Genomic DNA, 55844 nt, shown 5'->3' with positions numbered 1-55844 from the left:
TCGTCGGCTCGATCAGAGTGCCGTTGACGTACCCGTGCAGATCGAGCATGACGGCCGGCTGCTTGTCGATGGCGATCTGGCGGATGGCGCGGGCCTCGGGCTGGGAGCCGGTGATGAAGTCCCGGTTGAGGTCGAAGCCGTTGGCGTTGGCGCGGGTTCCGGCGATACGGCCGTCCGGGTTGGCCGTCACATTGAGATAGATCCGGTTCTTGGCCAGCAGTTCGCCGGTCGTGCCGTCCTTCGCCTTCGCCAGGTCCTCGATGAGCGCGAGAGCGGCGTCCGTGCCCTCCCACTCATTGCCGTGGATGTTGTTGTTGATGAAGACGGGCGTCTTGTACGAGGACTTGATGCGCTTGTCCTTGGCGGCGGCCGAGGGGGAGTTCTCGATCAGCTCCCGCATTCGCTCCTGCTCGCGCGTCTGCTGGGAGCTTTCGGGCGCGGTGACGGTGACGAGATACAGCTCGTGGCCGCCGGCGGAGCGCCCGGCGACCTCGACGCTGACCCGGTTGCCGAGCTGCTGCAGGGCGTTCAGCCGTGGGGCGAGTGAGTGGTACGGCGCTAGGCCGAGCTTTATCGACTTGTCGGCCGGGTTCTCGGGCGGCGCGTCGAGGACGGTCCTGCGGGGGTATCCGCCGTTCCTGGCCGGCTCGGGGGTGGCGGTGCGCAGTGCGCTCGCGGCGGCGGAGAGGGGAGCCTTCGCGGCCGCGGTGTCGCGCCCGCCGCCCTCGCGTAAGGGGTGCGGGCGCGGGCCGTCGCTCCCGGGGGCGGCCGCCGCCGACAGCGGGGTGAGCAGCAGTGCCCCGGCGACAACGGCGGTACCCGTGGTCGTGAGGAGAGGTCTGAGGAGTGCCATGAACGGAGGGTCTACCGTGCCCGGGCCGTGGCAACAAGAGCGCTACCTGGGAACGGTGGTGCCTCAGAGGTCCGGTTTCCGCGCTGCGCCGCCCCTCACCAGGGGGTGTCCGGACGCCCGATAGGGTGACTCCCATGCGTGATCTCAGTGTGGGCTTCGGCTACTTGGTGAAGGGCCAGCGCTGGGTCGGCGGGCACGGCCGGTGGTTCGGTTTCGGGCTGCTGCCCGGACTGGTGACCCTGGTGCTGTACGCGGCAGCGCTCGTCGGTCTCGGCTACGGCGCCGACGATCTGACCGGCTGGGCGACACCGTTCGCCGACGACTGGTCCTCGCCCTGGCAGGGCCTGTTCCGCGGCTTTCTGACCGCGCTGGTCTTCGCCTTCGGGCTGTTCATCACGGTGATCACCTTCACCGCGGTGACGCTGCTCATCGGCCAGCCGTTCTACGAATCCCTCTCCGAGCAGGTCGACCGCACCGAGGGCGGCGACGTCCCGGAGTCCGGGCTGCCGCTCTGGCGCGAGCTGTGGATCTCCGCGCGTGACTCGCTGCGGATCCTGGCGCGGGTGGTGATGTACGGCGTACTGCTCTTCGCCCTCGGTTTCATCCCGGTCGTCGGCCAGACCGTGGTCCCGGCGATCGGCTTCTGCGTCTCGGGCTTCTTCCTCACGCACGAACTCACCTCGGTGGCGCTCCAGCGGCGCGGCATCGACATGAAGGAGCGCCTGGCGCTGCTGCGCGGGCGCCGCATGCTCACCCTCGGCTTCGGTGTGCCGCTGACCCTCTCCTTCCTCGTGCCGCTCGTCGCGGTGTTCCTGATGCCGGGCGCGGTGGCGGGCGCGACGCTGCTGGCGCGGGACCTGGTGGCGCCGGCCGAGCCGGAGCCGGCGAACCCGCCCCCGGCTCCGTACAGCTTCAACAAGGACTGAGCGGCCCCGGGGACACCGCTTAGAGCGAGAGGTCGGCGATCGCGAGACCGGGTGCCGCGGCGCCCGCGTCGGCGAGCACCGCGCCGTCCGGGCCCCAGATCGCGCTGCCGCCCCGGCAGTCCCCGGCCTCGTTGTGCCCCACCACGTTGCTGAGGAGCACATACAGGCCGTTGTCCCGGGCGCGGACCGGGTAGACCGTCTCGAAGGAGTCGTTCTCCGCGTCGAGCACCGAACTCGCCAGGTACACCTGGCAGTTGTCGGTACGCGCCCGCTCGGCGAGCTCCGGGAAGCGGTTGTCGTAGCAGGTCGCCAGCGCGAACCGGACGCCGTCGAGCGTGAACCGGCCGTCCGTGCCCCCGGCCGTGAAGAGGTCGAGCTCGTCCCCGTGCAGATGCCGCTTGTCGTAGCGGGCGAGCAGCTCGCCGCCGGGCCCGATGACGAGCGAGGTGATGGCGGGCCGCTCGCCGTCCGTGCGGGCGGCGCAGTTGACGACGGCGGCGGTGCCCCTCTCGCGGCAGGCGTCCCTGACCGGGCCGAGCCGCGGGTCGTCCTCGGCCACCCAGAGGGATGGGTCCTTGGCGATCAGCCGCAGCTCGTACCCGGTCAGGGCCAGCTCGGGGAAGACGACGACGCGGGCGCCTTCCCCGGACGCCGTACGGATCAGGCGTGACACCAAGTGGACATTGGCCTCGACGTCACCCGGTGCGGGAGCGAACTGCGCTGCGGCGGTCTTCATGCGCCCCATCATTGTCGTCCCGCCGCCCGGGTGAACACTCGGCGCGACCCAGCGCGACTCAGCTCACATTGAGCGCCGTGTCGTCGATGACGAACGACGTCTGCAGCTGGGAGCCTTCCGTGCCGGTGAACTTGAGCGTGACGGTCTGCCCCGCGTACGCGCCGAGGCTGAAGCTGCGCTGGGTGTAGCCGCTCGCCGCGTGGAGGTTGGAGTACGTGGCGAGGGTGGACAGGACCGTGCCGCCACTGTTCAGGACCTGGACCTTGAGGGTGTCGTAGGCCGTGCTGGTGGTGGTCTCGGCCGTGTCGATGTGCAGATGGAAGCTGAGCGTGGCAGCCGAGCAGCCGGACGGGATGGTCACCGACTGGGACAGGGTGTCGGTGTGGGCGGAGCCGTAGCCGTTCAGCCAGGCCTTGTAGGAGCCGGTACGGGCGGCCTCGCCGGTGTCGTTGGTGATGACGCCGCTGGTGGCCGACCACGATGAACTGCCCGACTCGAAACCGGGGTTGGCGAGCAGCTGCGCGGCGGTGCAGGTGCCGCCACCGCCCCCGCCGCCGGTGCCGCCGGAGAGCCACTCGGTGGCGTTGAGGGCGAGGGCGGCGTTGGTGCCGGCGGTGTCGTTCCAGCCGTCGTAGAGGGTGTTGCCGGACTGGCCGGTGCCGTCGTCGATGGGTGAGCTGTCGCCCCAGACCGCGACTCTGCCGCTGCCGAAGGTGCTGGTGGCGAAGAAGGCGCCGGTGTTGCCGGAGTAGCCGGTGCGGTAGACGAGGCCCTTGACCGCGGGATTGTCGGCCGGCTTGAGGGTGACGGTCGTACCGGAGCGGATGATGCTGCCGGTGACCTTGCCGAAGGGGCCGTTGAGCACCGGGTTGGTCGTGTCGGTGATGGCCCTCGGGTTGTTGGTGGAGACGGTGCCGGTGTCGACGGAGAAGCCGAACGGGTCGGTGCTGTCGACGCTGTTGTTGCTCATCAGGTCGTTGATGACCTCGACCGCGTCGTAGCCGTCGTTGTTGCGGTCGGCGCCGGTGTGGTCGGAGACCAGGAAGAGCCCGCCGCCGTTCTGTACGAACTTCATGACCGCGGTCTTCTCGGCGGCGCTGAGCAGGACGTTCGGCTCGGGCAGCACGAAGGTGTCGAAGTTCGTGAGGTCCAGCGCGGCGGTGGTGCCGTAGGTGATGGTGTTGCCCGAAGGCAGTGTCTTCAGAGCGTAGTTGCCGGTCCTCTGCAGGCCGACGCCCCAGGCGGAGAGGGCACCGGTCCAGTCGGTCTCGGCGACGGGCGTCGCATCCTGCCCCAGCGGGTCGGGCTGGCTGGTCCCGATGATCCAGTCGGCGTTGCCGGCGGTCTCGGCCTTGCTGTTGTCGAAGAGAACCCGGTGGGGCGTGGCGGCGACCGCGGCGGGGGCGGTGGCGGCCTGAACGGCGGTTCCGGCGGCGAGGGCGCCGAAGACGGCGAGGGCGCTGATGAATCCACGTCTGTGGCGGCGGGGGATTCTGGATCCGAGCATCCGGCAGTACCTCCATGAGGGGTGGGGAGAGGCGGTGCGGGTAGCCGATTCTGCGCGCGTAGAACAGCGGACGGCGAACCACGGAACGACGCGCACTTGAACGGTACATGACCGACTCGGGTCCAGCGATGGCCTGTTCCCCACCCCCCTCCTCACGGGAAGGGGTGGGGTGGGGAACAAGCCCGCCGCAGGGCGCCCCCGGAACGGGCTCAGGCAGACGACTCCGTCGCCACCGCGATGATCGACCGCACCTGCGCGATGATGTCCAGCCGATTCCGTACGAACTCCGGGTCCGTGATCTCCGTCGTGTTCCCCGCCCCGAACTGCAGTACCGGCGTGTGCACATGGCCCCCCGGGATGTTCAGTCCCAGCCGGTCCCGCAGCAGCGTCGCCCGGTACGCGATCTCGTTCGACAGGTAGTCGCCGCCGCCTCCGGCCCGCGCCGTCGAGCCCGGCGTCGGGCCGTCCGGGCGGACCACCGGCGTGGTGCCGCCCGCCGGGATCTCCGTCACCGTGGTGTTGTCGTACACCGGGAACCGCCCCGTGCTCGCCGCAGTGATCGCCTTGTACGGAAGCGTCGTCCCCGTCCACTGCGGCTGCGACGCCGGGTCGCCGACCGGGACGAGCTCCGTCCGGGAGATGTTCTCGTTGTCCCCGAACCCGCCCCGCCACGCGCCGTTGAATCGCTCGATGTCGATACGGCCCACCCGCCCCTGGCTCACCGTCGTGAACAGATCGGCCTTCGGCAGCTGTCCCCGCAGCGTCCGCTCGACCGTGCCGGCCGCGAAGTCCGTCCAGCGGACCGGGAAGACGGCCGTCTCGATCCTCGCGGGCCCGTCAGCCGTACGGATCCACGTGCCGTCCAGCGCCAGCGCCGTCGCCCCCGAAGGGTTGCTGATCCGGATGTCGCGGTCCAGCGTGAACGGGTCGAAGCCTGTCATCACCATGCGCTTGATGCCCTTGCCCGCGGGGAGGTTCATCGAGTCCTGGCCGCGCGAGCCGCGCTCCAGGCGGTCGAGCAGCCGCGCCCGTGCCGCGTCCGGGAGGCCGAACTCCGGCTGCCACTGGCGCAGTTCGCGGGTCATGCCCAGCCGCGCCCAGTACAGCGGCCGGTCGTCGTCCCGGCTCAGATCCCCGGCCGCCGGCCCACGCCCCTGAGCCCGGTCCACGGCGCGGTTCCACAGCCCGGAGCCGTGCCGTACGACGGCCCGCTCGGCCTGTCCGTACGACCGCGCTCCCGCCAGCGCGCGTGTGAACTCCGGTGCCACGGCGTCGAATCCGCTGCGCCGCAGGATCTCCTGGGGGACGGCCCTGTCGAGCCGCGCCTCCTCGACGGTGACCGGCGGCGCGGCCGAGGGTGTGGCCGAGGGCGCGGCCGAGGGCGCCGGGTCCGCCGCGGCGAGCGGTGAGGCCGTGAGGGTCAGAGCGACGAGTGCGACGCCAACTACGTCCAGGCGGGCGCGTATCCGGGACATGGGATTCCTTCCGTCGGGTGGCGGAAGTATCGGGTTCGGTCCGTCGCCGTGGCTAGGCCGTGTCTGACAAATGGCGCCGTCCGCCCGCAGGGCGGGGTGCGCGGCGTCCGGTGCGTGCGATCGCAAGGCGGAGGATCATCCTCGTACTGGACGTACTTGGATGACTCCGACAACGCAGCGAGTGTGCGTGCCGGGCGTCGCGCGCCAGGCGGGATTTGTCAGACACGGCCTAGCCGTCACTCCGGCCGCGCAGGCCGCAGCAGCCCCAGGAAGTCCTGGAACGCCGCCGGCATGTCCACCGCCTCCGGGTCCAGCAGCCACTGGTACTGCAGCCCGTCCATCACCGCGGCCAGCAGCGGCGCGGCCCGCTCGGGGGTGAGGCCGCCCGGCAGCCCGTCCCCGTACTCCGTACGCAGCACCTCCGCCAGCTCCTGCCGCACCTGCGCGTAGCGGCGGGTGAAGAACTCCCTGGCCGGATGGTCCTCGGTCACGCTCTCACCCAGCAGTGCGGAGAAGGTCTGCACAATCCCGGGACGCATGGCGTTGTACTCGACCAGCGAGCCGAGCAGTTCGAGCCGCCAGCTCTCCGCGGAACCGCGCAGTCCGCCCGTGTCCCACTGGTCGCGCTCCTCCAGCACCGCGACCAGCAGCGCCTCCTTGGTCGGGAAGTAGTGGAGGAGCCCCTGCTGGGTGAGTCCGACACGCCCGGCGACCGCGCCCAGCGACGCGCCCCGGTAGCCGCGCTCGGCGATCACTTCGAGGGCGGCGCGCAGGATCTCCGCCCGTCTCTCCTCGCTTCTGGCCCTGGCCATCCCCGTTGGTCCCTTTCCCGCCGTGCTCGTCCTGCCCTTGCCGAGAGGACCGTACGGTATCGTAAGATCACGAAAAGGTCACGAACCCTACCGGTCTACAGGTAAACCCGTCATGGTGGAAGCACCGGCCCGCACAGGCACGGCCAGCGCACAGGCGCCCGCAGGACCTCAACGAGGAGGCAGCAGCATGATGGACGCGACCGTCGAGGCGGCACTCGGCAAGCTCGATCTGGATGCGAAGACCCGGCTCCTGGCAGGCCAGGACATGTGGTCGCTGCCCGCGCTCCCCGAGATCGGACTGAAATCGCTCGTCATGTCCGACGGCCCGATCGGCGTCCGCGGAGTGCGCTGGACCGCCGACGACCCGTCCATCGCCCTGCCGTCCCCGACCGCGCTCGCCGCCACCTGGGACCCCGCCCTCGCCCGCCGGGCCGGCACGCTGCTCGCCCAGGAGGCCCGCCGCAAGGGCGTGCACGTACTCCTCGCGCCGACCGTCAATCTGCACCGCTCACCGCTCGGCGGCCGCCACTTCGAGGCGTACAGCGAAGACCCGTACCTCACCGGCGAGATCGGCACCGGATACGTCCAGGGCGTCCAGAGCGGCGGCGTCGCCACCACGGTCAAGCACTTCGTCGCCAACGACGCCGAGACCGAGCGCTTCACCGTCGACAACATCGTCACCCCGCGCGCCCTGCGCGAGCTCTACCTCGCGCCCTTCGAGGCCATCGTCGAAAACGCCCACCCCTGGGGCATCATGACCGCCTACAACCAGGTCAACGGCTCGACGATGACCGAACACCGCTACCTGGTCAATGAAGTCCTGCGCGGCGAATGGGGCTTCGACGGCTTCAACGTCTCCGACTGGATGGCCGCCCGTTCGACCGTCGGCGACATCGGGGGCGGCCTCGACGTCGCGATGCCGGGCCCCAGGACCGTGTACGGGGACGCGCTCGCCGCCGCCGTCCGCGCGGGCGAGGTCGAGGAGTCCGTCGTCGACGACGCCGTACGCAATGTGCTGCGCCTCGCCGCCCGCGTCGGCATCCTCGACGGCGTCGCGCCCGCCGTGACCGAGCTCCCGGCCCCGCTCGACGGCGATGCGCTGGCCCGCGAGATCGCCCGCCGTTCCTTCGTCCTCGTACGCAACGTGAACCGCGCGCTCCCCATCGACACCTCCACGGTCCGCACAGTGGCGCTGATCGGCGCCGCCGCCCGCGACGCCCGTGTCCTGGGCGGCGGCTCCGCCACCGTCTTCCCCGAGCACATCGTCTCGCCGCTCGACGGGCTGACCGCCGCGCTCCCCGAGGGCGCGCTGACCTACGCCGTCGGCGCGGACCCGAGCGACGAACTCGCCCCCGCCGAGCAGGGGTTCGAGCTCCGCGCCGTCTGCCGCGACGCCGTCGGCGAGATCATCGGCGAGGGCACACTCCCCAGCGGCCGGCTCCAGTGGATCGGCGACGACCTCCCCGAGGGCGTCACCCACGAGACGCTGCGCAGCATCGAGATCAAGGGCACGTTCGTCCCGCGCGAGAGCGGCGAGCACGCCTTCGGCACCCGGGGGCTCGGCGCGTTCACGCTCTCCGTCGGCGGGGAGCTGCTGTGGGACGGCGTTCAGGAGGGGCGCAACGAGGACGACCCCTTCGAGGCCTTCTTCGGAGCGCCGTACGAGCGCGGCCGCGTCGATCTCACGAAGGGCGAGCCGGTCGAGGTCTCCCTCCTCCACCCCGTCAACAAGCCGTCGAACACCCCACCCTCCGCAGTCCTGTTCTGCCTCACCCACCTCGGTCCCCGGCGCGACGCCGACGAGCTGATCGCCGAGGCGGTGGAGGCCGCGCGCGCCGCCGACACGGCTGTCGTCGTGGTCGCGACCACCGACCGCGTCGAGTCCGAGGGATTCGACCGGAAGGACCTGAAGCTCCCGGGCCGCCAGGACGACCTCGTACGGGCCGTGGCCGCCGCCCATCCGAACACCGTCGTGGTCGTCAACTCCGGCTCCCCGGTGGAGCTGCCGTGGCGGAACGACGTCGCGGCCGTACTGCTGAGCTGGTTCCCGGGCCAGGAGGGCGGCGCCGCGCTCGCCGACGTCCTGCTCGGCGCAGAGGAGCCGGGCGGCCGGCTGCCCACCACCTGGCCGGCCGTCTTCGAGGACGTCCCGGTCACCGAGGTCACCCCGACCGACGGTCAACTCCACTACGCGGAGGGTGTGTTCATCGGCTACCGCGCCTGGGACCGGGCCGGTACGGCGCCCGCGTACGCCTTCGGTCACGGCCTCGGCTACACCACCTGGGAGTACGAGTCCCTGGAGGCGACCCCGACCACCGCCAAGGTCCAGGTCCGCAATACCGGCACCCGCCCCGGCCGCGAGACGGTCCAGGTCTACCTCGCGCCCCAGGCGGACCCGGACCCGGGCCCGGCCGAGCGCCCGGCGCGCTGGCTGGCCGGCTTCGCGCAGGTCGAGGCGGCCCCGGGGGAGAGCGCCGAGGTCGAGATACCGCTGCGCCGCCGTGCCTTCGAGATCTGGGACGAGGAGGCGGGCGCGTGGACCTTCGTGTCAGGTCCGTACGAGGTCACGGCCGGCCGCTCCCTGACGGACAGCCGCCTGAGCGCCACGCTGGACGCTCAGGCGGGCGGCTTCGCGGACGTCACATTGCGGTAGGCGATCTCCGCGAGCCGCCCCTGCCCGTGCTTGCTGGGGTGGAACCAGTCCCAGCGGCTCAACTGCTCACCGCTGAACCGGTAGTCGAAGACCGCCCCGCCGTCGTAGCGGCAGCGCAGATCCTTCGCGCAGACGTCCTTGAGCACGTCGTTGTACGCCACGACCCGCTCGTGCACCAGGGACCGCCGCTGCTGCGCCTTCGGGCTCTCGTCGTCCGCGTTGCCCAGCATCGAGGCGCAGATTCCCAGCTTCCAGATCTGCATGCCCAGCGGATTGCCGCGCCCGGTCGACCAGAGCCGCTTCAGGTCCGGCACGCTCGACACGTACACCTGGGCCTTGGGTGCCGTACGGCGCAGCTGTGTCATCGACGCCTTGAAGGAAGCCCGGAACCCCTCGACCGGTGTCATCTGCGCGGTCGAGTCCCGGCAGGCGTCATTGGCGCCGACCATGACCGTCACCAACTCGGGCTTCCTCGCAGCGGCCTTCGCCATCTGCTCGGGCAGGTCCCGGATGTCGGCCCCGGTGCGCGCGTAGTTCCAGGCGCGCTCCGCCACCGCCGGCGCGCCGATCAGGCGCAGCGCGAGACTGCGTACGCCGGCATCCGTGCCGGTCGCCCAGGACACCTCCGGGCAGTCCGAAAGCACCACGCAGGCGTCGAAGCCACGGGTGATGGAGTCGCCGACGGCGGCGATCGAATCGGGGCTGCGGTCCCAGACGGGAGCGGGGGCGGGGCGCCGTTTGGCGGGCGCGCCGTTGCCTCTGGAGTCCGACGAGGAGTCACATCCGGCCAGTGCGCCGGTCGCGAGGAGTAACGCTGCCATCAGGGCTCCCGCGACGCTGCGCGAGCGGCGCGTCCGACTGGTCTTCCGCATGCCCGGTTCCCCTCAGTATCACCCGCCCTTGGGGCCTGCCGAGTGAAAGCTTGGTGCGTACGGGCCCTGGACCGACATTACGTCACCCCTCGGCCACCTACTCACGGTAGCTTTTCCCCGTCGACCCAGAGGCAGCGTGCCCATCGGCTCCGGTAAATTACATCACGTCACATGCTGTCCCTTTTGTGGAGTTCGGCTCCCGATGCTGTTTACTGAGGCCGCTGGGAAGGCGAATCCTCGTCCCACACTGGAGGTCCCGGTGACGACACGTGGCGTTCTGTACGTTCACTCCGCACCGCGCGCGATGTGCCCGCACGTCGAATGGGCGGTCGCGGCTGTTCTTGGTGTGCGGGTCCAGCTCGACTGGATCCGGCAGCCCGCATCGCCCGGCACCTGGAGAGCCGAGTTCTCCTGGAAGGGCGAGGTAGGAACGGCCTCCAAGCTCGCCTCCGCGCTGCGCGGCTGGCAGATGCTGCGCTTCGATGTGACCGCGGAGCCCTGCCCCACGGCGGAGGGCGAGCGCTACAGCGCCACGCCCGAGCTGGGCATCTTCCACGCGGTCACCGGAATGCACGGCGACATCCTCATCCCGGAGGACCGGCTGCGCGCCGCGCTGGCGCGCTCGGCCCAGGGCGAGACGGACCTCGAGGCGGAGATCGCGAAGCTGCTGGGCAAGCCGTGGGACGACGAGTTGGAGCCCTTCCGCTACGCGGGCGAGGGCGCCCCGGTCCGCTGGCTCCACCAAGTCGTCTGACCCGCCGTCAGGTCGTCCGACCCCGCCCGGACGCGACTGAGGCCCGTTCTCCCACCAGGGGGAACGGGCCTCAGGTACGTCGGCGCGCGCCGGCCGCCGGGTCAGACCGTGCGGAACGCCAGAACCACGTTGTGGCCGCCGAAGCCGAACGAGTTGTTGATCGCCGCGATCGTCCCCTGCGGGAGCTCGCGCGGCTCGCCGCGGACGATGTCCGCGTCCACCGACTCGTCCAGGTTCTCGACATTGATCGTCGGCGGAGCCGTGCGGTGGTACAGCGCGAGCACCGTCGCCACCGTCTCGATGCCGCCCGCGCCACCCAGCAGGTGACCCGTCATCGACTTCGTACCGGAGACCGCGACATGGTCCAGCTCGTCGCCCAGGACCTTGCGCAGCGCCTTGATCTCGGCGATGTCGCCCTGCGGGGTCGACGTCGCGTGCGCGTTGAGGTGGACGACCTCCGACGGCTTGAGGTCCGTCGCGTCCAGCAGGTTCTGCAGGGCGGTCGCGATGCCGCGGCCCGTCGGCTCCGGCTGCGCGATGTGGTGGCTGTCCGCGGACAGACCCTGGCCCAGCACCTCGCAGTAGACCTTCGCGCCACGCTCGGCCGCGTGCTCCGCGGACTCGAGGATGACGACGCCCGCGCCCTCGCCGAGGACAAAGCCGTCACGCGCCTTGTCGTACGGGCGGGAGGCCTTCTCGGGCTCGTCGTTGTGCTTGGACATCGCCATCATGTTGGCGAACGCCGCGATCGGCAGCGGGTGGATCGCCGCCTCGGTGCCGCCCGCGACGACCACGTCGGCACGGCCGGTGCGGATCATCTCGACGGCGTAGCCGATGGCTTCGGCGCCCGACGCACACGCGGAGACCGGAGTGTGCACGCCCGCCTGGGCGTTCACCTCCAGGCCGACGTTGGCGGAGGGGCCGTTCGGCATGAGCATGGGAACGGTGTGCGGGGAGACGCGGCGTACGCCCTTCTCCTTGAGCACGTCGTACTGGTCGAGCAGAGTCGTCACGCCGCCGATGCCGGAGGCGATGACCGTGCCCAGCCGCTCGGGCCGGACCTTCTCGTCCTCGCCCGCCGGAGCGGTGTAGCCGGCGTCGGCCCATGCCTCGCGGGCCGCGATCAGCGCGAACTGCGCCGAGCGGTCCAGCTTGCGGGCCAGCGGGCGGGGCAGTACCTCGCCCGGGTCGACCGCGGCGAGCGCGGCGATACGGACCGGAAGGTCGGCGAAACGTTCGCCCTCGAGGGCTTTCACTCCCGAACGGCCGGCAAGCAGACCTTCCCAGGTCGATGCGCTGTCGCCACCCAGCGGTGTGGTTGCGCCGATACCGGTGACGACCACGGTGCGATTGGTCGAGCTCACAGGAATTCTTTCTCCACGTGTAGAGGGTGCTGAATTTTCACGGCGCCACCGCCAGGTGGCGACAAACGCGATTCAGGCTCAGGCCTGGTGCTTGGCGATGTAGTCCGCGGCGTCGCCGACGGTCTTCAGGTTCTTGACGTCGTCGTCCGGGATCTTGACGTCGAAGCGCTCTTCGGCGGCGACGACGACCTCGACCATGGACAGCGAGTCGACGTCCAGGTCGTCGGTGAAGGACTTGTCCAGCTGGACGTCCTCGACCGGGATACCGGCGATCTCGTTGACGATCTCCGCGAGACCGGTAACGATCTCTTCCTGAGTGGCGGCCATGTGGCGCTCCTTCGTTTTGTTTCAGAGGTGTGGCGTCCGGAAGATCCGGTGTGCCTAGGGGAGGGTAACGACCGTCGCGGCGTAGACGAGACCCGCCCCGAAGCCGATGACGAGCGCGGTGTCACCGCTCTTCGCCGCCCCGGTCGCCAGAAGCCGCTCCATAGCGAGCGGGATCGAGGCGGCCGAGGTGTTGCCGGTGGTCTCCACGTCACGGGCGACCGTGACGTGCGCCGGCAGCTTCAGAGTCTTCACCATCGAATCGATGATCCGCATATTCGCCTGGTGCGGAATGAAGACGTCCAGGTCGTCCGCGCTGATCCCGGCCGCGTCCAGCGCCTGCTGGGCGACCTTGGCCATCTCGAACACGGCCCAGCGGAAGACCGCCTGGCCTTCCTGCGTGATCGCCGGAAACTTCTCCGGCCTGCCGTTGCGGTAGTCGTCCCACGGCACGGTCTGCTTGATGGTCTCGGACTTGTCGCCCTCGGAGCCCCAGACCGTCGGGCCGATCTTCGGCACGTCGGAGGGGCCGACGACGACCGCGCCCGCACCGTCGCCGAACAGGAAGGCCGTCGCGCGGTCCTCCAGGTCGGTCAGGTCGCTGAGCCGCTCGACGCCGATGACGAGCACGTACTCGGCGGAACCTTCCACCACCATGCCCTTGGCGAGCGTCAGGCCGTAGCCGAAGCCCGCGCAGCCTGCCGAGATGTCGAACGCGGCCGGCTTGTTGGCGCCGATCTTGTCCGCGATCTCGGTGGCGACGGCCGGGGTCTGCTTGAAGTGCGAGACGGTGGAGACGATCACGCCGCCGATCTGCTGCGGGGTGATCCCGGAGTCGGCGATGGCCTTGCCGGAGGCCTCGATGGACATCATGGCCACGGTCTCCTCGGGGGAGGCCCAGTGGCGGGTCGCGATGCCCGAGCGCGAGCGGATCCACTCGTCGGAGGAGTCGATCGTCTCGAGGATCACCTCGTTGGGCACGACTCGGGTGGGGCGGTAGCCGCCGACACCCATGATGCGTGCGTACGGGGCGCCCTGGCTGGGCTTGATCTTCGACATGCTCTACGGCTCCTGTCAGGAAGAGTGCTCGGCGACGAGCGTGCGGGCCGCGTCGAGGTCGTCGGGGGTCTTGAGCGCGAGCGTCCGCACACCCGGCAGGGCGCGCTTGGCGAGGCCGGTCAGCGTGCCGCCGGGGCAGACCTCGATCAGGGCCGTGACGCCCTGCTCCTTGAAGCTCTCCATGCACAGGTCCCAGCGGACCGGGTTGGCGACCTGGCCGACCAGACGGGAGATGACCTCGTCGCCGCCTGCGACGGTCCGCCCGTCCTTGTTCGAGACGTACGGCAGGGCCGGGTCGGCGACCGTGAGGCCGGCGGCGGCCTCCTGAAGGGTCGCCACCGCGGGCGCCATGTGGTGCGTGTGGAACGCGCCGGCCACCTTCAGAGCGATGACGCGTGCCTTCTCCGGCTTGTCCTCGGCGAGCGCCGCGAGCTGCTCGGCGGTGCCGGCGGCGACGATCTGACCGGCGCCGTTCACGTTCGCCGCGGTCAGACCGAGCTTCTCGAGGTGGGCGACGACCTGCTCGGGGTCGCCGCCGAGTACGGCCGACATGCCGGTCTCGGTGACCGCGGCGGCCTCGGCCATGGCCAGGCCTCGCGTGCGTACGAAACCGAGCGCGGCGGAGTCGTCGATGACACCCGCGAGAACGGCGGCCGTGATCTCGCCGACGCTGTGTCCGGCGACGGCGCCGGGCGAGACATCACCCAGCGCGGCGGCCGACAGCAGGCCGGCGGCGACGAGGAGCGGCTGCGCCACGGCGGTGTCGCGGATTTCGTCCGCGTCGGCCTTCGTGCCGTAGTGGGCAAGGTCGAGCCCGATGGCGTCGGACCAGGCCGCGATGCGGTCGGCGGCGCCGGGGAGGTCGAGCCAGGGAGTCAGGAAGCCGGGCGTCTGAGCGCCTTGGCCGGGAGCGACGAGTACGAGCACCCTCACACTCTCTCTTGTGGACGGCCCCAACCGCCCGTGGGGACAGGGACGAAGAACCGTCAGGGGAATTGTTGGTGTTCGACAAAAGTCTAGGACTGCGTATCTCCGTCGGCCAGACGCCCGAGGATGAGCGCGATCCGCAGTGTGAACGCGGAGCGAACATCGGAGGGTGACCAGCCGGTGACGTCGGTCACACGTCGCAGCCGGTAGCGCACGGTGTTGGGGTGTACGAAGAGCATGCGGGCCGCGCCCTCAAGGCTGCTCGCCTGCTCCAGATAGACACTCAGAGTCTCCAGGAGCGCCGAGCCCGCCTCCTCCAGCGGTCTGTAGATCTCCTCCACCAACTGCTCGCGCGCGGCAGGGTCCGAGGCAATCGCGCGCTCCGGCAGCAGGTCGTCCGCGAGAACCGGGCGCGGGGCGTCCTGCCAGGCGAGGCCCGCCTTGAGCCCGGCGGCGGCGGCCTGCGCGGACCGGGTCGCGGCGAGCAGGTCGGGGACGACGGGGCCCGCGACCACGGACCCTGCGGCATAGGGGCCGATCAGAGCCTTGGCGACCTGAAGCGGATTGTCGCTGCCGCCCGCGATGACGACGAGCCGGTCGCCGAGGACTCCGGTGAGGACCTGGAGCTTGGCGTGCCGGGCGGCCCGGCGGATGGCCTCGACGGTGAGTTCGCTGTCGCCGTCGGGTGCGGTGCCGAGGATGACGCAGACATGCTCGGGGGAGTTCCAGCCGAGCGCGGCGGCGCGGGAGACGGCGCCCTCGTCGGCCTCACCGGAGAGCACGGCGTTCACGACGAGGGATTCGAGCCGGGCGTCCCAGGCGCCGCGGGCCTCGGCGGCCTGCGCGTACACCTGGGCGGTGGCGAAGGCGATCTCCCGGGCGTAGACGAGCAGCGCCTCGCGCAGGACCGACTCGTCGCCGGGGGCGGCGACCTCGTCGATCGCGGTCTCCATGACCTCGATGGTGGTGCGCACCATCTCGACGGTCTGGCGCAGGGTGATGGCCCGGGTCAGCTCGCGCGGAGCCGTACCGAAGACATCGGTCGAGATCGCCTGGGGGGTCTCCGGATGCCGGAACCACTCGGTGAACGCGGCGATACCGGCCTGGGCGACCAGACCGATCCAGGACCGGTTCTCCGGGGGCATCGCCCGGTACCAGGGCAGCGTCGCGTCCATACGTGCGATGGCGTTCGCGGCGAGCCGCCCGGAGGACTGCTCCAGGCGGCGAAGAGTCGCGGAATGCGGGTGGGCGGCGTTCGCTGCAGGTTCGGGCACGGGACAAGACTGCCTTATCGGGACGGGTGTGCGGAGCGTCGGGGCGTTCCTTGTCCACGCGCCGCGTGGACCGCCCCGTCCGGTGAACCCGCCGCGTCCGGCGAACCGGGCGACTGCCGCAGGGCTACGGTGAGGCTGTGACTGACGTACGGCGCTCCGCCGACCGCTATCGCGGCGGCGACCCCGCCTCCGGCATCGAGTCCCTGCACGCCTTCTCCTTCGGGCGCTTCTACGACCCGGACAACCTCCGCTTCGGCGCCGTACTCGCCTGCAACGAGGAACGCCTCGCGCCCGGTGCCGGCTTCGACGAGCATCCGCACAGCCACACCGAGATCGTCACCTGGGTCGTCGAGGGCGAGCTCACACACCGCGACTCGCAGGGCCACGCGACGCTGGTGCGGCCCGGGGACGTCCAGCGGCTCAGCTCGGCCGGCGGCGTACGGCATGTGGAGCGCAACGACGGGGACCTGCCCCTGGTCTTCGTGCAGATGTGGCTCGCGCCGCTGTCACCGGGCGGCGATCCGTCGTACGAGATCGTGCACGGCATCGCGGACTCGACGCCGTACGCCCTCCCGCAGGCGGGCGCGATGCTCCACGTGCGCCGGCTCACCCCGGGCGAGCGCACCGCCGTACCGGACGCGGCCGCCGTGTACATCCATGTGGTGCGGGGCGAAGTCCGTCTGGGAGAAACGGAGTTGGGGCCGGGTGACTCGGTGCGGATCACAGACGCTGACGGCCTGGTGCTGGCTGCGGCGGGGACTGCCGAGGTCCTGCTCTGGGAACTCGGTTAAGGCGTGCGCGGGTTGCCACTGGCCCCGCGACGTAGAAGATCCAGGTGATTTCGCTGTCCGGACTCCTTTGTCAGAGCCATGCAGTACACCTGTTTCCATGGGGATTGACGCGTACAAGTTGAATGAGGATGAGACCTGCAAGCGGTTCGTCCTCCCCGCTCTCCGGGTAGCGGGGTGGAGCGAGAAGCAGATTCGTCCGCAGTACCGGATCAACGACGGTCGACTGGTGCCGACCCGCAGGCGCCACAAGAGGGGGGCGGCGCTTGCCGCCGACTACGTGCTGGAGTACGTCCCCGATGTGCCGATCGCCGTAGTGGAGGCCAAGCGGTACCGCCTCAGCGAGGAGAACGGGGTGGAGCAGGCGCGCCGTTACGCGCGCAAGCTGGGACTGTCTTTCGCGTATGCCACCAATGGGCGGAACATCGTGGAGATCGACTTCAGCGCCGAGAAGCCGGTCATCAGGCCCGTCGAGCGGTTCCCCTCCCCCGATGAGTTGTGGGCGCGCTTCCTGCGCGATCAGGGGGTTCGCGGTACCGAGGCGGGCGAGGAGTTGATGTCCGCAGCGTACGACTACACCCTCCGCAACACTGACAACACGGTGAAGCGCCCGCGCTACTACCAGCGGGTCGCCATTACCAGGGCACTTGCCGCCCTCGCCCGCGATGAGCGCCGAATCCTGCTGGTGCTGGCGACCGGGACGGGCAAGACCATGCTCGCCCTTCAGCTGGTCGCCCGGCTCTCCAAGGCGCCGGGGGCGTTCGGCGGACGCAAGCCCCGCGTGCTCTACCTTGCCGACCGCAACATGCTGGTCGACGATCCCAAGGACCGCTACTTCCTGCCGGTCTTCGGAGAGGACGACGTCTACAAGATCGGTGGTGGCGAGGCCAAGCGCGGCCGGAAGATCTACTTCGCGCTCTACCAGTCCCTGGAACAGGGGGACGCCCAGTCGGAGTTGTTCCGGGAGTACCCGCCGGACTACTTCGACATCGTCATCGTGGACGAGTGCCACCGGGGAAGCGCGAGCAGCAACTCGCGGTGGCGCAAGGTCCTGGAGCACTTCGAGCCTGCTGTGCAGATCGGGCTGACCGCGACGCCGGTCAGGGACGGGGGTAAACAGACCGACACGTTCGAGTACTTCGGCAACCCCGTCTACTCGTACTCGCTCAGGGACGGTATCGAGGACGGTTTCCTCTCGCCCTACCGTGTGCGCAGAGTCCGGCTGAACGTGGACGTGGAGGGCTACCTTCCCGAGCCGGGCAAGAAGGACGTCTACGGTCAGGTGATCCCTCCCGATCTCTATGGGCCCAAGGAGTTCGAGCGGGTCATGGTGATCCTGGAGCGGACCGAGACGGCGGCGCACTACCTCATCGACTACCTCCGTAAGAACGCGGAGGACGGGAGGCTGGGCAAGACGCTCGTCTTCTGCGAGGACATTGAGCACGCCGGGCGGATGCGCACCGCGCTGCACAACATCGCCTCCGAGGAGGTCAACGTACTGCCGGACTTCGTCAAGCGCATCACCAGCGCCGACCTACCTCACGTCGGTGGGTCCCTGGAGGAGTTCCGGAAGGCGGACTCCAGTCAGCCTGTCATCGCGGTCACCTCCCGACTGCTGTCGACGGGTGTGGACCTGCCCGCCGTACGGAACGTGGTGCTGTTCCGGCGGATTGTCTCCATGCCCGAGTTCAAGCAGGTCATCGGGCGTGGCACCCGGCTGTGCCCGGAGATCGGCAAAGAGTCCTTCGACATCATCGACTTTGTGGAGGCGACCCTGCTCTTCGAGGACAGGTCATTCGACGGCCCGCCGCTGAGGCTGCTCGAGGAGACGGCCGACGAGCAGGGCGCGCTGGTTGATGTCGAGGACATCACTCCGCCCGCCGAGGAGCCGGATGACTACGACGGAGATGTGGTCGCCGAGCCGCAGGCCGAGTACGAGGAGCAGGACGGCGGCTCGTTCGGCCTGGGCGGGGGCGATGGCGACACGGTGACCGACGAGGACGAGATCGATCGCATCCAGGCGCGCGGCAAGCGGTACCGGGTGAGCGGTGTCGACGTCTACAAGATGGGTGAGCGGCGCTATCAGCTCGCCGACGACGGCCTGACCATGCGGCTGGTGAGTATCGAGCAGTGGGTGCACAACCAGGTGCTCGAACTCGACCTGGATCCCGCGCAGCTGCGTACGCAGTGGGCGCGGGCCAAGAGCCGTGCCGCGCTGATGGAGGCGCTGCGGGAGGCGGACATCGATGTGGAGGAATTGCCTGAGGAGCTGGGCAAGCCCGACGTGGACCCGGTGGACCTGCTGGTCAGCGTTGCCTGGGAGGGACTAGCGGTGGTGAGCCGGGACGAGCGGCTTACGTGGTTCCGCCGGGAGCACGAGGAATTCATGGACTCCTTCGGGGAGCGGGCCCGTGAGGTGCTGGAGGCGATGCTGGTGAAGTTCGCCGAGGAGGGCTCGCCGCAGCTGAAGGTGGACACGCTGAAGGTGCCGCCCTTCGACTCGATGGGCCGTGTGGTGGACCTGGCCGGGCGGTTCGGCGGTGCCCGGCAGGCGCACGAGGCCATCGACGAGCTGGCGGCGCGGCTGCTGACGGTCGTATAACTGAAAGGTGACTTTAGTTTTACGATAAGATATGGCGCAAAACTAAAGTCGCCTATGAGTTTCACGACGATGCTAAGGTGAGACGGTGCTCAGAGACCGTACGGACAGCCGCGCAGCCCTCTGGCGGACCGCCGCCGGCCAGCGCGGCTACTTCACCGCTGCGCAGGCGATGGACGCCGGGTACTCCTACCAGGCCCAGCGCTACCACGCCCAGCACGGCAACTGGCTCGTGGTCGACCGCGCCCTCTACCGCTTCCGGGAGTTCTCCGACCTGCCGGGCGAGGGTGACGAACAGCTGGTGCGCTGGTGGCTGTGGAGCAAGGGGCGGGCGGTGGTCTCGCACGCCACCGCCCTCGCGGTCCATGACCTCGGTACGGCCAACCCGTCCCGTATCCACCTCACCGTGCCGCGCGGCTTCCGGCAGAAGTCGGACGCTGTGATCCTGCACCGCGCGGAACTGCCTGAGTCGGACGTGGAGGACCGGATGGGTTACCGGGTGACGACCCCGCTGCGGGCACTCGTGGAGTGCGCGGCCGACGACGACGACCAGGACGTCCTCGACGGGGCCGTGGCCGAGGCGCTGGAGCAGGGCATCGTGACCCGCCGGAAGCTGTTGCATGCAGCACAACTGATGGGCTCGCGCGCGGAGCTGGGCGTGGAACGAGCGCTTGGGGCAGTTTCGTGACCGGCCGCTACCGTGATGCCACCGCCCTGCGCCGTGCGCTGGAAGCCCGGCTGAAACAGGACGCCGACGAGTCCGGTACCGACCTGGGCCGTCGCCGGCGCCTCGTTGTCTTCGACCGCATGGCGGCACGTCTCGCGGAGGACGCGGCAGGCGGCTGGGTCCTCAAGGGTGGTGCGGTGATGGAGTTCCGGCTCACCGGGCGGGCCCGCACCACCAAGGACCTGGACCTGGCGCTTCGGCCCGAGGACGGTTCGGAGGCGGACGGGAGCGAGGCCCGTGAGTTGCTGATCGATGCCTTGGCTGTCGACCTCGACGGCGACGGGTTCCGCTTCCGTGTCGGTGCGCCCGTGCCGTTGGGAGCTGATACGGCCGGGCGGGGCGGCTGGCGGTTCTCCGTCGAGGCCCACCTCGCGGGGAAGCTGTTCGCGGGCGTCCGGGTGGACGTGGTGGACCGGGGCGAGGAGATCGCCCGGACAGAACGCCTCCCGCTTCCCAACACCCTTGGTTTCGCCGGGACCCCGCAGCGTGCGATAGAGGCCGTAGACCGCCGCCAGCACTTCGCGGAGAAACTTCACGCCTTCACCCGCGACTATGGCGACCGACCCAATACGCGGGTCAAGGACCTGGTGGACCTCGTACTGCTCGCCGAGGACGGCCTTGCGGGTGATGCGGCGCTCGTGGAGGTCGTGCGGCACGTCTTCGCGGTGCGCGCCACACACGAGATTCCGGACGAACTCCCGGATCCGCCGCCTCGGTGGCGCGAAAGTTACCCGGAGCTGGCGCAGGAGCTGGCCACCGAAATCCCGCCGACGCTCGACGCGGCACTCGCGCTGGTGCGCGGGCTGTGGGCGGCGGCGCTCGCCGATGAACCACGTACCTCTTCTCGACCCGAACAGAAGGACCGGCTGAGCTGACATGGCAGCGAACAAGAAGAAAACGGCGGAGAAGTCCTCCAGCACCTCACGGACACGCCTCGCGTCCCTGATCAAGTCCGCGCGCGACACGATGCGCAAGGACGCCGGGATGAACGGCGACCTGGACCGGCTGCCGCAGTTGTCCTGGCTGCTCTTCCTCAAGGCGTTCGACGAGCGCGTCGAGCAGGAGGGCGAGGCGCTGGACCCGGACGGGTACCGGCGGGCGATCGAGGAGCCGTACCGCTGGGAGGATTGGGCAACCGACCCGGACTTCAGCGGCGACGAGCTGAAGTCGTTCGTCAACGAGAAGCTCATCCCGCATCTGGCCGGGCTGGTCGGCGACGACGCGGACGACCCGCGCAACGTCATCTCGACCATCTTCAAGGACGTCGTCAACCGTATGCAGTCGGGCACGCTGCTGCGGGACTTGGTCAATATCGCCAACCAGATCCACTTCGTCTCGTCGGACGACATCCACACGATGGCGTTCGTCTATGAGTCGATCCTCAAGGAGATGCGCGACGCGGCCGGCGACTCGGGTGAGTTCTACACCCCGCGCCCGGTCAACCGCTTCATGGTCCAGCAGTCCTTCCTCAAGCTGGGTGACGCGATCCTCGACCCGGCGAGTGGCACGGGTGGCTTCCTGGTCCAGGCGTACGAGGAACTGAAGGGCCAGATCAATACGGACACCCAGCGCAGGCGACTGCACGCGGACATCAGGGGCATCGAGAAGAAGCCGCTGCCTTACCTGCTGGGCTCGATGAACCTGCTACTGCACGGCATCGATGCACCGCACGTCAGGCGCGGCAACTCGCTTCTGGAGATGCGGAACTCCAGCGCCGCCGACAAGGTGGACGTGGTCCTCACCAACCCGCCTTTCGGCGGTGAGGAGGAGTCGACGGTCGTCAAGGCATTCCCGGACGGCTTCCGGACTCAGGAGACGGCCTGGCTCTTCCTCTACTCAATCCTCGACCAGCTCAAGCTCGGCGGCCGGTGCGCGATCGTTCTGCCCAACGGCAGTCTGTTCGCGACGGGCGAGAACTCCATCGGCGCGAAGATCAAGAAGAAGCTGATGAAGGACTGCAACCTTCACACGGTCGTCCGCCTCCCGCAGGGCGTCTTTGCGCCCTACACCCAGATCCCGTCCAACATCCTCTTCTTCGAGAAGACCGGTCCGACGAAGGACGTCTGGTTCTACGAGGTCCCGCTCCCAGAAGGGCGCCGGGGCTACACCAAGACGAAGCCCATGCGGATCGAGGAGTTCGAGCCGTGCACCGAGTGGTGGGGCGGCGAGAAGCGCGAGGGCCGTGAGGTGGGCGAACAGGCGTGGGTCGTCCCGGCAGCGGACATCATCGCCTCCGGCTTCAACCTCGACATCGCCAACCCGCACGTGGGTGACGACTTGGCACACCGGACACCGGAGGAGCTGGTGGACGAGCTCGTGAAGACGGAAACGGAGATCCTGGCGTTGCTGAAGGAACTGCGCACGGGGCTGGGGGAGCAGCGATGACTCTCACTGATTACGCCGTGGACGACGTGATCACCCTGGTCCGGCGGCCAGTTCTCCCCGAGGCGGACAAGGAGTACCGCGAGATCGGTATTCGTTCCTTCGGTAACGGGATCTTTCACAAGGAACCCGTCCCTGGCCACGAGATCGCCTCCAAAAAGGTGTTCCGGGTTGAACCGAATGACCTTGTTTTCAGCAACGTCTTTGCGTGGGAGGGGGCAGTTGCGATTGCCTCCGAAGCCGAAAAGGAAATGATCGGCTCGCACCGGTTCATGACGTACCGCGTGAATGGACAGGTTGCCGACGCTCGATATCTGCTCCCGTACTTCTACGGAGGGCCGGGGCTGGAAGTGATCCGCCATGCTTCGCCGGGATCAGCGGGGCGCAACCGGACGCTCGGCATCAAGACGTTTGGTGCGAAGCGAGTGACTCTGCCCGACCTGGCTGAGCAGAGCCGCGTCGCTGACAAGCTCGTCGCTGCCATGAGCGGTCTGGATAGGGTGAACTCGCTAATGTCACATGCCGAGTTGTTGCACCCTCAAATTCTTGCCTCTCTCGTCCCTGGAGGAATCAAAGAGGTAAATCTGTCGACAGTTCTGATACGCGTGAAACGGCCTGTCGGGCTGAAGGACGATACCTCATACCGGTTCCTGGGAGTTAGGTGGTACGCGAAAGGTCCGTTCGTTCGTGAGGTGAAGCAGGGGAGGGAAGTGGCTGCTGACACCGCATACCGAGTCGAGGATGGGGATTTCATTTACAATCGCCTCTTCGGCTGGAAGGGGTCCTTCGGGTGTATTACTCCCGAGCTAGATGGTGCCCACGTATCGAACGAGTTCCCAACGTTTCGCGTAGAGGCCAGCTTGGCGTCTTTGGAGTACGTCATGCTGCTCTTTCGAGTCCCCGCGCTGTGGGAGTCCGCCCTGGCGAGAAGCAGTGGCAGTACGCCGGGAAGCCGTAACAGGCTGAAGGAACAAGAATTGCTAGCGATGAAGATCCCACTTCCATCTTTGGAGGAGCAGGCGGAGATCGTGCGTCGGGCAAACGCCATCATCGCTGCGTCAAGGCGTGCCCAATGGCTCTCGGAAACGTCTGCGGCGCTCCGTAGATCACTCCTCAATGCTGCATTCGCGGGGCAGCTGTAACCGACGTCAGTCGGTTGGCACGTGCCGCCATCCCCCGTCCGTGACCACCACGTGGTCCAGGAAGTGCAGGCCGACCGCCGCCGCACCCGCCGCGAGGCGGGTTGTTGTCCGGCGGTCGGCCTCGCTGGGGTCGGTGCGGCCCGTGGGGTGGTTGTGGGCCACGCCGAAGGACGCGCCGCCCGCCGCAAGGACCAGGGCGAGGACGTCGCGGACCGGGAGCAGGCTGCGGTCCGAGGCGCCCTCGGTGAGGACGGTCGTACGGAGGACCGTGCCCGCCCCGTCGCAGATGACCACGACCACGCGCTCATGGCGCAGGCCGCGGAGGAGGGGAACGACCGCAGCCGCCAAGTCGGCCGAGCCACCGATCCGTTGGCGGGCCTCCCGCGAAGGAGGCGCGGCCCGCCGGCCCAGTTGGAACGCCGCCGCGACCCGGGCCGCCTTCGCCGGGCCGACCCCGGCCAGGCCCGCCGCCAACTCGTGCGCGGGGAGCCGGGACAGTTCGTACAGCCCGCCGTGCCGGGTGATCAGCCGTCCGGCCAGTTCCACGGCGTCCTGACCGGGCACCCCGGCCCCCAGCAACAGCGCCAGCAGTTCACGGTCGGACAGTGCCTCGGCGCCGCGCGCCAGCAGCCGCTCGCGTGGCCGGTCCCGGGCCGGCACGTCCCGCATGCGCACCGCCCCGCACCCTCTCAGTCCACCGAGTCGCGGTCGAGAGGCTCAGAGCCGGAGTCGGCGGCTACTGGAGGGTCGGGCTCGACGTCAGGGGTCGGGACCGACGATTCCCCGCCCCCGCTGCTCCCCGACGCAGAACCGATGAGCTCAATCAGCCGCTGGTGCAGCGTCTCCGAGCGGGCACGCAGGAAACCGTCGTAATCGTCCCGCAAGGCGGCCTGATACGCGTCCTCTTCGATCAGGCAAGTGCGCAGCCGGGCCCGCAGCACGTCCTCGCCGTGCCAGTCGGCCAGGTCCTTGAGGTAGGCGGAAGGCCGGCGGTCGGAGATCCAGTTGTTGGTGATGGCGCTGAGCATGATCAGGTTGCCGCAGACATTCGCCTTTCCTGCGGTAACCCCCTGATTCTTCAGGTACGCGCGCGGGAAGAAGTGGTGGAACTGCTTCCCGTTCTGCCAGGACAGCGCGTCGGCGACGTCGATGACGCGACCCGTGTTCAGGTCGAGTGGCTTCTCGTACGACATGAGCAGGACCAGGAGTTTGCTGGGCGCGTTCTGCCGGGAGAACTGCGAGCGCTGCCACAGGACGCTGCGGGGGAGCGCGGCCCCCGTCTCGATCTCCGTCGAGCGGCCCGCCGCGAACTCCGTGACCGCCATCAGATCCGGCCCCATCTGAGACTCCCGCCAGCCCTTGAAGTACTCGCCGCTCGCCGTCAGCCAGAACCACCGGGTCACCGCGTCGTACTGTGCGGCCGTCGGCTTGGGAAGCTGCCTGAACAGCTCGACCAGGACCGCGAACTGGTTGTAGTAGGGCAGTGCCTCGGCCTGCGGGGTGCGGATTTGGGTGGAGAGGAAGTCCACGGCACATGCCGCTGCCTTGCCCGCCTCGGCGACGGCCGCCTGGAGCTGCTGCCGGTTCAGACCGCGCAACTCGTGGATGGACCTGGTGGAGAAGCCGACCCCGGCCGCGGCCGCGATCGTCCGCAGCATGGTCTTCGCATCCACCCGGCCGTACTTCTTGGCATCGAGGACCTGGAGCAGCTGCTCGATCTCGTCCTTGAGGTCGAAGTCCTCGGACCAGGTGCCCGCCCGGATCAGGTCCACGATGTCCATGGATGTGCCCGTGCTGTTGATGCGCTCGAAGATTCGGGCCGAGTCGTCGCCGGATACATCGAGGAGGGTCACGACCGGTACCTGGTAGTGCGTGAACTGATCGCTCAACGCCTCAGCGCGGCACTGGAGTTCCTCGTCCGGGTTCTCTCGCCTGATCCAGGACATCATAGCGGTTACCGAGGTGAGATGCCGTATCGGCATGATGTGTGGACCGGTCGGCGATTCCTCCGTGAGGTGCAGGAATTCCTCGCGCTCCAGGTCGTACGCGATCTCCCATATCGGTCCGGAACCGTGCAGCGCACCTACCAGGCTGGCGAGCCGCTGCTGGCCGTCGAGTACGTAGTGCACCGGGGCACCATCGTGCTGCGAGACGGTGTCCAGGCCCGCGATCTCATGCCCGCTGGCCAGCTTCGTGGTGGTGCGCCACATGAGGAGGCTGCCAATGGGGTAGTTGCGGCGCACTGAGTCAAGCAGGTACAGGACCTGCTGCGGGGTCCAGACGAACGCCCGCTGGAACTTCGGTAAAACGATGTCTCCGGCCAGGACCCGCGAGGCGAGTGAGGTGATCGGCGCAATCGTCGGCTCGGGCGCGCGTACCTGTGCCGGTGACGTCCCCATCGTTTACCACCCCTGGTCGCCGTACTCGAACAGCTGAAACAGCTATGGGAACGATCGTAGGGGGCACCACTGACAATCCGACGGGTCGGCGGTCTACCGGAGTCCATCCACGAAGGTGCGCCAGGTGTCCGCGCCGAGGATCAGGACGGGGCCGGCAGGGTTCTTGCTGTCGCGGACCGGGATGGCACCGGGGAAGCCATCGGCCACCTCGACGCAGTCGCCGCCGCTGGTGCCGCTGTATGACGACTTCCGCCACCGCGCTCCGGTCAGGTCATGACTGGTCCCCATAACGTTCCTCCATCACGCGAGCGATCAGTGCCGCCGAGTCCTCGGGGGAGAGGGCTGTGGCTTGCAGGCGAGCGTAACCGACCGAACGCTCTTTGATCACTTGCGGATTGGCGGTCATGTGGCCCTGGTCGTAGCTCTCCACGTAGAACAGGTCGGGGTCGTCGTCGAACCTGAGGAGGTTGAACGACCCCATCATTCCCGTGTGCTGGCCGACGGAGAACGGAAGCACCTGGACCTGTACCCACGGTTCGTCGCGGAAGTCCAACAAGCGTGCCAGTTGCTGACGCATGACGTCACGGCCGCCGACTTCCTGAAGCAGCGCGGCCTCGCTCAGTACGACCCACAGGGCCGGCGGCTGGTCGCGCTCCAGGATCCGCTGGCGGTCCAGCCGGGCCGCCACCATCTCGTCGACCATGCCGGGGTGGTCGACGCCGAGCAGCGCCCGCGCGTACTCCTCCGTCTGCAGCAGCCCGTACACCAGCTGTGCCTGGTACGTGGAGATGTACGCGGCGCGGGCCTCCATTTCCGCGTACGGCTGGAACCAGGTCGGCAGCTGGCTGCGCAGGACCAGGCCGACCAGGCGCGAGAACACCCCGTCCGTGCCGAGTGCGGCGTCCACCCGCTCGGAGAAGTCGCGGGTCGGGATCTTCTTCGTGGTCTCGATTTGGCCGACCAGGGAACCCGTGCAGAAGATGATGTCGCCGAGCTGCCCCTGCTTGAGGTCGCTGGCCTCTCTCTGGCGACGGAGCTCCCAGCCGTAGTAGTCCAGCGGGGACGCGCTGGGGTCGAGTGATTGAACATTGGCCACGGCGGGCACCTCCGGCCTGCAACGCCTCGCGGCGTTCGTTTCGGTATGTAGCCGAGCGTAACCATCTCGTCGCACGCTGGTGGCATGAATCACACAACCGATCTGCAGACGGCGGACGTTGAGACGGTATACCGCGCCGACTTCGCCGTGGGTGAGCACTTGGCGCGGCATCTGCGCCGCATCCTGCGCCTGTACCTCACCGGCTGGGACCTGCTTGATGTGGCCGACGTGGCAGAGCTGGCGCTGACCGAGCTGATCGCGAACGTCGTACGGCATGTCCCCGGCCGCCGCTGTCAGACCTGCATTCTGCCCCAGGCCGGCGGCGCGCGGACGGCGCGGCTTGAGGCTCGGTGTCTCTCAGTGCCCGGAGGCGATCTCCGCCAGCACCGCGTCCGTGAACGACGGCCACGCTTCGACCGCCCACGGCCCGAACGCCCGGTCCGCGAGCGCCACGCACGCCGCCCCCGCATCCGGGTCGATCCACAGGAACGTGCCCGACTGGCCGAAGTGGCCGAAGGTACGCGGCGAGGACGAACTGCCCGTCCAGTGAGGGGACTTGGCGTCCCGGATCTCGAAGCCGAGACCCCAGTCGTTGGACTTCTGATGGCCGTAGCCGGGCAGGATGCCGGACAGGCCGGGATGGACGACCGTCATCGCATCGAGGACCGTACGGGCATCGAGCAGCCGCGGCGCCTGCACCTCGGCGGCGAACCTCACCAGGTCATCGACCGTCGAGACGCCGTCCCTGGCGGGCGAGCCGTCCAGCGTCGTCGACGTCATCCCCAGCGGCTCAAGCACCGCCTGGTGGAGATAGTCGGCGAAGGGGATCTCCGTCGCCTTGGCGATGTGGTCGCCGAGCACCTCGAAGCCCGCGTTGGAGTACAGCCGCCGGGTGCCGGGCGCGGCGGCCACCCGGTGCTCGTCGAAGGCGAGTCCCGAGGTGTGGGCCAGCAGATGGCGGACCGTCGAGCCCTCAGGACCGGCCGGCTCGTCGAGCTCGATCGCCCCCTCCTCGTACGCCACGAGCGCCGCGTACGCCGCGAGCGGCTTGGTGACGGAGGCCAGCGGGAAACGGTGCGAGGCCGGGCCGTACGAACCGGCGACGGTTCCGTCCGCTCGTACGACGGCGGCCGCCGCGGTGGGTACCGGCCAGTTCTCGATCATCGCCAGGCTCTGCATGCGTACGAGCCTAAGGGTTCCCCGAGAGGCTCATGCGCCGGAGGCTGATCGGCGGTGGGCGAAAGATTCCATCGGTTTCCACCGGATTCGCTTGCTTCGAGTGCACTCGAAGGTTCTAGCGTTGAGGGCATGACGCTGATCGAGACCAAGCTGATCGAGACCGAGCGGCCCCGGACGGACATCTGCGTGTCGGCACCCCCGGCGCATCCGCGCCCCGACGGGCAGGACCGCTACACGATCAGCGAGGTCGTCGCCTTCACCGGGCTCACCGCGCACACCCTGCGCTGGTACGAGCGGATCGGGCTGATGCCGCACGTCGACCGCTCGAACACGGGACAGCGGCGCTTCACCAACCGCGACCTGAACTGGCTCGGCTTCGTCGGCAAGCTGCGGCTGACCGGGATGCCGGTCGCGGACATGGTCCGCTACGCCGAGCTGGTGCGGGAGGGCGAGCACACCTTCGAGGCACGGCAGGAGCTGCTGCAGCAGACGCGGCGCGACGTGCGTTCACGCATCGCGGAGCTCCAGGACACGCTCGCCGTGCTGGACCACAAGATCGACTTTTATGCGGACGCCCGGCGGGCGTCGGAGAGGCTCTGAACCTGATGTCTGAATCCTTGACGAGCGGCAGCAAGATCGCACAGGTGCGGCTCGGGACCGGCGGACCGCTGGTCGGTGTACAGGGCCTGGGCTGCATGGGCATGAGCGAGTTCTACGGAGCCACGGACGAGGCGGCGGCCAGGGACACCCTGGAGGCGGCGCTCGATGCGGGCGTCACCTTCTTCGACACCGCGGATGTGTACGGGCGGGGGGCCAACGAGGAGTTCCTCGCACCGTTCGTCGGTGCGCACCGCGACGAGATCACCCTGGCCACGAAGTTCGCCATAGAGCGGACGGATGACCCGCACTACCGGGGCATCCGCAACGACGCCGCGTACATCCGCAAGGCCGTCGAGGACAGCCTGCGGCGGCTGAGGACCGACGTCATCGACGTGTACTACATGCACCGCCGCGACCCGCTCGTGCCGTTTGCCGAGTCCGTCGGCGCGATGGCCGAACTGGTGGAGCGGGGCCTTGTCAAGCACCTGGGGCTGAGCGAGGTCACCGGAGCGGAGCTGCGCGAGGCGCACGCCGTGCACCCGATCACGGCCCTGCAGTCGGAGTGGTCGCTGTTCAGCCGGGACGTGGAGCGCAGCGCGGTGGGTGCGGCGGCGGAGCTCGGTGTCGCCTTCGTGCCGTACTCGCCGCTCGGCCGCGGCTTCCTGACCGGAGCCTTCGCGGACGCCCGCAAGGACCTGTCGGCCGACGACTTCCGTCAGTACCAGCCGCGGTTCACCGGCGACAACGCCAGGACCAACGCGGCGCTCCTCGAGCCCGTACACAAGATCGCTGCGGCGCACGGGGCGACGGCGGCGCAGGTCGCTCTCGCCTGGGTGCAGCAGCAGGCCGAAGTGCACTCGCTCGCGGCGGTGGTCCCGATCCCCGGCACCCGCAGGAGCAGCCGGCTGCTGGAGAACGTCGGGGCGACCCGGCTGACGCTGACCGAGGAGGAGCTGGCGGTGCTGGAGCCGATCGCCGGGCAGGTGGCGGGGGACCGCTACCCGGACATGTCCTCGACGTCGGCGGCGCGCGAGTAGGACGCGACCTCGTACCCCGGTACGAGGTGGGGCGCCTCATAGACTCACGCCTCAAGGACTCACAGCTCCGCGAGCAGCTGCGACTTCTTCGTACTGAACTCCTCGTCGGTCACCAGACCCGCCCGGTGCAGCTCCCCTAGGTGCCGGATCCGCTCCGCGATGTCCGCCGGGTCGCGGCGGCCCGGCCGCACGGCCGGAGCCGGCGTCGCGTCCGCGTTCCGTACGGACTCCAGCACCGCCGCCGCGAACGGCAGCGATTCGTGCACCGGCCCGTAGCCCAGCCCGAAGACCACCGCCGCCGGATCCTGGTCCGCCTGCGCGGGCTGCGGCACCGCGTCCCCCGAGTCGGGGCCCGATCCGGCGCCGCGCCCCAGCAGCCGCAGATACCCGTCGAAGACCTCGGGCGAGCGCCACTCGACGCCGCTCAGTTCCGTCACCGGGAAACTCTGGTCCCCCGCCTTCCACTTGGCGGACGACGCTCCCGTCCAGAACCAGCGGAAGGAGACGTGCGATCCGTCGAAGGACGCCTTTCCGTCGTACGCCTTGAAGTTCAGCGGCGCTTCGGGCGCGGCCACGGCGTACCGCTCGGCCGGCTTGTCGGCGTCCGGTCCGAGCAGCGCCCGCAACTCGTCGGCGTAGTACTCGGCGAGCGTCTCGCGCTCCGCGGGCAGCACCAGCCGGTACGGGTCGCAGCCCTCCTTCAGCTGTCCCGCCGCGGCCTCCATCAGCGGATCCGCGCCGGGTCTGGGCACTGCGTGCAGGACCACCGTCCCGCGCTTGCCCGGGGAGAGGGTCACCGACGTCAACGCCTCGTGGGGGATGCGGCGTTCGCGCAGCGCCGAGAAGAGCTTCGGCGTACGGATCCCCCGTTCGAAGCGGATGAGCACGGAGTCGGTTTCGAACTCCCAGGTGGCTTGAATTCCGGCCAGCACATCACCCATGTGCCTCATCGTATGCGGCGGGCGGCCGTGCGTCGCCCTTCGGCCCCGACCCCGGGCCCACGACGCTCTACGCGCGTCAGGCCGCTGCCTCGCCGGAAATACCACTGCGGCATGTGTCACCGCTGCTCGCACAGGTCACGCTGCTGTACGAACCGACGCCTATCTCGGCGAAGTTGCTGAGACTCTCCGTTCCCGGCTCGAAATAGCCCGCGTGGCCGCCCGCGCCGGCCGCCGACACGACCCGCGCCCCGAACTCCGGTGTCATCGGGTCCTCGCCGTGCCCGAGCCCGCCGACCTCCAGATGCGGAACGCCCTGGATCCAGTCGTCGCTGTCCCGCATGGCCCACACCCGCGCCCGGGAGCGCAGCCCCGCCACGCTCTCGGCCCGCATACCCGGGCTGCCCGCCACCGCGATGTCGCTCACCCGGTCCGGCAGCTGACGCGCGGCGACCCCGCAGACCACGGAGCCGTAGCTGTGGCAGATCAGCGCGACCTCGGAGCTGCCGGGCAGCGCGGAGGTGAGCGCGGTCAGCCGCACCGCACCGAGCTCGGCGAGCCTGCCTATGGCCGAGTCCATGCCGACGCCGACAGGCGCGGTGTAGTCGGCCCAGGCGATGACGGCGGTACGCGTACGGGGCGAGGCGGCCCGCTCGGCGGCGTACAGCGACTGCGCCATGCCGACGGGCGCCGAGTACTTCCGGGCGGACTTCTGGAAGGTGAGCAGATTGGTGTCGACGCCGGGGACGATCACCGAGACGCGCTGGGCGCGGTCGAGGTCGCCGAAGACCTCGGCGACCTTGCCGGGGCCCGACGGATCGAAGGCGAGGATCTGCCGGTCGGCGCTCATGAGCGCCTCGAAGCGGTTCATACGGCGCACCGCTTCCCGGTGGCCGTCCGCGGTGAGGTTGGTGTCGTTCACGCGCTTGTGCTCCAACTGGAGCGATCGCGCGAGGGTGTTGCGGTTCGCGCGGTAGCGCAGAGTCGCCGGGGCGCCGTTGAGATTGCCGACGACGAGGGGGTACCGGTCGGCGATCCGGGCCCGCTGGGCGCTGCCGAGCGAGGTGAAGAAAGCGGCGAGGCGCTGAGGCGTCGAGTCGGCGCCGGGCAGCGCGCGCGCACCGATCCGGGCTTTCGCCCAGCCGGCCAGTTCGGCCTCGAGAGCGTCGCGGGGGCCGCCCTGATGGCGTACGGCGGTCCAGCCGCTCGAGGCCAGCATGACGAACACGACCGCGAGGGCGAGCAGAGCGCGCCACACGGTCAGGGTGGGGGAGGAGTCGAAGGAAGTCACTGCGGGACACCCTAGGAGACGTGCGAGGGAGCTCGCGAAGACCGTGAGGCAGATCACGTGGTGAGGGCGAAATGAGAGGAAAGGCGTCACGTTGCGTGCGCCCGGGGCGTACGCTCCGGCGTGCTTTCGCGGTGCGTCCTGCCCCAGGGCCGGCCGGTCACCTGCATCACCCCGCTGAACCGCGCGGCCCGCATCTGACGTCAACCTCGTGCACACGACAGCCCCGCCGGGCGGTTCCGGCGGGGCTGTCGCCTATCCGGGTGATGTGCTCCCGACCCCCTTCCCGCACGCCCGGACCGCAGGTCACGATGCGGTCAAGTGATCAGTACGACACGGGGGCTGACCGACATGCGCAAGACCGTCACGGCCGGAGTCCTGGCCGCAGCAGTACTCATGCCGCTCATGGCACAGACCGCCACCGCCTCGCCGCCCCGGCTCGGGGAGTGCGCGGCGGGCGAGCTCTGCCTGTGGGAGAAGGGGAACTTCAAGGGCGCCCGCCGGACCCATGAGCTCTCCGGCACCGACATCGAGAGCTGTGTGCTGCTGCCGCCCGGCACCACGGCACAGGCCCTCGCCAACCGGACCGGCCGTCCCGTCACCACCTACCAGTCCGCCGAATGCGAAGAAACGGGCGAGTTCGAGACCTACCCGGGCGGCGGCACCTGGGTGCCCCAGTCCCCGTACCAGGTAAGGGCGTTCAAGGTCTGGGAGAGGTAACTGAGGGGTCGGGCGCGCTCTGCGCCGGTACCGGGGCGGCGGCCCCGGTACCGCCCGACAGCCGTCCGACCTCCGCCCGCAGTTCCTTGACCTCCACCATCAGCGCCTCGAGGAGCGCCGTCCGGCGGCGCTCCTCCGCGTCGTCCCGCTCGAAGCGGGAGATGAACCACGCCGCGATATTGGCGGTGACGACACCGAGCAGCGCGATTCCCGAGAGCATCAGCCCGACCGCGAGCACCCGCCCCAGACCCGTCGTCGGCGCGTGATCGCCGTACCCGACCGTCGTCATCGTCGTGAACGACCACCACACCGCGTCACCCAGCGTCTTGATGTTCCCGCCGGGTGCGTCCCGCTCCACATGGAGCACGGCCAGCGAGCCGAACATCATCAGCCCCACCACCGCGCCGCCGACATAGGTCGTCAGCGTGATCTGCGGCGCCATCCCGGCCCGCCTGCCCACCAGCAGCAGCGTGGAGACGACCCGCAGCAGCCGCAGCGGCTGCACCAGCGGCAGCAGCACCGCGACCAGATCCAGCGGATGGCTGCGTACGAAGAGCCACTTGTACGGCGCCAGCGCCAGCCGCATGAGGTAGTCGACGGCGAAGGAGCCCCACACCACCCACTCGGTGACCGTGCACGCCGTGTGCACCCAGCTGTTGGCGCCGGGCGCCACGATCGGCACTGCATACGCGACGGCGAACGCCAGGGCGAGCGCGAGCAGGGGTGTATGCATGCGCTGTTCCCACCGGACCTGCGCTGTTCGCTGCTTCATGCCGAGCATGTTAGAGACGCGTAAGGGCGGCGGCCCCCATCGGGCCCGCCGCCCTTACGCGCACGTATGAACTGCTACGCGTCTATGAACGACTACGCGTCCATCCGCGAACGACTACGCGTCGCCGCCGGCCGCACCCGGCTCGGCCGCGGCCACGTCCAGCAACTGGTAGCGGTCCACCGCCTGCTTCAGCACCGAGCGGTCGACCTTCCCGTCCCGCGCGAGCTCGGTGAGCACCGCGAGCACGATCGACTGCGCGTCGATGTGGAAGAAGCGACGGGCCGCACCACGCGTGTCCGCGAAGCCGAAGCCGTCCGCGCCCAGCGACTGGTACGTGCCGGGCACCCAGCGCGAGATCTGGTCCGGGACCGAGCGCATCCAGTCCGAGACCGCGACGAACGGGCCCTCGGCGGCGGCGAGCTTCTGCGTCACGTACGGGACGCGCTGCTCCTCCTCGGGGTGGAGCAGGTTGTGCTGCTCCACATCGACGGCCTCGCGGCGCAGCTCGTTCCAGGACGTCGCCGACCAGACATCGGCCCTGACGTTCCACTCCTCGGCGAGAATCCGCTGGGCCTCGACGGCCCACGGCACGGCGACACCCGATGCCATGATCTGCGCCGGGATCGCACCGGCCTCGCCCGCCTTGAAGCGGTGGATGCCCTTGAGGATGCCGTCGACGTCGACATCGGCCGGCTCGGCCGGGTGCTGGATCGGCTCGTTGTAGACGGTGAGGTAGTAGAAGACGTCCTCGCTGTCGGGGCCGTACATCCGGCGCAGACCGTCCTTGACGATATGCGCGATCTCGAAGCCGAAGGCCGGGTCGTACGCGACACAGCCCGGGTTGGTCGACGCGAGCAGCTGCGAGTGGCCGTCCGCGTGCTGCAGACCTTCACCGGTCAGCGTCGTACGCCCGGCGGTCGCACCCAGTACAAAGCCGCGCGCGAGCTGGTCGGCCATCTGCCAGAACTGGTCGCCGGTCCGCTGGAAACCGAACATCGAGTAGAAGACATAGACCGGGATCAGCGGCTCGCCGTGCGTGGCGTACGCGGAACCGGCGGCGATCAGCGATGCCGTACAGCCCGCCTCGGAGATGCCGTCGTGCAGCATCTGCCCGGTCGGCGACTCCTTGTACGCGAGCAGCAGCTCGCGGTCCACCGCCTCGTACTGCTGGCCCAGCGGGTTGTAGATCTTGGCGCTCGGGAAGAACGCGTCCATGCCGAAGGTGCGGTACTCGTCGGGGGCGATCAGCACGAAGCGCTTGCCGATCTCCTTGTCCCGCATGAGGTCCTTCAGGATGCGGACGAACGCCATGGTCGTGGCGATCGACTGCTGGCCCGAGCCCTTCTTGGCGGCCGCGTACGTCTTGTCCTCGGGCAGAACCAGCGGCTTCGCGCGCACCACACGGGTCGGCACATAGCCGCCGCACGCCTTGCGGTGGTCGTGCATGTACTGGATCTCTTCGGAGTTCCGGCCCGGGTGGTAGTACGGCGGCGCGCCGTTCTCCAGCTGCTGGTCCGTGATCGGGAGGTGCAGCCGGTCGCGGAAGCCCTTGAGGTCGTCGACCGTCAGCTTCTTCATCTGGTGGGTCGCGTTGCGGCCCTCGAAGTTCGGACCCAGCGTCCAGCCCTTGATGGTCTGCGCGAGGATCACGGTCGGCTGGCCCTTGTGCTCCTTGGCCGCCGTGTAGGCCGCGAAGACCTTCCTGTGGTCGTGACCGCCGCGTCCCAGGTGCAGGATCTGCTCGTCGGTCATGCCCTCGACCATCGTGCGCAGCCGCTGGTCGCCGCCGAAGAAGTGCTTGCGGATGTACCCGCCGGTCTCGGTGGCGTACGTCTGGAACTGGCCGTCCGGCGTGGTGTTCATCTTGTTGACCAGCACGCCGTCGCGGTCCTGCGCGAGCAGCGGGTCCCAGGAGCGGTCCCAGACCAGCTTGATGACGTTCCAGCCGGCGCCGCGGAACTGCGACTCCAGCTCCTGGATGATCTTGCCGTTGCCGCGTACCGGACCGTCGAGGCGCTGCAGATTGCAGTTCACGACGAAGGTGAGGTTGTCCAGGCCCTCACGGGCGGCGATGGAGAGCTGGCCGAGCGACTCGGGCTCGTCCATCTCGCCGTCGCCGAGGTAGGCCCAGACATGCGACGCGGAGGTGTCGGCGATGCCGCGGGCCTCCATGTAGCGGTTCATCCGCGCCTGGTAGATCGCGCCGAGGGGGCCAAGGCCCATCGAGACGGTCGGGAACTCCCAGAAGTCCGGCATCAGCCGCGGGTGCGGGTAGCTGGAGAGGCCGTTGGGTGCTTTGGACTTCTCCTGGCGGAAGGCGTCGAGCTGCGCCTCGCTCAGTCGGTCGAGCAGGAACGCGCGGGCGTAGATACCGGGGGACGCGTGGCCCTGGAAGAAGATCTGGTCGCCGCCGTCGCCCCCGTCCTTGCCGCGGAAGAAGTGGTTGAAGCCCACGTCGTAGAGGGACGCGGAGGAGGCGAAGGTGGCGATGTGGCCGCCGACCCCGATACCCGGGCGCTGCGCGCGGGAGACCATCACCGCGGCGTTCCAGCGGGTCGCGTTGAGGATCTTGCGCTCGATCTCCTCGTTGCCGGGGAAGAACGGCTCGTCCTTGGTGGCGATGGTGTTGACGTAGTCCGTGCTGCGCATCTCGGGCACGGCCACGCGCTTCTCGCGGGCCCGCTCGATCAGGCGGAGCATCAGGTAGCGGGCGCGCTCCCGGCCCCGCTCGTCGACGGCGGCGTCGAGGGAGTCCAGCCACTCCTGGGTCTCTTCAGGATCGAAGTCCGGGACCTGGCTGGGAAGGCCGCCAATGATGATCGGGTTGCGATCGGATCCGGAAGCCACGCTGTTCCTTCACTGTTCGGTGGTTCTGCCTCTACGGGACGTACGGAAGTACGGGATGTCTGCGCGGTGTCGCACCGCCTCCATCGTGTACCGCGAGGAGGCAAACGTCATCTCTACCGAGGGGTAACCCGGGTTCTCACGGACATCCGGCCCGAAGCCCGGTTCCGGCCCCGGTCAAATCGCAATCTTATGCCCAAGCCGCCACTGCGTTCCGTTTGACTGTTCGGTTCTGATTGACGTACCGATGGGGCAGAAAGCCGCAAAGATGGTCGAATGGTGTGGCGTCCATTATGAGAGGGGCTCGGGCATGCCTGGAGTTGCGTCGAGACGGCCGTAAACGTCACCGTTTCGGCGGTCTGGACGGCCGGGTACTTGCGCGATCCGTCCCGCCCGTGTGGACTACGGCCAACGCCGCGCGTACGCGCGCGGCTGCAGCATTTTCCGAAAACGATCAGGAGGCAAGCCGTGAGCGCGACCGCGGACCACGCGGAGGAGCGGACCAACCCAGCCGCAAGGCTGGGGTTCGAGCCCGGACAGGTGGTCCAGGAGATCGGCTACGACGATGACGTCGAGCAGGAGCTCCGTGAGGGCATCGAGGCCGTCACAGGCCAGGAAATCGTCGACGAGGACTACGACGACGTCGCTGACGTCGTGTTGCTGTGGTTCCGGGACGAGGACGGCGACCTTACGGACGCACTGGTGGACTCCATCGGTCTGATCGACGAGGGCGGAGTCGTCTGGCTGTTGACGCCCAAGACCGGCCGTGACGGGTATGTCGAACCAAGCGACATCAATGAGGCCGCCCAGACCGCGGGACTCTCCCAGACCAAGAGCATCAACGCCGGCAAGGACTGGACCGGCAGCAGGCTGGTGACTCCCAAGGCGGCGAAGTCGAAGCGCTGAGCCGCAGCAGCAGGCCCCGGGCCCCCGCCGACGCACGTCGGCGGGGGCCTTCTTTGTAGGCTGTGGCGGGCACCTTTGTAGGGTGTGGCGGGCACCCGAACGGCCCAGCGAAGGGAAGCATCGTCATGGCGATCGAGGTCGGCACCCAGGCCCCGAATTTTGAGCTGAAGGACAACCACGGCCGCACCGTGAGGCTCGCCGACTTCCGTGGCGAGAAGAACGTGGTGCTCCTCTTCTACCCCTTCGCCTTCACCGGTGTGTGCACCAGTGAGCTCCGCGCGCTCCGCGACGAGCTGCCCGCCTTCGTCAACGACGACACCCAGCTGCTCGCCGCCTCCTGCGACTCCATCCACACGCTGCGCGTCTTCGGCGAGCAGGAGGGCCTGGAGTACCCGCTGCTGTCGGACTTCTGGCCGCACGGCGAGACCTCGCGCGCGTACGGCGTCTTCGATGCGGAGAAGGGCTGCGCGGTGCGCGGAACCTTCATCATCGACAAGGAGGGCGTCATCCGCTGGACCGTCGTCAACGGTCTGCCGGACGCCCGCGACCTCAACGACTGCATCAAGGCCCTGGACGCCCTCTGATTCACTGGGCGCCCCCCGCGTGAAAGGGTGTGGGGTTTCAGGGGCAGCCCCCTGAAACAGCACAGCGCGCGGGAACCGGTCACTAGGATCGATTCGTTGATCCGATACCAACGCACTACGGGGGCGCTGCCCCTGAAACCCAATGGAGGGACTCGTGGGAGTCAGCCTCAGCAAGGGCGGCAACGTCTCGCTGACCAAGGCCGCACCCAATCTGACCGCGGTCATCGTCGGTCTGGGTTGGGACGCTCGTACCACCACCGGTGGAGACTTCGACCTCGACGCCAGCGCCCTGCTGACCAACACCGAGGGCAAGGTCGCCAACGACTCGAACTTCGTGTTCTTCAACAACCTCAAGAGCCCGGACGGCTCCGTCGAGCACACCGGTGACAACCTCACCGGTGAGGGCGAGGGCGACGACGAGCAGATCAAGGTCAATCTGGCCGGGGTCCCCGCCGACGTCGACAAGATCGTGTTCCCGGTCTCCATCTACGAGGCCGAGAGCCGCCAGCAGTCCTTCGGCCAGGTGCGCAACGCGTTCATCCGCGTCATCAACCAGGCCGACAACACCGAGCTCGCCCGCTACGACCTGAGCGAGGACGCCTCGACCGAGACCGCGATGGTCTTCGGCGAGCTCTACCGCAACGGCGCGGAGTGGAAGTTCCGTGCCATCGGCCAGGGTTACGCCTCCGGCCTGCGCGGTATCGCGCAGGACTTCGGCGTGAACGTCTGAGCCAGCAGCATCTCCGCTTCCGGCGCCGCACACTTCCGTGCGGCGCCGGTCGTGCCTTTCGCAGTACGTCACCCAGGGGAGGACCATCATGGGCGTCACGCTCGCCAAGGGAGGCAATGTCTCCCTCTCCAAGGCCGCACCGAATCTCACGCAGGTGCTGGTAGGGCTCGGCTGGGACGCGCGCTCCACCACCGGCGCACCCTTCGACCTCGATGCCAGTGCACTGCTCTGCCAGTCCGGCCGGGTGCTCGGCGACGAGTGGTTCGTCTTCTACAACAACCTCACGAGCCCCGACGGCTCCGTGGAGCACACCGGTGACAACCTCACGGGCGAGGGCGAAGGTGACGACGAGTCGCTCGTAGTGGACCTGCCCAAGGTGCCGGCTCATGTCGACAAGATCGTCTTCCCGGTCTCCATCCATGAGGCCGACAATCGTGGCCAGACGTTCGGGCAGGTCAGCAATGCCTTCATCCGGGTGGTCAACCAAGCGGACGGCCAGGAGCTCGCCCGCTACGACCTGAGCGAGGACGCCTCGACCGAGACCGCGATGATCTTCGGTGAGCTCTACCGCTACGGCGGCGAGTGGAAGTTCCGCGCCGTAGGGCAGGGGTACGCGTCGGGGCTGCGAGGCATCGCTCTAGACTTCGGGGTCAACGTTTCGTAAAGCCGCGCACTGGAATGGGGAAACCCGGACTCGGTGGGGGGCGACCCGTACTAACACGATTGGGTACCAGTGGTTCTGAAAACCTTCGGCTGGTCGTTCGCGGTCACCGCGCTCGGCCTGGTCGCAGCGGTGCTCTTCGGCGGGTGGACCGCGTTCGGGATCGTCCTGATCCTGTCCATCCTCGAGATCTCGCTGTCCTTCGACAATGCGGTGGTCAACGCCGGAATCCTGAAGAAGATGAGTGCCTTCTGGCAGAAGATCTTCCTCACGATCGGCGTACTCATCGCCGTGTTCGGTATGCGACTGGTCTTCCCTGTCGTGATCGTCGCCGTCAGCGCCAGTATGGGCCCGGTGGAGGCCGTCGACCTGGCGTTCAACGAGCCCGAGCGCTATGAACAGTTGGTCACCGACGCGCACCCGTCGATCGCGGCGTTCGGCGGTATGTTCCTGCTGATGATCTTCTTCGACTTCATCTTCGAGGACCGTGACATCAAGTGGCTGGGCTGGCTGGAGCGCCCGCTGGCCAAGCTCGGCAAGGTCGACATGCTGTCGGTCTGCCTCGCCCTGATCGTCCTGCTCGTCAGCTCGATGACCTTCGCGGTCAACGCCCACCAGCACGCCGGGCACGCGGACAAGGCCCAGACGGTGCTGGTCTCCGGTATCGCCGGTCTGATCACGTATCTGGTCGTGGGCGGGCTCTCCGGCTTCTTCGAGAACAGGCTCGAGGAGTCCGAGGAGCGCGAGCACGAGGCCGAGGAGGAGGCCAAGAAGGCCGGCAAGCCCGCCTCGGCCGCGGTGATGGTGGGCAAGGCCGCGTTCTTCATGTTCCTCTACCTCGAGGTCCTGGACGCGTCCTTCTCCTTCGACGGTGTCATCGGCGCCTTCGCCATCACCAACGACATCGTGCTGATGGCGCTCGGCCTCGGCATCGGCGCGATGTACGTCCGTTCGCTCACGGTCTACCTGGTCCGCCAGGGCACCCTGGACGACTACGTCTACCTGGAGCACGGCGCGCACTACGCGATCGGCGCGCTCGCCGTGATCCTGCTCGTCACCATCCAGTACCAGATCAGCGAGATCATCACCGGCCTGGTCGGCGTGATCCTGATCGCCTGGTCGTTCTGGTCCTCGGTGCGCCGCAACAGGGCGCTCGCCGCCCAGGGAATCGACCCACAGGAGGCTCCTCCCGGGGTGTGACCCGGCAAGGATTGAGGAACGCTCTGAGCGGGGCGGCTCCGAGGCACCGGCCTCGGCGCCGCCCCGCGGGGTTCATCGATGCATGTGGGGGTGGGGTATGGCCTTCTGGGACAGCCTGTGGCGGGGCAGGTCGGCGCAGTTCGACTCGGGGAGCGCCGCGAGCAATTCGATCGCGCTGACCAAGCGGCACCCGTCGATCTCGCTCACCAAACAGGGTGCGGCCACCGGCAATCTGCGCGTCAATCTCTCCTGGCGGATGCGTACTTCCGACATAGAGGGCAGGTCGAAGCAGAGCGGCAGGCTGCTGCGACACCCCTTCAAGCTCTTCCAGCCCGATGTGGTCCAGGCGCACACCCAGGGTGTGGTCAATGTGGACCTGGACCTGGGCTGTCTGTACGAGCTGACGGACGGCAGCAAGGGCGTGGTGCAGCCGCTGGGCAGCTTCTTCGGCGGCATCAACGAGCCGCCCTATGTGAAGCTCAGCGGCGACGACCGCTTCGGCTCTCCCTCGGGCGAGACGATCTACGTCAATCTCGACCACCGTGAGTCGATCAAGCGGCTGCTGTTCTTCGCGTACATCTACGACCAGACACCGGCCTTCGACCGTACGCACGCGCATGTGACGCTCTACCCGAGCAACGGCCCCCGGGTCGAGATAGAGCTCGACGAGCGCGCGCCACAGGCCCGTTCCTGTGCACTGTTCTCCATGGAGAACGTCAAGGGCGAGCTGATCGTGCGCCGCGAGGTGAAGTTCGTGTACGGCTTCCAGGCGGAGCTCGACCGGCTGTACGGGTGGGGCCTGCAGTGGGGGCGCGGCTACAAGAACCGGGTCTGAGGCGGGCGCGGCCGCCGGTGCCTCAGGGGCGTACGAACTGCGGGCCCATCGGCGGCAGCCGGAAGTTCGGGTCCGGAGCGTATGCGGCCGCGGCGGCCGGCTGCGGATAGCCGTACGCGGGCGGGGGCGCCGTGGCGGGCTGCGGATAGCCGTAGCCGGGCTGGGGCGCCGTGGCGGGCTGCGGATAGCCGTAGCCGGGCTGGGGCGCCGGGGCCGGCTGCGGGTACCCGTACGCGGGCCCGGCCGGCGGCTCGGACGGCTCGGGCCGCGGCTGGGCGGACGGCTCGGCGGCCGCCTCCGCCTCGTCCACCGAGATACCGAAGTCCGTGGCCAGACCGACCAGGCCGGTCGGGTAGCCCTGCGCCACCGCGCGGAATTTCCAGCCCTCTCCGCGCCGGTAGAGCTCGCCGCAGATGATCGCCGTCTCCTCGCCGGTCTCCGGCTTCACATCGAAGACGGCCAGGGGCTCGCTGTCGGCCAGGGCGGCGTCGTAGAGCAGTATCCGAAGATCTCGGACATGCTGAAAGGAGTCGCCGTCCGAGGAGGCGGCGAGTACCACCTGGTCGACCGACGGGTCGAGGGCGGCAAGATCCGCCTCGACGGTATCGGTCAGATGCTCGGCGATCCGCTTCTTGGGCAGCCGTCGCACCAGCCCTGAGGGATGGCGCGGCTGGTTGTAGAAGACGAAGTCCTCGTCGGAGCGCACACGGCCGTCCTGGCCGAGCAACAGGGCCGAGGCGTCCACATCAGGGACCCCGGCGCCCGGGGTCCAGCGCAGCACGGCCCGTACGGCCATGGCATCGAGAGGGACGTTCGAACCCTTCAGCATCGCGTGCGTCATGCCGGTCATCCTGCCTTCCCGGTGGCCGTCCGGACAACGCGGGGCCCTTGTCCTAGGGCCAGGACATGGGCATGGTGCAAGCGGGTTACCTGGAATTCATAGGCTTGGGGAACTCTTGACACACAGTCGTACGTACTATTACCGGCCACGTCAGTTGGGCCACCAAGGCAGTACGGGGGAAACAAATGCGTCACTTCGGACATCTCTCGCCTGCTGTCCGTGACAGCCTCTTCCATCGCGAGCCGTGCGAATTCAGCGCGGACTCACCGGCCCGCACACTCGCGACGGCGCTCGGCGCAACCCTCTACAGCCCCGCAACGCGGCCGAACCTCGCCGGCGATGTGCTGAAGCTGGTCGGCCGCGGAGTCGTCTCGATGGTGCTCTGCCTGGAGGATTCCATCGACGACGCGGATGTCGCCGAGGCCGAGGAGAACCTGGTCCGGCAGTTCGCCGATCTCGACGCGCTCGGCGGGGAGCTGCCGCTGCTGTTCATCCGGGTCCGTGAACCTTCGCAGATTCCGGATCTGGTGGAGCGGCTCGGACCCTCCGTCCGGCGACTGTCCGGATTCGTACTGCCGAAGTTCACGGAAGAGCGCGGATCGCTGTTCCTGGAGGCACTCGCCTCCGCGGAAACGGCGAGCGGACACCGGCTCTTCGCCATGCCGGTACTGGAATCTCCCGAGCTGCTCCACCTCGAGACCCGCACGGAGTCGCTCGCCGGGATCGCCCGCACCGTCGACAAGTACCGCGACCGGGTGCTGGCGCTGCGGCTGGGCGTCACGGACTTCTGCTCCGCCTACGGGCTGCGCAGGGCACCCGACATGACCGCGTACGACGTCCAGATCGTCGCCGCGGTCATCGCCGACGTCGTGAACGTACTGGGCCGCGCGGACGGCACGGGCTTCACGGTGACCGGTCCGGTGTGGGAGTACTTCCGGCTCCAGGAGCGCATGTTCAAGCCCCAGCTGCGCCGGAGCCCCTTCATGGAGGGCCGGGCGGAGGAGCTGCGCACCACGCTCATCGAGCACGACCTGGACGGCCTGCTCCGCGAGATCGAGCTGGACCGGGCCAACGGTCTGCAGGGCAAGACCTGCATCCACCCCTCGCATGTGCTGCCCGTGCACGCACTGTCCGTGGTCAGTCACGAGGAGTACAGCGACGCGCAGGACATCCTGCGGCCGGAGCGGGGCGGCGGAGGCGTGCTGCGTTCCGCGTATACGAACAAGATGAACGAAGTGAAGCCGCACCGCGCCTGGGCCGAGCGCACGTTGCTGCGCGCCGAGGTCTTCGGGGTGGCCAAGGAGGACGTCGGCTTCGTGGAGCTGCTCACGGCCGGGCTTCCTGCCGCATGACGAGCGAAACGACGAGCGAAACGACGAGCGAAATACCGAGCGGGATACCGAGCGGGATACCGAGCGAAACGACGAGCGAAGTGACGACGGGAGAGACAGTCGACGTGGTGTGGTCCGGAGCGTGGGTGGCTGAGCGGCTGGGCGTCGGGCTCGTCGGAGACGAGGAGCTGGACGACCTGCTGGGACTGGCCCTGCGCCGCAACCCCCGGCGGGCGCATCTGCTCGTGTCGAACGTGCTCGGCAAGCATGTGCCGCAGAGCCCGGCGGTGGTGTACGGCGCGGGGTTCGGCCTCGGTGAGCGGGTCCGCGAGCTGCTGGGCGACGCGGCGGCGGCGCGGGCGGTGGTGCTCGGTTACGCGGAGACCGCGACCGGCCTGGGCCACTCGGTGGCGGACGGGGTGGGCCTGGCGCCGTATCTCCACTCCACACGCCGCCCGGTCGAGGGTGTGGAGCGGGCGGGGGGCTTCGAGGAGTCCCACTCGCACGCGACCTCGCACCTGCTGCTGCCGGAGGACGCGGCCCTGCTGGCAGGCCGGGGCCCGCTGGTGCTGGTGGACGACGAGTTCTCCACGGGCAACACGATCCTGAACACGATCAGGAACCTGCACGAGCGGTATCCGCGAGAGCGGTACGTGATCGTGGCCCTGGTGGACATGCGCTCACCGCAGGACCGGGCCAGGCTGACGGATTTCGCGCGGGAGATCGGCGCGAGGGTCGACCTGGTGGCCCTCGCGTCGGGGACGGTGCGGCTGCCGGACGGCGTGCTGGAGAAGGGCCAGGCGCTGGTCGCGGAGTTCGAGGCGACGGGCGGTTCGGCCGCCGCCGCGCCCGCGGGCGCCGCGGAAGCGGTCGGCGGCGAGCAGGTGCGTGACCGCGCTGCGACGGACGCCGCCGCGCCCGTGCGTGTCGACCTGGGCTGGCCGGCCGGTGTGCCCGACGGCGGGCGCCACGGGTTCACGCCCGCCCACCGCGAGCAGCTGGAGGCCGCGCTGCCGCGCATGGCGGCGCGCGTGGCCGAGGCGCTCGGTGAGCGGGCCACCGCGACCCCGCCCCGCGTACTCGTCCTCGGCTTCGAGGAGTTGATGTACGCGCCCCTCCGGCTCGGCACCGCCCTTGAGCGCCTCCTCGATGCCGACGTCCGGTACTCGACCACCACCCGCTCACCCGTGCTCGCCGTCGACGACCCCGGCTACGCCATACGCAGCCGGCTCGTCTTCCCCGCTCACGACGACCCTGCCGACGGCCCCGGCGAGCGGTACGCCTACAACGTCGCGGGCGCCGGCTTCGACGCCGTCGTCGCTGTCGTCGACTCGGCCGCCGACACCCCCCGACTGCACGCCCCCGACGGCCTGTTGGCCCAGCTCGCCGCGCACATTCCGCACGTCGTCCTGGCCGTCGTGCCGAGTTACGTACCTGAAAGGGCTTTCATGCTCCCCGAGCCCCTCCGCGGCCCCGCCTTCTCCTCCTACGCCCCCGAAGACGTCGGCTGGCTGCTCCAGGACCTCTCCGAGGCCGAGCTGGAGGCCCCGACCGAGGAACGCGAGGAGGCGATACAGAGCGGTGGCGCGCACTACGCCGAGTCGCTGCCCGTCGAGTACCAGCCGAGCGCCGAGTACCAGGAGCTGTTCAAGGCCGCCCTGGACACCTCCGCCGCCCGGATCGCCCGCGCCGTCGGTACCGTCACCGAGACCGTCCTCGCCGAACGCTCCCCGCGCCCCGTGCTCGTCTCGCTGGCCCGGGCCGGCACCCCCGTGGGCGTACTGATGCGCCGCTGGGCCCAGCACCGGCACGGACTGGACCTGCCGCACTACGCCGTGTCCATCGTGCGCGGCCGCGGTATCGACAGCAATGCCCTGCGCTGGCTCCAGCAGCACCACGACCCGGCCGACGTCGTCTTCGTCGACGGCTGGACCGGCAAGGGCGCGATCACCCGCGAACTGGCAGAGGCGCTGGAGGAGTTCGCCGGCTTCAACCCCGAGATCGCGGTCCTCGCCGACCCCGGCGGCTGCGTCGGCACCTACGGCACCCGCGAGGACTTCCTCATCCCCTCCGCCTGCCTCAACTCCACTGTCTCCGGCCTGATCTCGCGTACGGTCCTGCGCGCCGATCTCGTCGGCCCGCACGACTTCCACGGCGCGAAGTTCTACCGCGAGCTCGCCGACGGCGATGTCTCGGAGTACTTCCTGGACACCGTCGCCGCCCGCTTCGACGAGGTCGTGGAAGCCGTCGACGCCGAGGTCAAGGAGCTGCTCTCGGCGGACCGCGCCCCCACCTGGGAGGGCTGGGCGGCCGTCGAGCGGATCAGCGAGGAGTACGGCATCCACGATGTGAACCTCGTCAAGCCGGGCGTCGGTGAGACCACGCGCGTACTGCTCCGCCGCGTCCCCTGGAAGATCCTCGCCAAGCGCGACGCGGGCGCCGACCTCGACCATGTCCGGCTGCTCGCCGAACAGCGCGGCGTACCGGTCGAGGAGGTCGACGAACTCCCGTACACCTGTGTCGGGTTGATCCACCCCCAGTACACCCGCGGAGCCACCGGCGCGGACGGCAAGGCGGTGTCGGCCCTGTGAGCACCACGGTGAACACGCTCGTCGCGAGCGATCTCGACCGCACGCTCATCTACTCCACCGCCGCGCTCGATCTGCGCATGCCGGACGCGGAGGCCCCCCGACTGCTCTGCGTCGAGGTGTACGAGAGCAAGCCGCTGTCGTACGTCACCGAGACCGCCGCCGGACTGCTGACGCGGCTCGCCGCCGACACCGTCTTCGTGCCGACCACGACCCGCACCCGTGAGCAGTACCACCGCATCCATCTCCCGGGCCCCGCAGCCGAGTTCGCGATCTGCGCCAACGGCGGGCACCTCCTTGTCGACGGCGTCTCCGACCCGGACTGGCAGCGGCAGGTCGCCGCCAGGCTCGCGGACGAGTGCGCTTCGCTCGACGAGGTCCGCGCCCATCTCCTCGCCGCCGCCGACCCCGCCTGGCTGCTCAAGGAGCGGATCGCCGAAGACCTCTTCGCCTATCTCGTCGTCGAGCGCACGCTGCTGCCCGAGGGCTGGGTGAAGGAGCTCGCCGAGTGGGCCGAGGGCCGCGGCTGGACCGTCTCACTGCAGGGCCGCAAGATCTACGCCGTACCGCAGCCGCTCACCAAGAGCGCGGCGGTGCGCGAAGTGGCCCGCCGCACCGGGGTGGAGCAGATCCTCGCCGCCGGCGACTCGCTCCTCGACGCGGATCTGCTGCTCGCCGCGGACCGCGCCTGGCGGCCGGGCCACGGCGAACTCGCCGACGGCGGCTGGACCGCCCCGAACACGCATGTGCTCCAGGAGACGGGAGTCGCGGCGGGCGAGGAGATCCTGCGCCGGTTCGGCCTCGCCGCGACACCGCCCGGGGCCTGAGCGGGACCGGACCCCTCAGGCGCAGCAGCCGCCTCCGCAGCAACCCCCGCCCCCGCCACCGCCGCTGCTCGGGGCGGGCGCGGACTTCGTACCGCCGACGGCGACGGCCGAGAGCAGCTTGACCGTGTCCGGGTGACCCGCCGGGCAGCTCGCCGGGTCGGAGGAACGGGCCATCGGGCGGTTCACTTCAAAGGTGTCGCCGCAGCTCCGGCAGCGGTATTCATAACGAGGCATGGCCTCAGGTTAGGCCCTGTCCGGCCGATCCTGCCGGGCGTCGCCGCCTTCCTGCTCCTTCGCCCGGTCCAGCGCCGCCCGCCGCGTAGCCGCCCGCTTGACGTTGCGCTGCTCCTTGGCGGCCTCATCGGGATGGCGGGCCTTCCAGTACGGGTTGTCGTGCGGAAGCGTCGTACTGACCCGTCCGTACATCCCGAAGAACATCAGCATGACGCCCACGACAAAGCTGAACAGCACGTTCTGGATCTTGAAGGCGAGGGGGTTGAAGGTCGTGTCCAGCAGGGCGAGGTTGATGAAGCCGCTGAGGATGAACAGGACGCCGAGGATCATGTTCAGCGACGATGCGAAGTTGCCGCCGATGACCATCCCGACGAAGAGCAGCACGCCCACGCAGATGGAGAGCACGCTGAGCGCGCCGTTCGTGTTCAGGCCGGCGACGGTGTCGCCGCCCGTGTCGAAGAAGCCGATCCTGTCGATCAGCCCGAGGATGCCGAAGGCGAGCAGCACCAGACCGGTCAGCCCGGCGCCGATGCGGTAGACCCGGCTGAGCCGGTGGTCGACGGGAAGATGCTCGTCGAGCATGGTGCGGTGGGGCTTGGGGTGCAGTACGTGTGTGGCCATGTCCGGCCTCCTTTGGACGTACTCGTACTCCCTCAGGATGCGGCGGGGCGCGGGACCGTACAAGCGCAGGCTCGACCGGTTCGGGGCGCGGGAGGTACGGCCCATGACTCGGGCGCGCGGGCTCACGGCTCGCCGGACGTGGATCGTGCTGTGGGCTCAGGAGGCGCCCGCGCCCAGGTCCTCGCGGATCTGCTCGACCACGTGCGCCACCGTGCGCCGCACCGCCTCGGTCTCCATCAGAAAATGCCAGTAGTCGGGGTGCCGGCCCTCGAGCCCCGCGACGGCCCGCTCCAGCCGGGCCACCGAGTCGTCCAGCGGCCGTGCGTGGCGGGGGTCCGGGGTGTTGCGCCCGGCCATGGCGAGGCGCTGCGCGTCGCGGATCGCGAACCGGGTGCGCTCGATCTCGTGCTGCGGGTCCTTGGCGACGGCGTTGAGCCGCTGCAGCCGGTCGCCCGCGGCCGAAACCGCCTCATCGGTGCTGTTCAGCAGGGCTCGGACCGTACTGAGCAGGGCTGTCGCATCCGCCCACCGCTGCTCGTCGCGCGCCTTGGCCGCCTCCTTGAGCCTCTCCTCGGCCTGGTGGACGCTGATCGCCGCCTGCTCGGGGACGGGCTGCAGATCCTGCCAGCAGGCGGCGGTGAAGCGGCGCCGCAGCTCGCTCAGGATCGGCTCGACGGAGCCGGCACGGTTGGTGAGGGCCTGGGCGCGCGTACGCAGCGACACCAGGCGCTTGTCGGTCTCGGTGGCGCGTTCGGGCAGCCGCTCGGCCTCGGCCCGTACGCCCTCGGCGTCCCGCAGCACCCGGTCGGCGCGCTGGAGGGTCTCGGCCACGCCGTGGCGCCCGGCGCCCTGGTTGAGCATGGTCAGCTCGGGCCCGAGGGCGGCGAGGCGGGCCGCGAGATCGTCTGCTCGCAGTCCGGAGCTCCGCGCCGAATCGAGAGCATTGCTCGCGGAAAGGAGCGCCTGTCGCGCCCGCTCCACGGCGGGCGCCAGCCGGGCGAGCTGCGTCTCCGCCTTGTCCAGCAGCGGCCCGAGCCCCTGCGTGAACCGGTCGAGCTCGCCGTTGACCCGCACGAGATCGTCCTTGGCCCGCGTCAGCTCACCGCGCGCCTGGGCGGCCACCGAGGCTTCCAGATCGTCGCGGTCGAGATCATGCGCGTCGACGGCGGTGATGTACGCGAGGCTCACCTCGTCGATCCGCCGCCCCAGCGCCGCGAAGTCGTCCACGGCCCGGCGCGCGCCCGGCGAATTGTCCACCGCCGTGATCGTCTCTATCGAGATACGGAGATCACGCTGGGCCGTGTCCAGCTCGACGAAGGCAGCGGCGGCGGCGTCCTTCGCGGCCTGCGCATCGGCCCGCTGGCTCTCACCGCGCCCGCCGAACCAGCGCCGCGTACCCCCGCCGGCGACCGCGCCCGGCAGCGCCGCGACGACCAACGGCAGAGGCAGCAGCATCAGCACCAGGACATCGCGGACGGCACTCGCACTCGCTTTCGCTCTTGCGTGCGGCTGCGCGTGTGTCGCCGTCACATCCCTCTCCCGTGCTGATTCGCCCTGCCCGGTTCATTCTCCCACCAGGTAAGGACGAACACACGGGTCGGTTAGTTCGCGCTTCGTACAGTGACTTTGCCGTTGTCACTTCGGGCGGTGACGATGTGCGCGCTGCCCCCGTCGGTCGGCACATCGACATCAACATCGCCGTTGCTGCTCTTGGCCGTCACGGCGTACGGGGCCCCGGCGCGCGGCAGCTCGATGACGACCTCCCCGTCGTCGCTGACGGTGTCGACCCGGTCGGGCACGGCGCTCAGCCTGAGCTGAACCGACCCGTTGTCCGACTGCGCGGTCACGGTCTTGGCGGTGACGCGATCGGTGACGATCTCCCCGTTGTCGCTGCGCAGCTCGAGGGGCCCGCTGGAGTCCCGTACCGTCACCTCGCCGTTGTCGGACCGGATCTTCAACGCGGTGTCGAACCCGCCGGCGGTCACGCTCCCGTTGTCGTCCTCGACGGTGACGGCGACGCCGCGCGGAACTTTCACGGTGTGCCGCGACGCGCACTCACTCGCGACGGCGTCGCACGTGACGCGGAAGGTTAGCTTCCCGTCCTTCATGTTCCAGGAGGCCTCGGGGCCGTTCCCCATGAACACCCACCCGTCGACCTGCCGGGTCACCTGCACGTCCAACACATCGGCGGGGACGAGATCGATGTCGGAGCTGTCGGAGTCGATGGTCAGCGTCTTCCCGGCCAGGGGGAAGGACCGGGATTCGACGGGCGCGTCCCCGGCATCGGCGCCCCCGCACCCGGTGAGGACGACGGCCGCGACGAGGACACCCGAACCGACGACGATCGCACGGGCGGTGCGGGTGCGGGTGTTGGTGCGGAGTGCGGCCACGGTGATCGTTCCCCCCAGGTAGTGCTGCCGATGTGCACTCACCGTATGGGGCGGCGTGACGGGGGGGCGATCCGGACGCCCACCGTCTCGGGGGTGGGGATAGCCCCCGTACCTGGGGCGCCTGCCGGGAACGGGTTTGCAGGTGGGCCCTGGATGCCATGTACGCTGTTCCCTCATCCACGGGTGCGTAGCTCAGGGGTAGAGCGCTGCTCTTACAAAGCAGATGTCGGCGGTTCGAAACCGTCCGCGCCCACCAGCAAGAAGACCCCCGACCGGTCACGGTCGGGGGTCTTTTGCATCCACATCTGACATCAACGGGAGCGGTCAGGAACGACCGGGCCGCTGCCTGAGCAGCCGGTCCATGTGCCCGATCGCCTCGCGCTGCGTGTCCTGCACGACGTGCGCGTAGACGTTCATGGTGACGGCGATCTGCGAGTGCCCGAGGATCTCCATGACGACCCGGGGCGGTACGCCGGCGGCGGTCAACAGCGTGGCCGTCCCATGCCTCGCGTCATGCAACCGAATCACCCTGAGGCCAGCGTCCTTGGCCACGCGGGTGAAGGACCGGTAGACGTTCCGCGGCTCGATGGGCCGCCCGGTCCGCGTGGTGAAGACGTACCCGGTCTCCTCCCACTTCTCCCCGGCCTTGACCCGCGCCTCCGCCTGCTTCATCCGCTGCCAGCGCAGGGGAGCGACGCAGATCCCGGGCAAGGGGAGGGTCTGCCGACGCCGCTTGCCCTTGGGGCCGTCCTCGTAGGCTTCGCCCCCAACGCGCTGCCGCTGAGTCCGGACCCGGATCTCTCGCTTATCCAAGTCCACGTTCTCCCACCGCAGGCCGACGATCTCGCCGCGCCGGAACCCGAGCGCGATAGCCAGCACGAACGCGGCGAACAGCGGGTCCTTCCGGCCGGCGGCGAGGAAGTCCAACGTCTCCTGGAGGGTCCACGGCGACAGCTCCCGATCCTCAACCTTCGGAGGCTCCACCAGCGTCACCACGTTCCGAGTGACCAACTCCTCCCGAACGGCCGCGGCGAGAGCGGTCCGCAGCACCCGATGCGACTCCTTGGCGGTCGCGGCGCTGGTCTTCTTCTGCAGCTGCACGAGGACCCGCCGAACGTCGCCCACGCTCAGCGATTCGAGCCGCTTCGACCCGAGCAGCGGCACCAGGTACAACCGGACGTGCACCTCATACTTCGCGTAAGTCGTCCGCTTCCGGTGCGGCTTGACGATGTTGTCGAGCCAGTACGGCAGCCACTCGGAGAGCTTGGCCGACCGCGTGGGCACGGGCACGCCTTGGTCCACTTTGGTGAGTAGGTCCCGACGCTTCACGTCGCACTCGGCCCATGTCTTGCCGTAGGCGAACTTCCGGGCCCGGGTCCCGTCGGGCTGGAGGACGTACACGGCGGCCTGGAAGCGGCCGTCCTTGCGCTGGGTGATGGTGCCGGCGCCGTTCGGGTTGCGCTTGCGCTGGGTGGCCATCAGGCGGCCTCTCCGATCTCGTGGTCGATGAACTCGCGGACGGCGTCGGCGGGGATGCGGCGGGCCCGGCCGATGGTGATGGAGACGAGCCGCCGCGACCGGATGAGGTCGTAGACGGTCGAGCGCCCCAGCTTGAGCCGCTCCATGACCTCAGGCACGGTCAGCAGCTCGGCGGTGGCGGTGGTCATAACGCGGCTCCTTCCAGGTCGTGTTGGTCGCGCAGGGCTTCGCGGGCGGTCTGCCGGTTGAGCTGGATGTCCCGGGCGATGGTGGCGGCCAGCACGGACTCCCCGGGGCTGTGGCCGTGGCCGGCGTACTGCCAGGAGGCGAGGGTGAGCACGGTGTCCGGCTCGGCGTCGGCGAGCCCGCGGGCTTCCCTCTCCTGGGCGGCGCGGTAGTCGGCGCGGGACTGGCGGAGGGCGCCGAGGGTGGTGGAGTACTGGCGGGACTTGGTCGAGAAGTGCCCGCGGAAGCCGAGCATGTGCGACCAGGCGGCGAGGCGGCGGTCCGGGTAGAGCGAGTCGAGATCTAAGCAGGCCCCGATCAGGCGGGCTGTGTGGTCGGGGACGTCGAGGAGGACCAGGGCTTCGCGGTTGCCGATCCGGCGGTCGAGGGTGCCAGTGTTCTCCGCAGCCTTGGTGGCGTACTTGGCCACGTACGAGGCGACGGCCTGTTCAGTGATGTCGGAGCCGTCCCCGAAGGCCTTGATCGGGCGTACGTCGAGCTGGGTGCCCCAGCGGAAGGTGCGGGCGGGCTGGTCAGCGGCGGCCGGGACGGTGATCGAGGTGTACACGTGGGCTACGGCGGCCCGGATCGAGCGGTCGAGGAGCTCCGTGCTGGCCCAGGAGGGTGGCGGGCTGAGCGGCCCGGTGGGTCCGTCGATGCGGATGACCGCGTGGAAGTGGATGGCGCCGCGCTTCTGGAACTCGGCGACCTTGCCGTAGGCGATCCGGGCTTCCTCCTTCAGCTCGCGCTGGGTCAGCCCCGAGTACGCGGCGATCTCGCGGCGCAGGCGGGTCGTGAAGCGCTGCCAGAGCTGTCCCGCGTGGTTGTTGAAGAGGACGGCGGCGGCGTAGTCGTAGGTGGACGGGTCGAGGGCGGTGCCGAGTTCGGGCGCGTCCTCCTGGTGGTGCTGGCCGCAGCGGCAGGGATGGCTGGCGGGGCGGTTGTGGACCGGGCCGAAGGACGGAGCGGTGAGGGTGGCGAAGACGCGGGGATGCTCGCGAACGGTGGCGGGGATATCGCGGCGGTCGTCTCCGGCCAGTCCTGCCCGGATGAGGTGGTAGGTGTCTCCGGCGTAGGTCCAGGCGCAGGCCGGGCAGCGGGAGGCTCGGCGGTTGCCACAGGCGATACGGAGGCGGGCACCGGGCTCGCTCTCCGTGGAGTAACGGTGCAGGATCTCGCCCGAGGTCCTGTCCTTGGTGACGGTCCAGCCGGTGATGTGGATCGGGTCGGAGCAGCCGCCCGTGCGGTGGATCTGGTCTTCCCAGCGGGCGTAACCGGGAGCCCCGGCCACCTTCAGCATGTCGCCGAGGAGGCCGGGACCCAGCTCCGCGACGGACGCGGGGTTGGTCACGCGCTCACCACCACGGAGGCCGGGGCGAAAACCGTGAAGACCTTGAGAGTGATCCGACCGAGTGGTGCAGTGAAGTGGAGTTTCCTTTCGCCCTTGTGGTCGGCGAGCTGCACGTCGTCGACTTCGGTGTGCGTAGCCAGACGCCAGGCTTCGAGGTCGGCAGGGCTGTCGAGAAGGACGCTTGCCTCGGTGGGGCTGATCTGGCTGGTGGTGATGTAGGCGCCTGGCAGTGTCGGGTGGAGCTCCGCCAACTGCGCAAAGGCCAGGAACGCAGCGGTCTGTGCGGTCAGCGGGTTCGTCATGTCGATGTCCGGCAGCATGGCGGTCACCGCCCGGCCGAAGTGATGACGAAGCGGAGGGCAAGGCGCTTGCCGGTGCCGTGGCAGGCCGGGCAGTGTGCGGTGATCGTGCGCAGGCGGCCGGAGCGGTCGCGGCCGCCGAAAGTGATGGCAACGGAGGCGTGGCCGGCGCAGTTCGCGCAGAGCTGTCCCAAAGCGTACTGAGTCATGCTTGTGGTTCCTTCCGGATCTCTTGGTTCGGGCAGGAGCGCGGCTCCGGGACGGCGGAAACTTGGCGGTTGAGGCCGTCCCGGGGCCGGTCAACGGCTCTTGAACTCCTGGCGCAGAGCGCGGACGAGGAAGAGCAGGACGACGGCGCTGACGGACAGGGCCACCGCGGTGACGGCGACGGCCAGGAGCAGCGAGACCGCGACGGAGGCCAGGGCGAGGACTCCGGCGACTCCGCCGGCGACGAGGGCGAGCGCGGTACCGGGCGAGTTCTGGACCAGGCCGCCGAGGGCGTTCGGGGCCGTGGTGGGCATCGGGGCCGGGATGGACCCTGCGTACTCGGCGGGCTCCGGGGTCGGGCGGATGGTCGCCGGGGTGTACGTGTCGGGGCTGGGGTACTTGGGCTTGAACACGGCTGTTCTCCTTCCGGGGCGGGCTACTTGTTGATCGCGGTGTCGATGGCGGGGGCGAGGAAGCTGTCCGCGAGGAGGAAGCCGCCAAGGAGGATCACGGCGACGAGCCACCAGGGCGGGCGGATGAGCTTCACGCCGAGGACTCCGACGGCGAGGAGGGCGAACCAGAGCGGTACGTCCATGACGTGGGCCTTTCGGGTCAGCTGACGCGGCAGCGGTGGGAGCGGGCGGCGAGCTGGGCGGCGGTCGACGAGCTGTAGTCGGAGGACCAGCCACAGGAGTCGGCGGTGCACACGGCGGAGTCCTTGGTGCGGCCGTACCGGTCGCGGTAGGTGCCGATCTGAACGGGGCCGATCTTCATCAGCGAGCGAAAGTTGATCCGGGCGGGCATCGGGCCTCCTCAGGCAAGCTGGGCGGCGATGGCCTCGGCCATCGGGGACGGGACGCCGAGCCGGGCGCGCAGGGTCTCGGTGTCGATGTCCGAGCCGGTACGGGTGCGGTGGTCGGCGGCGATCTTCTGGGCGTGGGCCACGAGGGCGGGCGGAGCGGTGACCGCAGGTGCGGGTACCGGTGCTGGGGCGGGAAGGGCGGGAGCTTGGGCGACCTGTACGCCGGGTTCTGTCTCCTGCTCGACCACAGGCAGGGGCGCCGGGGCAGGCTCCGGATCCGGGTCGCTGGGCGGCGTAGGCCTGTGGACCAGGAGCGTGCCGCCGAGGAAGGCGAGCGCGGGCCATCCGGCGACGAGGATGCGGAGCCAGTCCGGGACGTCGCCGAGGTCGAGGAGGCCGGCGGTGGCGACGTTCGCGCCGAGCGAGGCCGCCAGGGCGACGGCGAACCAGGACCAGGCCGACCGCGAGGGCTCCCCCGCGTCCCGCAGGGTGCGCAGGCGGTGCCAGGCGGCGACGAGGAGCAGGTCCACGCTGACCGGGTAGGCCCAGGCCTTCCAGCCGCGCTGTCCGGCGGCTTCGGCGAGGTCGTGAAGGTGGGCGAAGGACAGGGCTCCGGCGATGACGGCCTGGACGAGGACGGCGTCCGGGCGGACCAGGCGGGTCATGGTCTTCACCTCGATTCAGGCATGGGTCGGGTAGGGACGTGGCGCGAGAGGCCGCGCCAACCGGGTGGGACCACGTGCTTAGAAGGCACCTGCTGTGGCGCTCTTCGGCTGGACCTCGCCGACGAGGACGCGTACCGGGAGCGCGGGCCGGAAGCGCTCCAGCTCCGGGATGCTCGGGGTGCGGTGTGCGTGGGCGTTGCAGGTGTCCACGGCTTGGCGGAGCGTGGTGTGCGGGGCCCGGATGCGGGACCAGCCGCCGGAGGAGTCACCGGCCACGGCGGTACCGGGGCGGTCCTTGCCGATCTGGACGGCGGCGAGGACGGCGTCCGGGGAGATGTCCCCGAAGGCCATGTTCGCCGAGGTCTCGTCGTTGACGCGGTGGGCGGTGCGGCCGGTGAGCTGGGCGCGGAGCATCGTGATCCCCTTGCCGAGCTCGGAGCCGAAGCGCTGGCCGCAGATCTCCAGATAGATGCCGGCGGCGCGGCCGAGCTGCGCGAGGCGGACGAGGTCGGTGATGATCTGGTCCCGCCGGGCTTCGTCGGCCTTGACCGCGGCGAGGGCAAGCTCCGCGACTTCGTCCACCAGTAGCACGACGGGTACGGGACGGAGGTGCGCGGGAAGGTCCCAGATGTCGGCCGTGATCTCCGCATCCGGTAGGCCGACGCTGATGCGCTGTTCGGCCCGGATGACTTCGTAGACGCGGCCCATGTACTGGACGAGTGCGGCCAGCAGCTCAGCCGCTTCGACCGGGTTGTCGGCCAGGGCGGTGAACCGGGCAGCCAGCGGCGCGAGTTCGACGCCGTTCTTGCAGTCGATGCCGACCAGGGCGACATTCCGCGGTGCGAGCCCGGCGACAAGCGTGCGTTGGTAGACGGACTTCCCGGATTGGGTCGCTCCGACGTTCAGGGCGTGCGGAACTTGCCGGTAGTCACGGTGGTGGACCTCCCCGTCCTCCCGCAGGGCCACCGGCACCCGGAGCACCCCATCGGGGACGGCGGCCGGCATGCGCACCCGCTTGAGT

The 55844-nt window shown here is 69.3% G+C and carries 56 protein-coding genes and 1 tRNA gene (2 of these 57 running past the window's edge); 22 read left to right on the top strand and 35 right to left on the bottom strand.

The window, feature by feature from the left end:
* Positions 1-853, bottom strand: the start of a protein-coding gene (locus SLUN_RS12175; protein WP_108148508.1) for a M14 family zinc carboxypeptidase. Its footprint begins 1694 nt before the window's first position; 853 of the gene's 2547 nt are visible here — the first part of the coding sequence; its start codon is at positions 851-853; its stop codon lies off the left edge, out of view.
* Between the two features lie 134 nt (positions 854-987).
* Between SLUN_RS12175 and SLUN_RS12170 the strand changes: the two genes are divergently transcribed.
* Entirely contained in the window at positions 988-1779 is a 792-nt protein-coding gene (locus SLUN_RS12170) for an EI24 domain-containing protein (RefSeq protein WP_108148507.1), read from the top strand.
* Positions 1780-1798: 19 nt separating this feature from the next.
* Here SLUN_RS12170 and SLUN_RS12165 read toward each other — a convergent pair whose 3' ends face one another.
* The 4 genes from SLUN_RS12165 to SLUN_RS12150 all read right to left on the bottom strand — a co-directional run bounded on the left by SLUN_RS12165 (position 1799) and on the right by SLUN_RS12150 (position 6309).
* Positions 1799-2515, bottom strand: a complete 717-nt coding sequence (locus SLUN_RS12165; protein ID WP_108148506.1) for a carbon-nitrogen hydrolase family protein — start codon at positions 2513-2515, stop codon at positions 1799-1801.
* Between the two features lie 58 nt (positions 2516-2573).
* Entirely contained in the window at positions 2574-4022 is a 1449-nt protein-coding gene (locus tag SLUN_RS12160) for a M6 family metallopeptidase (protein WP_108148505.1), read from the bottom strand.
* Positions 4023-4231: 209 nt separating this feature from the next.
* Complete coding sequence (locus SLUN_RS12155; RefSeq protein WP_108148504.1) at positions 4232-5497, bottom strand: pyroglutamyl-peptidase I; 1266 nt, start codon at positions 5495-5497, stop codon at positions 4232-4234.
* Positions 5498-5733: 236 nt separating this feature from the next.
* The gene (locus SLUN_RS12150) at positions 5734-6309 is read right to left on the bottom strand and encodes a TetR/AcrR family transcriptional regulator (RefSeq protein WP_108148503.1); all 576 of its coding nucleotides are present in this window, start codon (positions 6307-6309) and stop codon (positions 5734-5736) included.
* A 187-nt stretch (positions 6310-6496) separates the two neighbouring features.
* On the opposite strand from SLUN_RS12150, the gene SLUN_RS12145 reads away from it, so the two are divergent.
* A complete protein-coding gene (locus SLUN_RS12145) occupies positions 6497-8962 on the top strand; it encodes a glycoside hydrolase family 3 protein (protein WP_108148502.1) in 2466 nt (821 codons plus the stop codon).
* Here SLUN_RS12145 and SLUN_RS12140 read toward each other — a convergent pair.
* A complete protein-coding gene (locus tag SLUN_RS12140) occupies positions 8926-9834 on the bottom strand; it encodes an SGNH/GDSL hydrolase family protein (protein ID WP_108148501.1) in 909 nt (302 codons plus the stop codon). The two genes, SLUN_RS12145 and SLUN_RS12140, sit on opposite strands and share 37 nt — an antisense overlap.
* 259 nt (positions 9835-10093) lie before the next feature.
* Between SLUN_RS12140 and SLUN_RS12135 the strand changes: the two genes are divergently transcribed.
* The gene (locus SLUN_RS12135) at positions 10094-10588 is read left to right on the top strand and encodes a DUF3145 domain-containing protein (RefSeq protein ID WP_108148500.1); all 495 of its coding nucleotides are present in this window, start codon (positions 10094-10096) and stop codon (positions 10586-10588) included.
* Positions 10589-10689: 101 nt separating this feature from the next.
* Here SLUN_RS12135 and fabF read toward each other — a convergent pair whose 3' ends face one another.
* The 5 genes from fabF to SLUN_RS12110 all read right to left on the bottom strand — a co-directional run bounded on the left by fabF (position 10690) and on the right by SLUN_RS12110 (position 15536).
* Entirely contained in the window at positions 10690-11952 is a 1263-nt protein-coding gene (fabF, locus tag SLUN_RS12130) for a beta-ketoacyl-ACP synthase II (RefSeq protein WP_108148499.1), read from the bottom strand.
* A gap of 78 nt (positions 11953-12030) precedes the next feature.
* A complete protein-coding gene (locus tag SLUN_RS12125) occupies positions 12031-12279 on the bottom strand; it encodes an acyl carrier protein (RefSeq protein ID WP_078077492.1) in 249 nt (82 codons plus the stop codon).
* 54 nt (positions 12280-12333) lie between these two features.
* Positions 12334-13335, bottom strand: a complete 1002-nt coding sequence (locus tag SLUN_RS12120) for a ketoacyl-ACP synthase III (RefSeq protein WP_108148498.1) — start codon at positions 13333-13335, stop codon at positions 12334-12336.
* Positions 13336-13350: 15 nt separating this feature from the next.
* On the bottom strand, positions 13351-14262 hold the full coding sequence (locus tag SLUN_RS12115) for an ACP S-malonyltransferase (protein ID WP_108148497.1): 912 nt from the start codon (positions 14260-14262) through the stop codon (positions 13351-13353).
* Between the two features lie 89 nt (positions 14263-14351).
* Positions 14352-15536 carry a PucR family transcriptional regulator gene (locus SLUN_RS12110; RefSeq protein ID WP_108148496.1) on the bottom strand — a complete coding sequence of 395 codons (1185 nt, stop codon included), beginning with the start codon at positions 15534-15536 and terminating at the stop codon, positions 14352-14354.
* Positions 15537-15673: 137 nt separating this feature from the next.
* On the opposite strand from SLUN_RS12110, the gene SLUN_RS12105 reads away from it, so the two are divergent.
* From SLUN_RS12105 to SLUN_RS12080, 6 genes are all read left to right on the top strand, one after another.
* On the top strand, positions 15674-16327 hold the full coding sequence (locus SLUN_RS12105; RefSeq protein WP_108148495.1) for a pirin family protein: 654 nt from the start codon (positions 15674-15676) through the stop codon (positions 16325-16327).
* Between the two features lie 97 nt (positions 16328-16424).
* Positions 16425-18926, top strand: a complete 2502-nt coding sequence (gene hsdR, locus SLUN_RS12100; protein WP_108148494.1) for an EcoAI/FtnUII family type I restriction enzme subunit R — start codon at positions 16425-16427, stop codon at positions 18924-18926.
* A gap of 85 nt (positions 18927-19011) precedes the next feature.
* Entirely contained in the window at positions 19012-19611 is a 600-nt protein-coding gene (locus SLUN_RS12095; RefSeq protein ID WP_108148493.1) for a type IV toxin-antitoxin system AbiEi family antitoxin domain-containing protein, read from the top strand.
* Positions 19608-20525 carry a nucleotidyl transferase AbiEii/AbiGii toxin family protein gene (locus SLUN_RS12090; protein WP_257153710.1) on the top strand — a complete coding sequence of 306 codons (918 nt, stop codon included), beginning with the start codon at positions 19608-19610 and terminating at the stop codon, positions 20523-20525. Before SLUN_RS12095 ends, SLUN_RS12090 begins: the two co-directional genes overlap by 4 nt.
* 1 nt (position 20526) lies before the next feature.
* Entirely contained in the window at positions 20527-22035 is a 1509-nt protein-coding gene (locus SLUN_RS12085) for a type I restriction-modification system subunit M (protein WP_108148492.1), read from the top strand.
* Complete coding sequence (locus SLUN_RS12080; RefSeq protein WP_108148491.1) at positions 22032-23174, top strand: restriction endonuclease subunit S; 1143 nt, start codon at positions 22032-22034, stop codon at positions 23172-23174. The genes SLUN_RS12085 and SLUN_RS12080 overlap by 4 nt, the downstream gene beginning before the upstream one ends.
* A 6-nt stretch (positions 23175-23180) precedes the next feature.
* Here the strand turns inward: SLUN_RS12080 and SLUN_RS12075 are convergent, their stop codons facing one another.
* From SLUN_RS12075 to SLUN_RS12050, 5 genes are all read right to left on the bottom strand, one after another.
* Entirely contained in the window at positions 23181-23843 is a 663-nt protein-coding gene (locus tag SLUN_RS12075) for a JAB domain-containing protein (RefSeq protein WP_217505135.1), read from the bottom strand.
* A 20-nt stretch (positions 23844-23863) separates the two neighbouring features.
* Entirely contained in the window at positions 23864-25573 is a 1710-nt protein-coding gene (locus SLUN_RS12070; RefSeq protein ID WP_108148489.1) for a DUF262 domain-containing protein, read from the bottom strand.
* 93 nt (positions 25574-25666) lie between these two features.
* Positions 25667-25861 carry a DUF397 domain-containing protein gene (locus SLUN_RS12065; protein ID WP_108148488.1) on the bottom strand — a complete coding sequence of 65 codons (195 nt, stop codon included), beginning with the start codon at positions 25859-25861 and terminating at the stop codon, positions 25667-25669.
* Positions 25845-26669 (bottom strand): helix-turn-helix domain-containing protein, encoded by an 825-nt coding sequence (locus SLUN_RS12060; protein ID WP_108154690.1) that lies wholly within the window; start codon positions 26667-26669, stop codon positions 25845-25847. Before SLUN_RS12060 ends, SLUN_RS12065 begins: the two co-directional genes overlap by 17 nt.
* A 357-nt stretch (positions 26670-27026) precedes the next feature.
* Positions 27027-27848, bottom strand: a complete 822-nt coding sequence (locus SLUN_RS12050) for a serine hydrolase domain-containing protein (protein ID WP_108148487.1) — start codon at positions 27846-27848, stop codon at positions 27027-27029.
* 129 nt (positions 27849-27977) lie between these two features.
* Between SLUN_RS12050 and SLUN_RS12045 the strand changes: the two genes are divergently transcribed.
* Together SLUN_RS12045 and SLUN_RS12040 are read left to right on the top strand one after the other, a co-directional pair.
* Positions 27978-28448 (top strand): MerR family transcriptional regulator, encoded by a 471-nt coding sequence (locus SLUN_RS12045; RefSeq protein WP_108148486.1) that lies wholly within the window; start codon positions 27978-27980, stop codon positions 28446-28448.
* Positions 28449-28453: 5 nt separating this feature from the next.
* Positions 28454-29485 (top strand): aldo/keto reductase, encoded by a 1032-nt coding sequence (locus SLUN_RS12040; protein WP_108148485.1) that lies wholly within the window; start codon positions 28454-28456, stop codon positions 29483-29485.
* A 59-nt stretch (positions 29486-29544) separates the two neighbouring features.
* Here the strand turns inward: SLUN_RS12040 and SLUN_RS12035 are convergent, their stop codons facing one another.
* Complete coding sequence (locus SLUN_RS12035; RefSeq protein ID WP_175313239.1) at positions 29545-30426, bottom strand: DUF4429 domain-containing protein; 882 nt, start codon at positions 30424-30426, stop codon at positions 29545-29547.
* A 76-nt stretch (positions 30427-30502) separates the two neighbouring features.
* Positions 30503-31714, bottom strand: a complete 1212-nt coding sequence (locus SLUN_RS12030) for an alpha/beta hydrolase (protein ID WP_108148483.1) — start codon at positions 31712-31714, stop codon at positions 30503-30505.
* 348 nt (positions 31715-32062) lie between these two features.
* Here SLUN_RS12030 and SLUN_RS12025 point away from each other — a divergent pair, with 348 nt between their 5' ends.
* The gene (locus SLUN_RS12025) at positions 32063-32431 is read left to right on the top strand and encodes a peptidase inhibitor family I36 protein (protein ID WP_108154689.1); all 369 of its coding nucleotides are present in this window, start codon (positions 32063-32065) and stop codon (positions 32429-32431) included.
* Here the strand turns inward: SLUN_RS12025 and SLUN_RS12020 are convergent.
* Together SLUN_RS12020 and aceE are read right to left on the bottom strand one after the other, a co-directional pair.
* Positions 32412-33212, bottom strand: a complete 801-nt coding sequence (locus SLUN_RS12020) for a potassium channel family protein (protein WP_371413823.1) — start codon at positions 33210-33212, stop codon at positions 32412-32414. The genes SLUN_RS12025 and SLUN_RS12020 overlap by 20 nt on opposite strands.
* Before the next feature lie 105 nt (positions 33213-33317).
* Entirely contained in the window at positions 33318-36050 is a 2733-nt protein-coding gene (gene aceE, locus SLUN_RS12015) for a pyruvate dehydrogenase (acetyl-transferring), homodimeric type (RefSeq protein ID WP_108148482.1), read from the bottom strand.
* Between the two features lie 465 nt (positions 36051-36515).
* Between aceE and SLUN_RS12010 the strand changes: the two genes are divergently transcribed.
* The 6 genes from SLUN_RS12010 to SLUN_RS11985 all read left to right on the top strand — a co-directional run bounded on the left by SLUN_RS12010 (position 36516) and on the right by SLUN_RS11985 (position 40963).
* Positions 36516-36953, top strand: coding sequence for a DUF3052 domain-containing protein (locus SLUN_RS12010; protein WP_108148481.1), 438 nt, complete (start codon positions 36516-36518; stop codon positions 36951-36953).
* A gap of 125 nt (positions 36954-37078) precedes the next feature.
* A complete protein-coding gene (locus SLUN_RS12005) occupies positions 37079-37537 on the top strand; it encodes a peroxiredoxin (RefSeq protein WP_108148480.1) in 459 nt (152 codons plus the stop codon).
* A gap of 154 nt (positions 37538-37691) precedes the next feature.
* The gene (locus SLUN_RS12000) at positions 37692-38267 is read left to right on the top strand and encodes a TerD family protein (RefSeq protein WP_108154687.1); all 576 of its coding nucleotides are present in this window, start codon (positions 37692-37694) and stop codon (positions 38265-38267) included.
* An 88-nt stretch (positions 38268-38355) separates the two neighbouring features.
* On the top strand, positions 38356-38931 hold the full coding sequence (locus SLUN_RS11995; protein WP_108148479.1) for a TerD family protein: 576 nt from the start codon (positions 38356-38358) through the stop codon (positions 38929-38931).
* A gap of 69 nt (positions 38932-39000) precedes the next feature.
* The gene (locus tag SLUN_RS11990) at positions 39001-40128 is read left to right on the top strand and encodes a DUF475 domain-containing protein (RefSeq protein WP_108148478.1); all 1128 of its coding nucleotides are present in this window, start codon (positions 39001-39003) and stop codon (positions 40126-40128) included.
* A gap of 97 nt (positions 40129-40225) precedes the next feature.
* Positions 40226-40963, top strand: coding sequence for a TerD family protein (locus SLUN_RS11985; protein WP_108148477.1), 738 nt, complete (start codon positions 40226-40228; stop codon positions 40961-40963).
* 22 nt (positions 40964-40985) lie between these two features.
* On the opposite strand, the gene SLUN_RS11980 is transcribed toward SLUN_RS11985, so the two are convergent.
* Complete coding sequence (locus SLUN_RS11980; protein ID WP_108148476.1) at positions 40986-41813, bottom strand: TerD family protein; 828 nt, start codon at positions 41811-41813, stop codon at positions 40986-40988.
* A gap of 176 nt (positions 41814-41989) precedes the next feature.
* Here SLUN_RS11980 and SLUN_RS11975 point away from each other — a divergent pair, with 176 nt between their 5' ends.
* From SLUN_RS11975 to SLUN_RS11965, 3 genes are all read left to right on the top strand, one after another.
* Positions 41990-43156, top strand: a complete 1167-nt coding sequence (locus tag SLUN_RS11975) for an HpcH/HpaI aldolase/citrate lyase family protein (RefSeq protein WP_108148475.1) — start codon at positions 41990-41992, stop codon at positions 43154-43156.
* A gap of 107 nt (positions 43157-43263) precedes the next feature.
* Entirely contained in the window at positions 43264-45726 is a 2463-nt protein-coding gene (locus SLUN_RS11970; protein WP_257153913.1) for a phosphoribosyltransferase, read from the top strand.
* Positions 45723-46550, top strand: a complete 828-nt coding sequence (locus SLUN_RS11965; RefSeq protein ID WP_108148473.1) for an HAD family hydrolase — start codon at positions 45723-45725, stop codon at positions 46548-46550. Before SLUN_RS11970 ends, SLUN_RS11965 begins: the two co-directional genes overlap by 4 nt.
* A gap of 15 nt (positions 46551-46565) precedes the next feature.
* Here SLUN_RS11965 and SLUN_RS11960 read toward each other — a convergent pair whose 3' ends face one another.
* The 4 genes from SLUN_RS11960 to SLUN_RS11945 all read right to left on the bottom strand — a co-directional run bounded on the left by SLUN_RS11960 (position 46566) and on the right by SLUN_RS11945 (position 49801).
* Positions 46566-46784 (bottom strand): FmdB family zinc ribbon protein, encoded by a 219-nt coding sequence (locus tag SLUN_RS11960; protein WP_108148472.1) that lies wholly within the window; start codon positions 46782-46784, stop codon positions 46566-46568.
* 9 nt (positions 46785-46793) lie between these two features.
* Positions 46794-47405: a DUF4383 domain-containing protein gene (locus SLUN_RS11955; RefSeq protein ID WP_108148471.1), complete on the bottom strand. Its 612-nt coding sequence runs from the start codon at positions 47403-47405 to the stop codon at positions 46794-46796.
* A 156-nt stretch (positions 47406-47561) separates the two neighbouring features.
* Entirely contained in the window at positions 47562-48935 is a 1374-nt protein-coding gene (locus SLUN_RS11950; protein WP_108148470.1) for a hypothetical protein, read from the bottom strand.
* Between the two features lie 71 nt (positions 48936-49006).
* Positions 49007-49801 carry a DUF4097 family beta strand repeat-containing protein gene (locus SLUN_RS11945; protein ID WP_371413909.1) on the bottom strand — a complete coding sequence of 265 codons (795 nt, stop codon included), beginning with the start codon at positions 49799-49801 and terminating at the stop codon, positions 49007-49009.
* Between the two features lie 175 nt (positions 49802-49976).
* Between SLUN_RS11945 and SLUN_RS11940 the strand changes: the two genes are divergently transcribed.
* Positions 49977-50051 (top strand) — tRNA-Val (locus SLUN_RS11940).
* Between the two features lie 68 nt (positions 50052-50119).
* On the opposite strand, the gene SLUN_RS11935 is transcribed toward SLUN_RS11940, so the two are convergent.
* The 10 genes from SLUN_RS11935 to SLUN_RS11890 form a co-directional block, all read right to left on the bottom strand.
* Positions 50120-51274, bottom strand: a complete 1155-nt coding sequence (locus SLUN_RS11935; protein WP_108148468.1) for a tyrosine-type recombinase/integrase — start codon at positions 51272-51274, stop codon at positions 50120-50122.
* Positions 51274-51462: a helix-turn-helix domain-containing protein gene (locus SLUN_RS11930; RefSeq protein WP_108148467.1), complete on the bottom strand. Its 189-nt coding sequence runs from the start codon at positions 51460-51462 to the stop codon at positions 51274-51276. The genes SLUN_RS11935 and SLUN_RS11930 overlap by 1 nt, the downstream gene beginning before the upstream one ends.
* Positions 51459-52850 carry a replication initiator protein RepSA gene (gene repSA / locus SLUN_RS11925; protein WP_306610688.1) on the bottom strand — a complete coding sequence of 464 codons (1392 nt, stop codon included), beginning with the start codon at positions 52848-52850 and terminating at the stop codon, positions 51459-51461. Before repSA ends, SLUN_RS11930 begins: the two co-directional genes overlap by 4 nt.
* Positions 52847-53170 (bottom strand): hypothetical protein, encoded by a 324-nt coding sequence (locus SLUN_RS11920; RefSeq protein ID WP_108148466.1) that lies wholly within the window; start codon positions 53168-53170, stop codon positions 52847-52849. The genes repSA and SLUN_RS11920 overlap by 4 nt, the downstream gene beginning before the upstream one ends.
* A 5-nt stretch (positions 53171-53175) precedes the next feature.
* Positions 53176-53358, bottom strand: coding sequence for a hypothetical protein (locus tag SLUN_RS11915; RefSeq protein WP_108148465.1), 183 nt, complete (start codon positions 53356-53358; stop codon positions 53176-53178).
* 90 nt (positions 53359-53448) lie between these two features.
* On the bottom strand, positions 53449-53769 hold the full coding sequence (locus tag SLUN_RS11910; RefSeq protein WP_108148464.1) for a SpdD protein: 321 nt from the start codon (positions 53767-53769) through the stop codon (positions 53449-53451).
* A gap of 23 nt (positions 53770-53792) precedes the next feature.
* A complete protein-coding gene (locus tag SLUN_RS11905; RefSeq protein WP_107084747.1) occupies positions 53793-53951 on the bottom strand; it encodes a hypothetical protein in 159 nt (52 codons plus the stop codon).
* Positions 53952-53968: 17 nt separating this feature from the next.
* Positions 53969-54160, bottom strand: coding sequence for a mobile element transfer protein (locus tag SLUN_RS11900; RefSeq protein ID WP_108148463.1), 192 nt, complete (start codon positions 54158-54160; stop codon positions 53969-53971).
* A 9-nt stretch (positions 54161-54169) separates the two neighbouring features.
* The gene (locus tag SLUN_RS11895; protein ID WP_108154685.1) at positions 54170-54823 is read right to left on the bottom strand and encodes a DUF2637 domain-containing protein; all 654 of its coding nucleotides are present in this window, start codon (positions 54821-54823) and stop codon (positions 54170-54172) included.
* Positions 54824-54901: 78 nt separating this feature from the next.
* Positions 54902-55844, bottom strand: partial view of an FtsK/SpoIIIE domain-containing protein gene (locus SLUN_RS11890; protein WP_108148462.1) — the 3' portion only. Its footprint extends 416 nt past the window's final position; the window shows 943 of its 1359 coding nt (coding positions 417-1359); its start codon lies beyond the right edge, outside the window — the gene reads right to left on this strand; the stop codon is at positions 54902-54904.

The organism is Streptomyces lunaelactis (genome assembly GCF_003054555.1).
Classification (GTDB): Bacteria; Actinomycetota; Actinomycetes; order Streptomycetales; family Streptomycetaceae; genus Streptomyces; species Streptomyces lunaelactis.
This window is presented reverse-complemented; position numbering and strand designations above follow the sequence as displayed.

Excerpts from the sequence above, each read along its gene's own strand:
- SLUN_RS11955 (WP_108148471.1), bottom strand. The coding sequence starts at position 47,405 with ATGGCCACACACGTACTGCACCCCAAGCCCCACCGCACCATGCTCGAC.
- SLUN_RS12165 (WP_108148506.1), bottom strand. The coding sequence starts at position 2,515 with ATGAAGACCGCCGCAGCGCAGTTCGCTCCCGCACCGGGTGACGTCGAG.
- SLUN_RS12150 (WP_108148503.1), bottom strand. The coding sequence starts at position 6,309 with ATGGCCAGGGCCAGAAGCGAGGAGAGACGGGCGGAGATCCTGCGCGCC.
- SLUN_RS11900 (WP_108148463.1), bottom strand. The coding sequence starts at position 54,160 with ATGCCCGCCCGGATCAACTTTCGCTCGCTGATGAAGATCGGCCCCGTT.
- SLUN_RS12080 (WP_108148491.1), top strand. The coding sequence starts at position 22,032 with ATGACTCTCACTGATTACGCCGTGGACGACGTGATCACCCTGGTCCGG.
- SLUN_RS12040 (WP_108148485.1), top strand. The coding sequence starts at position 28,454 with ATGTCTGAATCCTTGACGAGCGGCAGCAAGATCGCACAGGTGCGGCTC.
- SLUN_RS12050 (WP_108148487.1), bottom strand. The coding sequence starts at position 27,848 with ATGCAGAGCCTGGCGATGATCGAGAACTGGCCGGTACCCACCGCGGCG.
- SLUN_RS12025 (WP_108154689.1), top strand. The coding sequence starts at position 32,063 with ATGCGCAAGACCGTCACGGCCGGAGTCCTGGCCGCAGCAGTACTCATG.
- SLUN_RS11935 (WP_108148468.1), bottom strand. The coding sequence starts at position 51,274 with ATGGCCACCCAGCGCAAGCGCAACCCGAACGGCGCCGGCACCATCACC.
- SLUN_RS11895 (WP_108154685.1), bottom strand. The coding sequence starts at position 54,823 with ATGACCCGCCTGGTCCGCCCGGACGCCGTCCTCGTCCAGGCCGTCATC.
- SLUN_RS11930 (WP_108148467.1), bottom strand. The coding sequence starts at position 51,462 with ATGACCACCGCCACCGCCGAGCTGCTGACCGTGCCTGAGGTCATGGAG.
- SLUN_RS12155 (WP_108148504.1), bottom strand. The coding sequence starts at position 5,497 with ATGTCCCGGATACGCGCCCGCCTGGACGTAGTTGGCGTCGCACTCGTC.
- SLUN_RS11985 (WP_108148477.1), top strand. The coding sequence starts at position 40,226 with ATGGCCTTCTGGGACAGCCTGTGGCGGGGCAGGTCGGCGCAGTTCGAC.
- hsdR (WP_108148494.1), top strand. The coding sequence starts at position 16,425 with ATGGGGATTGACGCGTACAAGTTGAATGAGGATGAGACCTGCAAGCGG.
- SLUN_RS12125 (WP_078077492.1), bottom strand. The coding sequence starts at position 12,279 with ATGGCCGCCACTCAGGAAGAGATCGTTACCGGTCTCGCGGAGATCGTC.
- SLUN_RS12020 (WP_371413823.1), bottom strand. The coding sequence starts at position 33,212 with ATGCTCGGCATGAAGCAGCGAACAGCGCAGGTCCGGTGGGAACAGCGC.
- SLUN_RS11975 (WP_108148475.1), top strand. The coding sequence starts at position 41,990 with ATGCGTCACTTCGGACATCTCTCGCCTGCTGTCCGTGACAGCCTCTTC.
- SLUN_RS12160 (WP_108148505.1), bottom strand. The coding sequence starts at position 4,022 with ATGCTCGGATCCAGAATCCCCCGCCGCCACAGACGTGGATTCATCAGC.
- SLUN_RS11905 (WP_107084747.1), bottom strand. The coding sequence starts at position 53,951 with ATGGACGTACCGCTCTGGTTCGCCCTCCTCGCCGTCGGAGTCCTCGGC.
- SLUN_RS11980 (WP_108148476.1), bottom strand. The coding sequence starts at position 41,813 with ATGACCGGCATGACGCACGCGATGCTGAAGGGTTCGAACGTCCCTCTC.
- SLUN_RS11915 (WP_108148465.1), bottom strand. The coding sequence starts at position 53,358 with ATGACTCAGTACGCTTTGGGACAGCTCTGCGCGAACTGCGCCGGCCAC.
- SLUN_RS12065 (WP_108148488.1), bottom strand. The coding sequence starts at position 25,861 with ATGGGGACCAGTCATGACCTGACCGGAGCGCGGTGGCGGAAGTCGTCA.
- SLUN_RS12085 (WP_108148492.1), top strand. The coding sequence starts at position 20,527 with ATGGCAGCGAACAAGAAGAAAACGGCGGAGAAGTCCTCCAGCACCTCA.
- SLUN_RS11995 (WP_108148479.1), top strand. The coding sequence starts at position 38,356 with ATGGGCGTCACGCTCGCCAAGGGAGGCAATGTCTCCCTCTCCAAGGCC.
- SLUN_RS12170 (WP_108148507.1), top strand. The coding sequence starts at position 988 with ATGCGTGATCTCAGTGTGGGCTTCGGCTACTTGGTGAAGGGCCAGCGC.
- SLUN_RS12075 (WP_217505135.1), bottom strand. The coding sequence starts at position 23,843 with ATGCGGGACGTGCCGGCCCGGGACCGGCCACGCGAGCGGCTGCTGGCG.
- SLUN_RS12140 (WP_108148501.1), bottom strand. The coding sequence starts at position 9,834 with ATGCGGAAGACCAGTCGGACGCGCCGCTCGCGCAGCGTCGCGGGAGCC.
- SLUN_RS12035 (WP_175313239.1), bottom strand. The coding sequence starts at position 30,426 with ATGGGTGATGTGCTGGCCGGAATTCAAGCCACCTGGGAGTTCGAAACC.
- SLUN_RS12005 (WP_108148480.1), top strand. The coding sequence starts at position 37,079 with ATGGCGATCGAGGTCGGCACCCAGGCCCCGAATTTTGAGCTGAAGGAC.
- SLUN_RS12145 (WP_108148502.1), top strand. The coding sequence starts at position 6,497 with ATGATGGACGCGACCGTCGAGGCGGCACTCGGCAAGCTCGATCTGGAT.
- SLUN_RS12120 (WP_108148498.1), bottom strand. The coding sequence starts at position 13,335 with ATGTCGAAGATCAAGCCCAGCCAGGGCGCCCCGTACGCACGCATCATG.
- SLUN_RS11920 (WP_108148466.1), bottom strand. The coding sequence starts at position 53,170 with ATGCTGCCGGACATCGACATGACGAACCCGCTGACCGCACAGACCGCT.
- SLUN_RS11960 (WP_108148472.1), bottom strand. The coding sequence starts at position 46,784 with ATGCCTCGTTATGAATACCGCTGCCGGAGCTGCGGCGACACCTTTGAA.
- SLUN_RS12045 (WP_108148486.1), top strand. The coding sequence starts at position 27,978 with ATGACGCTGATCGAGACCAAGCTGATCGAGACCGAGCGGCCCCGGACG.
- SLUN_RS12070 (WP_108148489.1), bottom strand. The coding sequence starts at position 25,573 with ATGGGGACGTCACCGGCACAGGTACGCGCGCCCGAGCCGACGATTGCG.